Genomic DNA, 43239 nt, shown 5'->3' on the forward strand with positions numbered 1-43239 from the left:
TCCTTTGTACTCACCCTCTCGGGCTTTCCTCCGGGCTTTCCCTTCGGTCTTGCGTTTCCGACTCTATCAGACTCTTTCGTGCCTGATTCCCGGTCGAAGCGGGCCCTCTGCGAAGCAGAAGATTTGTTACTGCGCTTTCCAGTTCTCCGCTTTCGCGTTTCCCTTTCCAGCGAGTCCGACTCTATCAGGCCTTTTCCGTTTCCTTGACCAGCTGCCTGCAGGCATGCAGGTGCCGAATCCGAATTAAGGTCTGGGCTTGATAAGTCGCCGCCGACCCTCGACTCAATGTCGCGTTGGGGCCAGGCAGGAGTACGAGAGTACAGGCCTCGGGTAGTCGAGGCAAATCGTTGCCGGTGCACCGCTAGGTCCGTGAAGCCGGAGGACTCGTGCGGAACCGGGACTTCTTATGACTTACGCTGCTGAACAGGACGTCGTTCCCTACAGGCCGCGGCGGCGCCGAGTGAAGCTTCACCCTGGGAGGCTCCCTATGACCACTGTGACGTCCCCTGTTGCCGGACGCGCCATCGGACTCGCGGCGGTACCCGACCCGGTCTTCTCCGGCGCGATGGTGGGGCCCGGAACTGCCGTTGATCCGGTGCGCGAACCGTCGGAGGCCGTTTCGCCGGTGGGCGGAATCATTGTCTCCCTGCACCCGCACGCGTTCGTCGTCGTGGACGAACATGGGCACGGGGTGCTGACCCATCTGGGCATCGACACCGTGCAGCTCAATGGCGAGGGCTTCGAGCTGCTCGTCAACAAGGGGGACACCATCACGCGCGGTCAGGGCATCGTGCGCTGGAACCCCGTCGCGGTGGAAGAGGCCGGCAAGTCCTCTATCTGCCCGATCGTGGCACTGGAGGCCTCCGTCGAGTCGCTGTCGGACGTCCGTGAGGACGGGGATGTGAAGGTCGGCGACGCGCTGTTCGGTTGGCGGTGACGCACTCGGCGCAGTATCAGGCAGTCGGTACACATGGCGGTGGCACGGGATCGCCGCACAATCGGAGACGGTGAAATGGAGACAACGCTGCGAGGCGTCGGCGTGAGCCACGGTGTGGCGATCGGCGAGGTTCGGCACATGGGCACGGCCGTGCTGGAGCCGCCGGCCAAACAGATCCCGGCAGAAGAGGCCGAGCGCGAGCAGGGACGTGCTCGCCAGGCTGTGGACGCTGTCGCGGCCGACCTGAACGCGCGCGGCAATCTGGCCGGCGGCGAGGCACAGGCAGTGCTCGAGGCACAGGCCCTGATGGCGCAGGACCCCGATCTGATGGCCGATGTGGACCGGCGGATCGCCGTCGGGAGCAGTGCCGAACGTGCTGTGTACGACGCCTTCGCCGCCTATCGGGCTCTGCTCGCCGCTGCCGGGGAGTACCTGGCGGGGCGGGTCGCGGACCTCGACGACGTTCGCAACCGGATCGTGGCGCGGTTGCTCGGGGTGCCGATGCCGGGTGTCCCGGACAGCGACGAGCCGTACGTACTGATCGCACGGGACCTGGCGCCTGCCGATACGGCGCTGCTCGACCCGACGCTGGTGCTCGGCTTCGTCACCGAGGAGGGCGGACCGACCAGTCACAGTGCGATTCTCGCGCGAGCGCTCGGTGTGCCGGCCGTCGTGGCTCTCCCGGGGGCCTGTGAGCTGGCCGAGGGCACCGTGATCGCGGTGGACGGCAGCACCGGCGAGATATTCGTCGAGCCGGGCGACGAAAAGCGTGCCGAGATGGCGAGCGTTGCGGCGGCGCGCAAGGCTGCGCTGTCCGCCTCGACAGGTCCGGGTGCGACGTCCGACGGTCACAAGGTGCCGCTGCTCGCCAATGTGGGCGGGCCCGGCGATGTGCCGGCCGCGGTCGAGGCCGGTGCCGAGGGTGTGGGGCTGTTCCGTACGGAGTTCCTGTTCCTGGACGACAGCAAGCGGGCGCCGTCCGAGGAGAAGCAGGTCGCGGCGTACCGGCCGGTGCTGGAGGCGTTCCCCGAGGGGCGTGTCGTGGTGCGGGTGCTGGATGCCGGCGCGGACAAGCCGCTCGACTTCCTGACGCCGGCTGACGAGCCGAACCCAGCGTTGGGTGTGCGGGGGCTCCGCACTCTGCTGGACCACCCGGAGGTATTGCGGGGCCAGCTGACATCGCTGGCGAAGGCCGCCGAGGGGCTTCCCGTCCATCTGGAGGTCATGGCGCCCATGGTGGCGGACCGCACGGATGCGAAGGCGTTCGCCGATGTGTGCCGGGCGGCCGGGCTGCAGGCGAAGTTCGGCGCGATGGTGGAGATTCCGTCCGCCGCTCTCCGGGCCCGCTCGATCCTGCAGGAGGTGGAGTTCCTGTCGCTGGGCACCAATGACCTGGCGCAGTACACCTTCGCCGCCGACCGTCAGGTGGGTGCGGTGTCCCGGCTGCAGGATCCATGGCAGCCCGCACTGCTGGACCTCGTGGCACTGTCGGCCGATGCGGCCAAGGCCGAGGGCAAGAGCTGCGGTGTCTGTGGCGAGGCCGCCGCCGATCCGCTGCTCGCCTGCGTACTGACCGGTCTGGGTGTCACCTCCCTGTCGATGGGCGCCGCGTCCATTCCTTATGTCCGGGCCACGCTGGCGAAGCACACGCTCGCGCAGTGCGAACGTGCCGCTGCCGCCGCGCGCGCCGCGGATTCCGCCGATGAGGCGCGGCTCGCGGCTCAGACGGTGCTGTCGGGCGAGTAGGTCCGCGCAGCCGGTCATGAAGGGGCTCCCCGCCACAGGTGGCGGGGAGCCCCTTCTTCTGTCAGTGGTGGGTCTCCGGTGCGTCGGCACCGATGTCGAAGCCGGCGCAGTACTCCACGCCCGACTCCGGCGAGACCGGGTCTCCGGTGTCCGCGTCGGTGCAGTAGGCGCTGAAGACCTCTCCGGCCGTGAGCGGCACGAGGCTGCCGCGCGTCAGTCGCCAGCCGTGGACGCGGTCCGGGGTGCCGGGATTGCTCGTACGCAGGACGAGTCCTCCGTGACTTTCGAGGGCGACGCCGACGGCGAGGACGGTGACGAACTCTGCACCTTCTCCGGATTCGAGTCGGGCCGGCCCCGTCGCGCCGCGCTCGGTGTGGAGGACGGCGAGCAGCTGCTCGCTCTCCGTGGGGGTGCTGCAGACGAGGTGGTGGGTGCCAGGGCCCGCCGCTTCCAGGGTGCGCATCAGGAGGTGGGAGGCCCGGTCGAAGGCGGCGCGGCCGATGTCCTGGCCACAGTCGGCGCATTCACCGAGGTCGGCCAGGAGCACCGTGGCGTACTCCCAGGTGGCCTGCCGGACCGCTCGGGAGACGAGGAGCGGGATCAGGGTGTCGATGGGTTGTCCGGTGTAGGCGACGGTGGCTCCGGCAGCCGCGACTTCGGCGGTGAATCGGCTGCGGCTGGCCGGGGCGTCGGGCGCGAGCCCGGATTCCGCGCAGTATTCCGCGTACTCCTCGGGGTCGAACAGGGCGACCGTGGTGTGCATGCCCTGGGCCGCGAGGAGTCTCAGCAGGCCCTCGACCTGCTGCAGATAGACGGCGTGGTCGTCAAAGGCGAAGGTGCGGTAGCGCCGCATGGCCGCGAAGTCCTGCTCGTCGGCCAGGAGGCCGATGGTGCTCGGTGCTTCGCGGCGCAGCGTGCGTCGCATGGACGTGGTGTTCCTGGTCTTCCTGGTGTGCGCCATGAGTCCCCCAGTGCGCTGTCGAACATTGCTCACTCAGAGTAATCACGGGCACTGACAGTGCGGACTGTCAGCGGCGCTTGCGGGCCAGGTCCTCGTAGAAGTGGAGCAGTTCGAGGTTGTCGATCGAGCCGGGGTTGACGGCCTTGGCCAGCTCCGTTCCCTGGAGGAGGCGCTTGACCGGAACCTCGATGCGCTTGCCGGTGAGGGTGTGCGGAATGCCGGGTACCTCGATGACCTCGTCCGGGACGTGGCGCGGCGAGAGGTTGTCGCGGATGGTCTGTTTGATCCGGCCGCGCAGGCCGTCGTCGAGGGCGGAACCATCGGCGAGGTGGACGAAGAGCGGCATCCAGTACCCCCCGTCGGGCTCCTCGATGCCGATGACCAGGGATTCGCGGATCTCGGGGAGGCGTTCGACCGCTTCGTAGATGTCGGCGGACCCCATCCGTACTCCCTGCCGGTTGAGGGTGGAGTCGGAGCGGCCGTGGATGATGACCGAGCCGTGGTCGGTGAGGGTGATCCAGTCCCCGTGGCGCCAGACGCCCGGGTACATCTCGAAGTAGCTGTCGCGGTAGCGGCTGCCGTCCGGGTCGTTCCAGAAGCGGATGGGCATGGAGGGCAGCGGGTTGGTGACGACCAGTTCGCCGACCTCGCCGATGAGCGGTTTGCCTGCGAGGTCCCAGGACTGGAGGTCCGTACCGAGGCAGGGCGCCTGGAGCTCGCCGATGTGTACGGGCAGGGTGGGGACCGCGCCGGCGAAGCAGCTGCAGACGTCCGTGCCGCCGCTGACGGAGGCGATCCAGAGGTTGTCCGCGATCTCGTCGTGGAGCCAGCGGAAGCCATCGGGCGGGAGCGGAGACCCGGTGGTGGCCACGCACTGGATGCGTGAGAGGTCGAAGTCTCGGCCCGGGTGGATGTCGGCCTTGCGGCACGCCATGACGTAGGCGGCGGAGGTACCGAAGAGGGTGGCGCCGGTCTGTTCCGCGACGCGCCACTGGGCGCTGACGTCCGGGTAGCCGGGGCTTCCGTCGTACAGCACGACTGTGGTGCCGGTGAGCAGGCCGGAGACGAGGAAGTTCCACATCATCCAGCCGGTGGAGGTGTACCAGAAGAAGCGGTCGTCGGGCCCGAGGTCGCAGTGCAGTCCGAGCTGCTTGAAGTGCTCGATGAGGATGCCGCCCTGGGACTGGACGATCGCCTTGGGGAGCCCGGTGGTGCCGGAGGAGTACAGCACCCACAGCGGATGGTCGAAGGGGACCTGCTCGAAGACGGGTTCGGTGTCCGCGGAGGTGAGTGCGGACCATTCGAGGGCGCCTTCGGGAGCGGCGGTGCCCAGCACCGGGATATGGACGACGGCGCGCAGGGTGGGGAGTTCGCGGCGCAGTTCGGCGACCGTCTCGGAGCGGTCGTGTTCCTTGCCGCCGTAGCGGTAGCCGTCGACGGTGAAGAGGACGACGGGTTCGACCTGCTGGAACCGGTCGAGGACGCTGCGGGCGCCGAAATCCGGGGCGCACGAGGTCCAGACGCCGCCGACGGCCGCGGTGGCGAGCAGCGCGACGACCGACTGCGGAATGTTGGGGAGATAGCCGCTGACGCGGTCGCCGGGGCGGACCCCCAGGGCACGGAGTTCGGCGGCGAGGGAGCCGACCTGACGGCGGAGTTCGGACCAGCTGACGGGGACCTGGGTGTGGGTCTCGTCGACATGGAGGAGGGCCGGCGCGTCGGCGCGGAGGGGGTCCTCGGCGGTGCGCAGGGCGTGTTCCGCGTAGTTGAGGGTGGCACCGGGGAACCACTGGGCGCCGGGCATGGTGCGGTCGCCGATGACGGTCTCGTACGGGGTGGAGAACCGGATGTCGAACCAGTCGGCGACGGCTTGCCAGAAGGTGTCCAGTTCGTCGACGGACCAGCGGTGCAGCGCCGGATAGCCGCCTTCGGCCGGTGCTCCGTACCGCTCGGCCGCCCAGCTCTGGAAGCGGGTGACCGCCGCGGCGGCGATGCGCTCGGGGTCGGGCTGCCAGAGGGGGGCTTCGTTCGCTGCTGAGGTCATGGGGCGGCTCCCTGGCTGTACGGGTACGCGGGGTGGGCGTGGTTCGCGCGCACACGTGCTGGGGTGTGCGCGTGAGGCGGCTTTTACGGACGATGCCATGTGATCGTCTTCCGCACCAGGGTTCCCCACCCATGGTTGTCTGTCCGGCTATGTGGTCAGGCCACGGGTGAACGGAAGTTGAACGGAGCCCGCTGCCGCCCTGTCGGGTGGCAGGGTGAGCTGCATGAACGGTCGTGACCTGGTGCGCTCGGTGAAGTTGGTGGGTTCGGTACGGGGGCTGCGCACGGTGCGCTCGGCCTGGCGTCGGCAGCGCGCGGATGCGCGGGCGCTGCCGCCCCGTGGTGCGGAGCGGGCGAGGGTGCCGGGTCTGCTGGTGGGGGCGGAGCCCGGGCCCGGTGGTGGTGTGGTCAGGTTCGCCCGTTCGGAACTGAGTATCCGGGTGTCGTCGGGCGGTGCGGTGTTCTGGGCGTGGGACGGGGCGGAGCCGCTGCCGTCGTACGCGCTGTCCGGTCCGGCGCCGGAGCCGGATCCGCGTGCCGTGCTGGAGCCGGACAAGGACGGCGGCTGGCAGGTGGTGTCGGAGCGGCTGACCGTGGTGGTGTCGCGGCACGGGGCGGTGGAACTGCGCACGCCCGGCGGTGTGGTGCTCCGGCGGGAGCTGCCGCCGCGGTGGTGGGAGCCGGTGGCGGGGGGTTGCGCCCGGTGGGTGCAGCGGTCCGAGCTGCCGGCGGACGCCCGGTTCTTCGGACTGGGCGGGCGGGGGGCGGGGCCGCGGCTGCGGGACGGTTCGTACACGCTGTGGAACACCGACCCGGGCGGGCGCTTCGGGCCCGGTGACGATCCGCTGTATCTGACGATGCCGGTGCAGGTGGTGGTCTCGGACGCGGGGACGCATCTGGCCTTCCACGACAACACCTGGGCGGGGCGGGTGACGCTCAGCGAGGGCGAGGAGGGAGCGGGGTCCGGGCATGACCGTCCGGGGGTGTGCGAGGTGCGGATGGACGGGGGGCCGCTGCGCTGCTGGGTGGTGGCGGGGACGCCGGCCCGGGTTCTTCAGGGCTGGACGGCCCTGACCGGTGCGCCGGCGCTGCCGCCGTCCTGGGCGCTGGGTCCGCAGCACGCCCGGTGGGGGTTCGGGAGTGAGCGGGAGGTGCGGCGGGTGGTCGCCGGGTACCGGGAGCGGGGGCTGCCGCTGTCCGTGCTGCATCTGGACATCGACCATTACGACGGCCATCGGGTGTTCACCGTCGACCGGGAGCGGTTCCCCGACCTGGCGGGGCTGGCGAAGGATCTCCGGGAGGAGGACGGGGTGCGGCTGGTGTCGATCGTCGATCCGGCGGTGAAGGCGGAGCCGGGGAACGCGGTGTTCGATGCCGGTTCGGCGGTCGGAAGCGCCGGGGCGTTCGTGCGGGACTCGCGGGGGCGGGCGGTGCGCGGGGAGGTGTGGCCCGGGGAGTGCGTGTACCCGGACTTCACCGATCCGCAGGTGCGGGAGTGGTGGGGCGGTCTGTACGAGGAGCGGCTGGCGCACGGGTTCTCCGGGGTGTGGCACGACATGAACGAGCCGGTGTCGTTCACGGCATTCGGTGAGCCGACGCTGCCGCGGTCGGCGCGGCACAGTCTGGAGGGCCTCGGGGGCGATCACCGGGAGGCCCACAATGTGTACGGGCTGGCGATGGCGCGGGCCGGGTACGAGGGGCTCCGCCGACTGCGTCCGAACGAGCGGCCGTTCCTGTTCTCGCGTTCCGGCTGGGCGGGGATGCAGCGTTACGGGGGCACCTGGTCCGGTGATGTGGAGTCGGGCTGGCCGGGCTTGCGCGCCTCGCTGGCGCTGGTGCTGGGGCTCGGCCTGTGCGGGGTGCCGTATTCGGGTCCTGATGTCGGGGGGTTCGACGGGTCGCCGTCCCCCGAGCTGTATCTGCGGTGGTTCCAGCTGGGTGCCTTTCTGCCATTGTTCCGTACACACTCGGCGATCGACGCCGGGCGACGGGAGCCGTGGGAGTTCGGGCCGGAGGTGCTGCAGCACGCGAGGGCGGCGCTGGAGGAGCGGGAGCGGCTGCGTCCGTACTTTGTGACGCTGGCGCAGCTGGCCCGGCTGACGGGTGCGCCGTATGTGCGGCCACTGTGGTGGGGGGCGCCCGGGGACCGGGCGCTGCGGGACTGCGAGGACGCGTTTCTGCTCGGCGATGCGCTGCTGGTGGCGCCGGTGCTGCAGCGGGGCACGGACCGGCGGGCGGTGCGGCTGCCGCGGGGGCGGTGGTACGACACGGCGACCGGCGAGGTGTACGAGGGGCCGGGGCAGGTCCTGATCGATGCGCCGTTGTCGCGGATACCGGTGCTGGCGCGTGCGGGTGCGGTGATTCCGGTGCGGGGCGCGGACGGGGGGCTGGAACTGGAGGTGTGGGCTCCGGCTCCTGGGCGTACCGGGGGCGGACTGGTGGTCCGGGACACGGGTGACGGATGGGAGCACCCGGAGGTCGAGCGGTATACGTCGCGGCTGTCGGGCGGGCAGGTCGTGGTGGAACGGGACGGTGAGGAGGGTGGGGTGACCTGCCCGGTGCGGGTGCGTGGCGTGTGATGCCGTCAGCGGTAGCGGTAGCGGTAGCGGCCTTCGAACCAGGCGCGGGCAGCCCGGGTGTGGAGGGGGAAGGCCAGTTCGGCGGGGGCCCTGAGCAGGCTGTGGCCGGCTGTCTCGTCGGTGGGGACGGACGGCGGGAGTTCGGCGGCCGGACGTTGCGGGAGGAGGCCGAAGAGGAGCAGGTGGCCGTCCGGGGCGCTGAGGGCGTCGGCGAGACGGACGTCCTGCTGGTCGGCCTCGATGCCGGTCTCCTCGCGGAGTTCACGGACGACCGCGTGTTGCCAGGCCTCGCCGTGGTCGATGAAGCCGCCGGGCAGGGCGAGGCCGCCGAGCCGGGGCTCGATGGTGCGGGTGATGACGACGAGCGCAGTGCCCTGCCGGTCGGTGACGGGTAGCAGGGCGATGGCGACCGGGAGGGGGTTGCGGTACGCGATGTCGCCGCAGGCGGTGCAGGTGCGCGGCCAGGTCGCAAATCCCGATGGGTACGGCGCTCCGCAGCTGCTGCAGTGGGAGTCCTTCGTCGGTTGCGCCACCTGTTTCCTCCGCTCGGTTCCCTTTTCGGGCGTGGACACCCGCGCGGGCTGTAGCCGATCGTACTTCCGGGACACCCATGAGTCGTGGATGATGCGCTCATGACAGGCATCGCTTCCGCTTTCCGTGTCCTGGCAGCCACTGCTGCCGCCCTGCTCGCCTTCTCCGCCGCCACCCCCGCGGCCCAGGCGAAGACCGAGCCGAAGGCACCCGAGGAGTTCGTCGCACTGCGTTCGGTGGACCCCACGATCATCCAGGAGATGCGCTATCCCACCGGCCACAACTTCCTGGGCGAGCCGGTCGACGGGTACCGGCAGTCACTCTGCATCCTGACCCGGCCCGCGGCCCAGGCCCTGCACCGGGCACAGATGCGACTGCTGCGCCAGGGATACTCGCTGAAGGTCTACGACTGCTACCGGCCGCAACGGGCCGTCGATCACTTCGTACGCTGGGCCGAGGATCTCGACGACGAGGCGATGAAGGGCGAGTTCTACCCCCGGGTCGACAAGACACGGCTGTTCACGGACGGTTACATCGCTGAGAAGTCCGGACACAGCCGCGGCAGCACGGTGGACCTGACGCTGGTAAGGCTGCCCGCCGCGCCGACCAGGCCCTATTTGCCGGGCGAGCAACTGGTGCCCTGTGACGCGCCGCAGGCCGAGCGGTTCCCGGACAACTCGGTCGACATGGGCACGGGATTCGACTGCTTCGACACGCTGTCACACACCGACGACCCGCGGATCCAAGGTGTGCAGCGAGCCAACCGGCAGTTCCTCAAGACCGCACTCACGGATGCCGGCTTTGTGAATCTGGCCGAGGAGTGGTGGCACTACACCTTCAAGCCGGAGCCGTTCCCGGACACCTACTTCGACTTCCCGGTGGCCCGGCGGTCCGTCGCAGGGCGCTGAAGCCCGCGGCAACGCGGTGGGACGACGAATGGCCGGGACCACCCCCGCGGGTTCCGGCCATTCACCCTTCCACTCGGACGCGGACCGGCCGTATCCGGTTGCGCTCCCAGCCATTACGGTGCCCGTATGTCACAGCAGACGTTCCATTCGTACGAGGAGTTCTGGCCCTACTACGTAGCGATGCACTCCAGGGCAGCGACCCGGTGGGTTCATCTGACGGGGACCCTGACCGGGCTCGCGGTCACCGGCTACGGCCTGGCCCGTGGCCGGAAGCGGTATGCGGCGGCGCTGCCCCTGATCGGGTATGGCGCGGCCTGGCCCGCGCACTTCCTGATCGAGAAGAACAATCCGGCCACCTTCGGGCACCCCGCGTGGTCGCTGCGCGGCGATGTGCAGATGATCCGGATGATGCTGGCGGGGCGTGACGGAGAGCTGGCGGAGACCGCTGCCAAGTGGCTCGCCGAGAACCGCTGACCGTGGCACACTCCCGACGTTCCATCAAATCCATTGCCGGGAGGGGTTCTGCCGCACACGCGCACACCCGTGGTGGCCGGGTGGTTCACCGAGGACAGCACCGAGGGGGCTTCCGGCTGCCGGGCACCCGGTATTCGGCCTGCTCGTCGGTCTTCTTCCCGCGTCAGGACGCGTTCTGCCGCAAGCCGGGCTGCGCGGGCGGTGAGCCGGTCGAGACGCCGCTCTCCAAGCAGGGCACCGTCTGGTCGTACACCGACGGCCGCTACCGACCCCCTGCTCCGTACGTCTCCGACCCGGACGGGCCCTGGGAGCCGTACACCCTGGTCGCGGTCGAGCTCACAGCCGAGCGCATAGTGGTCCGGCGGTCGCGGTGGAACCCGCCCCGGAGAGCTTCCGTGCCTCGATCGCCCGGGCGGCGTACGAGGAGGCGGGCATCGGTCCCGGCGAACTGTCCCTCGCCGAGGTGTACGACCTCTCCACCGCCCTGGAGCTGGAGCGGTACGAGGACATCGGGCTGTGCGCGGCGGGAGAGGGCGCCAAGCTCGTACGCGAGGGGGCGACAGCGCTCGGCGGCCGCATCCCGGTCAGTCCGAGCGGCGGGCTCGCTTCGTTCGGCGAAGCGGTACCGGCGCAGACCATCGCCCAGGTCTGCGAGCTGACGTGGCAGCTGCGCGGCGGAGCGACAGGTTCCGGGGGCGCGTGCCGGAATCACCGCCAATCAGGGGCTGTTCGGGCACGGATCGGCGGTCGTCGCGGTCCGCTGAGATCTCCCGGATCCGCCCGCAACGCGTGGAAGCATCCGGCCCGTGTGTCGTGAACTGGGTTTGTTGTCAGCGTTCTTGACGAGCGATCAGCACCGGTGAACACTCCTTGCTCAGTCGCTGCCGCCACTTCCGCTCTGCGGCAGTCCGACATGGTCACCACGCTCGTCACGGACGGCCGGGCAGGGCAACGACCCCCCTGCCCTCGGCCTCCGTAGCCATGGAAGCGACCGGCGAGACCCGCCGGACAACCCCTAGGAGCGCCATGAGCAATGGAGACATTTTCGTCGGGGAAGTCGTCGGTACGGCGATCCTCATCCTGTTCGGCGCGGGTGTGTGCGCGGCCGTCACCCTCCACCACTCCAAGGCGAGAGCCGCAGGATGGACGGTGATCGCCTTCGGCTGGGGTTTCGGTGTGCTGGCCGGTGCGTACACCGCGGCCCCGCTGTCCGGCGGGCATCTCAATCCGGCGGTCACGGTCGGCATCGCCGTCGACACCGGGAAGTGGGACAAGGTCCCCCTCTACATCCTGGGGCAGATGGTGGGCGCGATGATCGGTGCCCTGCTGGCCTGGCTCACGTACTACGCGCAGTTCCGCGCCAACGCGGACGAGAAGACGGCCGTGCCGACGCTGGGGATCTTCTCGACCGCTCCGGAGATCCGCAGTCCGGTGGCAAACCTTGGCACCGAGATCATTGCGACAACCGGTCTGGTGCTGCCGATCCTGGCCTTCGGGAAGAACGCCGGAACCGGGATCGGACCGGTGGCGGGGGCAGGGGCTGGTGTCTACGGCTCCGGAATCTCCGTACTCCTGGTGTCCCTGCTGGTGGTGGGCATCGGACTGTCGCTCGGCGGACCCACCGGGTACGCGATCAATCCGGCCCGTGACCTCGGTCCGCGGCTGGTGCACGCACTGCTGCCGATACCGAACAAGGGAACGTCCGACTGGAGTTACTCCTGGGTCCCGGTGGTGGGACCGCTGGTGGGCGGGCTCCTGGCGGGCGTAGTCTTCCATGCCGCCTTCTAGTGCCGGTCATCCAGGTTCTGCCACTTCGGCTTCTCGACCTTGCGACAAGGGGACGTCATGACGGGCAGGTTTGTCGCCGCCATCGATCAGGGCACCACATCAAGCCGCTGCATCATCTTCGATCAGAACGGCGCGGTTGTCGCCGTCGACCAGCGCGAGCACCGCCAGATCTTCCCGAAACCCGGCTGGGTGGAGCACGATGCCACCGAGATCTGGACCACGGTCCAGGCCGTGGTGGCGGGTGCGCTCGCCAATGCCGGGCTCCGGGCACAGCAGCTCAGCGCGCTCGGCATCACCAACCAGCGCGAGACGACCGTGCTCTGGGACCGGGCGACCGGGCAGCCCGTGCACAACGCCGTCGTCTGGCAGGACACCCGTACGGCCGCCCTCTGCCACGAGCTCGGCGGCGCGGACGGTCAGGACCGCTTCCGGGGCATCACCGGGCTGCCACTGGCCAGTTACTTCTCCGGACCCAAGGCCGCCTGGCTGCTGGACCACGTACCGGGCCTGCGGAGCCGAGCCGAGCGGGGCGAGATCGCCTTCGGCACCATGGACTCCTGGCTGATCTGGAATCTCACCGGGGGCACGGACGGCGGCGTCCATGTCACGGACGTGACCAATGCGTCGCGCACGATGCTGATGAATCTGGAGACGCTGGAGTGGGATCCGTCGATCCTCACGGCGATGAACGTCCCGGCGGCGGTGCTTCCGGAGATCCGGTCGTCGGCGGAGGTGTACGGGACGGCGGTCGGCGCACTCGCCGGGGTGCCCGTGGCCTCCGCGCTCGGCGACCAGCAGGCGGCGGTCTTCGGACAGGCCTGTTACGACCCGGGTACCGCCAAGAACACGTACGGCACCGGGAGTTTCCTGCTCCTCAACACCGGGAACAGGCCCGTGCCGTCGAAGAGCGGGCTGATCACCACGCTCGGCTACAAGATCGGCGACCAGGCCCCCGTCTACTGCCTGGAGGGCTCGATCGCGATCACCGGGGCGCTCGTCCAGTGGTTCCGCGACCAGCTCGGGATCATCCGGAGCGCCGAGGAGATCGAGGCGCTGGCGGCGAGCGTCGACGACAACGGCGGGGCGTACGTCGTCCCTGCCTTCTCCGGGCTGTTCGCCCCCTACTGGCGTTCGGACGCCCGCGGGGTCATCACCGGGCTCACCGGTTACGTCACCAAGGCGCATCTGGCCCGCGCCGTTCTGGAGGCGACCAGCTGGCAGACGCGTGAGGTCGTCGACGCGATGTACCAGGACTCGGGAGTGCCGATCACGACGCTCAAGGTGGACGGCGGGATGACGGCGAACCGGCTGCTCATGCAGCACCAGGCGGATGTTCTTGGGGTTCCGGTGATCCGGCCGAAGATCTCCGAGACCACGTGCCTGGGCGCGGCGTACGCGGCGGGGCTTGCGACGGGGGTGTGGTCGGGGCTCGACGAGCTCAAGACGCACTGGCAGCGCGATGTGGAGTGGGAACCGCGCATGGAGCCGGAGATCCGTGAGCGCGAGTACGACAACTGGCGCAAGGCCGTGGAGCGGAGCCTGGGCTGGGAGGAGGAGGGCGCCGGCAGCAGGTAGAGACTCCGTACACCGGCCGTTTCGCGGTTCCGGAGGCGGCTGCGGACATGGGCCCGTGCCCGGTCCCGGAGTACGCGGTTCCCTGCACGGTCCCGCATCCGGTGGACCCACGACGCGCGGCCCGTACCCCGGTCGGCGGGGGTACGGGCCGCGTTCCGCCGCTGTGCTCAGGTGGTGGCCGGCTCGCGGGGCCGGTCCGCGTGGGCGAGTGCGTGCTCGACGACCGCCACCAGCACGTCCCGTACCGAGGACCGGTCGCGCGCATCGCACATGAGTACCGGTACCTCGGGGTCGAGGTCCAGCGCCGCCTGCACCGTCTCCGTCGGGAACCGGTCGGCTCCCTCGAAGCAGTTGACGGCGACGGTGAACGGGATCGCACGCTGCTCGAAGTAGTCGACGGCCGCGAAGCAGTCCTCCAGACGCCGGGTGTCGGCGAGGACGACCGCGCCCAGCGCTCCTTGGGCCAGTTCGTCCCAGAGGAACCAGAACCGGTCCTGCCCCGGTGTGCCGAAGAGATACAGCACCAGGTCCTCGCGGAGCGTGATCCGCCCGAAGTCCATGGCCACCGTGGTGGTGGTCTTGGACTCGACTCCGTCCGTGTCGTCCACCGGGCGGCCGGCCTCGCTCAGCCGCTCCTCCGTCCGCAGTGGTCTGATCTCGCTGACCGCGCCCACCAGCGTCGTCTTGCCCACGCCGAAGCCGCCCGCCACCAGGATTTTCAAGGTAACCGGCTCCACGGGCCGCCTGCTGCGGCTAGAGCGCCCGAAGGCCATTGATCACCTCGCGAAGAATGTTCACGTCCGGCAGCTCGGCCGGCGGAACGGGACGGGTCACATGCACCAGTTCGTCCTCGACGAGATCGCCGACCAGCACCCGGACCACCCCGACGGGGAGATCCAGACCGGACGCCAGCTCGGCGATCGACTGGGGCATGGTGCTGCAGAGTTCGACGATCTCCACGTGTTCCGGGGAGAGCGTCTGGTCCCGGCCGGGGTCGTCGGCCGCCGGTTCGGGGACGACAACCGCGATCAGGTCGAGACGGTGGCGGGACGCGCTGCTGGTACGGCCCCGGGTCATCGCGTAAGGACGGACCACCGGCCCCGCATCGGCGTCGTACCAGCGTGACGACTGCAGGTCGGTGGGAGCGGCCGGGGATCCGGGGGGTACGCCCCGGGACGAGTCAGCGCTCATGCCCGCCCCTCACCCTCCGGCAGGCAGACCGGGCGTCCGTGGGGCGTTGGCCAGGTGTGCCCCCACACGCTTGACCATCAGCGTCATCTCGTACGCCACCTGCCCCACGTCGGAGTCCGAGTCGGCCAGCACGGCGAGACAGCTGCCGTCACCAGCAGCCGTGACGAAGAGGAACGCCTCGTCGAGTTCGACGACGGTCTGACGGACACAGCCCGCGTCGAAGTGGCGCCCGACGCCCTTGGCGAGGCTGTGGAATCCGGAGGCGACGGCCGCCAGATGCTCACTGTCCTCCCGGGTCAGGTCCTGGGACGTGCCAGTGGGGAGGCCGTCGCTGGAGAGCACCAGAGCCTTGCGGATGCTGCCGACACGCTCGACGAGTTCGTCGAGCAGCCAGTCGAGTTCGCCGGAGCCCTGGCGTGTGGCGTTGGATGCTGCGGCGTTCGGTGCGGTCATCGACCGTCCCCTCCCGGAGTGGTTCCTTGAGCTGTCTCACCGGGCCCGGTCGCTTCCTCGGCATTCTGCCGCCGGCCGCGCTGCCAGCCTCGTTGGAGCGAGGCCATTCGGCTGCGTACCTCGTCCGCGTCCCGCTCGATGTCCTCGGCCGGTTCCGCTCGGGCCGGCTCGGAAGCACGTCCGCCGGATGTGCCGCGGAGCTGCGGGGCGAGGTTGGCCTGCCGGATCCGGCGGGGCAGTCCGCCCACGGTTCCCGGGTGCGAGGGGGGTGCGGTCGGTGGCGTCGCTTCGGCGGGTGCCGACGCAAGTGCGGCGGGCTCGGTGGATGTCCGGAAGCCGGTGGGCTGCCGGGGTTCGGTGGGCCGCCGGGTGGCGGCGGAGACCCAGGCGTCGCTGGTGGACTGCCCGGGGGCATAGGTGGAACGGCCGTTGTCGTACGAGGACGCGCCGATGTCCCTTCCGGTGTCCGTCGGCTCCTGGTCGGTGGCCGTCGGGTGCGCGCGGCCGGCCTCGTCGACGCGTCGGCCGCGGTCGGTGACCAGTGTCGGTGGCTTGCGGCGGGGCAGCGGAACCGGGCCGCCGGGGCGCATCGTCCGGACATCGGCCGTGGGTCCGGAGATCCGGCCGGAGGCCTGCTGGTGCTGTTCGCGGTCGGCGTCACGACGGAGGTCGCGGGCGCGGAAGATGCCACCGCGTTCGCTCTCGGTGTCTTCGATGTCGGACACTGCGTCAAGGGCCGGATCGAGTACGGATTCGAGTACCGGGTCCGACACGAAGCCGAGTGCGTCGACCGGACCTTCGAGTTCGACCGGTCCGTCCAGGACGGTCGGGTCCGCGAACCCGCTGGAGACCGGAGTGAGTACGCCGGGCCTGGCCTCGCCCGCGCGATCGGCTGTCCGCCGGTCCGCCACACCGTCCCTGTGGCTCTTGTCGCCGCGCGGCGCCTCCTTGCCGGTCCTGCCGCTGCCGATCGACTTCTCGGCCCGTCGGTCGAGGCGGAATCCCGAGCCGTGCGTATCGACGGCATCGGTGAGCAGGGCCGCCGGAATGAAGACGACGGCGGTGGTGCCTCCGTACGGAGAGGTCTGCAGTGAGACCCGGACGTTCTGTCGCTGGGCCAATCGGCTCACCACGAAGAGGCCGAGCCGGTCGGTGTCGGAGAGCTCGAACTCCGGCGTCTCGGCGAGCCGCAGATTGGCGTCCAGGAGGACCTCGGGCGGCATGCCGAGGCCACGGTCGTGGATCTCGAGGGTGAAGCCGTTCGCGACGCGTTCGCCGTGCACCTGGACCGCGGTGTGCGGGGGTGAGAACACGGTGGCGTTCTCCAGGAGTTCGGCGATCAGGTGCGTGAGGTCGGCAACGGCCGTCCCGCCCACGCCGAGGCGCGGCAGCCGGCGGACCTCGATGCGCTCGTAGTCCTCGACCTCGGCGACGGCTGCGCGCACCACGTCCATCAGCTGGATCGGCTTGCGCCACTGCCGGGACGGCGCGGCGCCGGAGAGGATCACGAGGCCCTCGGCGTGCCGCCTCATGCGGGTGGTGAGGTGGTCCAGGCGGAAGAGATCCGCGAGTTCGTCGGTGTTCTCGGTCCGGCGCTCCATGGCGTCCAGCAGCGTCAACTGGCGGTGCAGCAGCACCTGGTTGCGGCGGGCGAGGTTGACGAAGACCTCGGAGACACCGCGGCGCATGTCGGCCTGCTTGACCGCGGCCTCGACAGCCGCGCGTTGCAGCGTGTTGAGTGCCTGGCCGACCTGGCCGATCTCGTCCTTCTCGTACCTCAGCTGCGGGGCCTCGGTCTCGACGTCGACGTGCTCGCCCGCGGCAAGGCGGCGCATCACGCTCGGCAGCCGTACGCCGGAGACCTCGTGGGCGTCCTTGCGAAGCCGGGAAAGGTCGCGGACGAGCTCACGGCCGATGCGTACGGAGACGAAGACGGAGACGAGCAGGGCGAGGAAGCCGAGGACACCCGCGACACCGGCCTTGATCAGAACGCTGTATCCGGCGGGCTTGCCGCGGTCCTGGAAGCGGTTGTTCATCTCGGTCGAGTCGTTGGCCAGCCGGTCCAGGACCGGCGGAGCCACTTCCTGCCAGCGTTCGACGTCGACCGCGCGGGGGTTGTCGGTGGGGCCCGCGGCGACAATCTTGTTCTCCGCGGTGCGCAGCGGCTCGCTCTCCGGGCTCGTCCAGAACTGCTCCACCCGCCGCCGCTCCGCCACTGGGAGTTCCTCGCTGTTGATCTCGACGAGCAGCTTGCGGTTCGCGACGAGGTCGGAGATCTGTCGGAGTTCGGGGGCGTCGAGCCGGCCGGCGACGAGTGCCGACGCGACCAGTGCGTCCTCCCGGGACAGCAGTTCGCGGGCCCGTGAGATGCCCACCAGGGCGCGCACCTGCTTGTCCAGCAACACGTCTTCCATGGTGTGGAGACCAGTCAGGAAGCGGTAGCAGGGGTCGATGAGACCGTTGTAGAAATCCAGTGCCTGACTGCGGTCGATGGTGCGCTTCTCGACCGAGTCGCGGAGCGCGCCGAGGCCTTCGATGGCGCCGAGGATCGAATTGAGCTGTGCTTCGGCGTCGGTGCTCAGGGCGTCGCGAATACTCTTCTGCTGTGCGCTCTTCTTGACGTCCGCCACGACGCGGTCGGTGGCGGCACGCCGGCGGCGCAGCAGAGGAAGGGCGTCGGAGGCGCGGGGGTCCGCGAGGAAGACAAGGGTCTGCCGGCGCTCGTTCTGGACCACCCGGACGGCGTCCTCCAGCGGGTGGCCGACTTTCTCCACGATCGTGCTCGCACCCATCAGCTGGTTGGCCTCACGGCCGGTCAGGTAGGTGGCGAAGCCCCAGAGGGCGGTGAGGGAGACGAGCGGTACCAGCAGCAACGCCACGATCTTCCTGCGGATGGACTTTCCGCGAAAGCGCATGGCCTCCCCCAGCTCAGCCCCTCGTGCGGGGGCGGTGTTCCGTCAATAAACGGCGTGAGCCTACTACTGCCTCACAGACAACTCGAAGGCATGTCCGGACGATTTTCAGCCGGACTGGCAGGCGCTGGGCGTGAGTTGTCTTGGTATTCCGGGAGATGAAGTTCACGAAAGCGTCAGAAGAGACCCGTCAGAGCGCCGCATTCCCCCACATGGCAGTTGGCTGGAAGTCTTCGTTCCGTGATAGATCAAGGGAATCTTCACGACGATTCACTCGTCCGTCTGTACGGGCGTCGGGGCGCGGGGTAGGGGATTTATGGCGAGGGCGTGCGGCAGGGCGATCCGGTCCGCCTGCGTAGAAACGGCGCATGCCGGGCAACAACCCTGAAGTCGGACAGTGGTGGGGAGTGGAAAATCCTTGGACACGGAAGAGCGTCGGAGCACCAGGGCGCCGGCGGCGGGCGGGACACGGATCCCGCGGCAGCCGCTGTGGGTGGAGGAACCTGCCGTACGGCTACGTATGCCGGATCCGGTGCGTACGTCGGCCGTGCGCGCCGTACTCATCATGTCGCTGACGATCATCCAGGCCATGGTGGCGTTCCTGGCCACACTGACGGGCTCGTGGCTGGCCTTCCCGATGGTGCTGAGCAGCGTGGGCAGCACAGTGGTCGCCACTTGGTCGGTGCTGGACGTGTGGGTGACCCGCCAGGTCTGGAATCAGCGCCATGGCGTGGTGTCCATGCCCAGCAGCTCGGCACGGCAGCTGCGCCGGGAGCGGCGTGCGACCCGTCGGGCGGCGAGGGCCACGGACCGGGAGGCGGCTCGGATACGCCGCCGGGGCGCGCGCAGCCTGTCGCGGGCCTGACCTCGTGTGCCCCGGCGGAACGTCGAGGTCTCGCTCAGTCCTGCCGGTCTTCGTGGGCCCGGGGCGTGTCGAGGGCTCCGACTGCCTCTGATACGTCGGGCGTCGCCGGTGTGCGCTTGAACATGCGGGTCGCGGTGATCTCTCCGTGCACCGTCTCGCCGTTCGGATCCTGCTGTGGCAGGCCGGGACGCAGGTGCTCCTCCACACTGATGTACTTCAGTCCCGCCCTCAGGTCCGCGTCGTTGCGCAACCGGATGACCAGCGGGAATTCGGCGAGCGCCGTGGTGTCGAACAGACCCGTGGTGTAGAGCAGTTGTACGCCGAGGGCGTCCGACACAGCGCGCTGGAGCTCCAGCAGATACGTGGCATTGGCGCGGCCGATGGGATTGTCGAGGAAGAGCGTGCCCGCGTGGCGGTGCTGGTGCCGGTCGCGGCCCCGGTCGTTGCTGCGCAGGGCGGCCATCGTGCAGTACAGGGCGATGGCGGCGGTCAGCAGCTGGCCGCCGGAGAAGACGTCGCCCATCTGTCCGACCGGGACGCGTTCCGCGCGGAGCACCGCGTCCGGCTTGAGGATCTCCACGGCGATGCCCTTGGGCTCCAGGGCCGCCTCTACGCCGCGCAGCAGGAGGGACATACCGTCCCTCCGCAGGTCGGAGTTCTTCTTGAGGGCGGCGCGAGTGGCCTCGTCGATGACGTCGCCGAGCCGCTCGGTGAGCGTCGCCTGGTCGGACTCCTCGAAGCGGATTCGGAGGAACTCCTGGCCGGACCACTCCCCCAGGCCCTCGGGGAGCTGGGAGAGCCGCTGGGCGGAACGGAGGGTGGTGAGTGCGGACTCCACGAGTCCGCGGAGCCGGTCGACGATGGAGTCGCGGTTGCGCTCCAGCTGGGCCAGCTCGTCGGTGAGGACGCGGAGCCGGGGCGCGAAGGCAGCGGCCCACTTCTCGGCGTGCTCCGGCAGTGCCGCGGCCGGGAGTTCGCGGATCTGCTGCCGGGCAGGGGTCCGGACCTGCTCGTACCGGGTGGAGTTGGCGTGCCGTACGAGGACGTCGCTCGCCTCGCGTACGGCGCTTTCGGCGGCGGAGAGGTCGGTGGTGCAGCCGCGCAGCGAGCGACGGGCCTCGGCCGCGGACTGCCGTGCCTCGTCGAGGCTGCCGGGGTACGGCTCGGGGGCCTCCGGGTCGTCGTCGGCGCCGTGGTCCCTGAGAAGGTCGCGCAGCAGGGCGGCGGTCTCGTCGAAGCCTCCGGCGGATGCCTCGGCGGTGTGGTGGGCGTGGAGCAGTTCGGCGTGGGCGGCGCGGGCGGTGTCCAGGGCGCCGGTGGCGGTGCCGAGTTCGGCCGTGGCCGTACGCAGGAGGGTCTGGGCCTGCTCGGCGTCGGCGGGGACCAGCTCGTCGGGGAGCTCGGTGTGGTGGGTCTCGCCGTCGACCGGGGCGAGACGCTCGGCCTCGCCGCGCAGCCGGCCGAGCTGCTCGCTCGCGGCGGAGGCACGGGTCTCCAGGAGCTGGACCAGGGATTCGGCGCGGGCGGCAGCCGCCTGGCGCGACGGGCCGTCGGCTCCGTCGGTGCCTTCGAGGAGCTGGGCGGCGCGGGTGCGGACCTTGTTGGTGAGCCGGTCCAGTTCGGCGAGGGCGGCGCTCTCGTCGCTCTCGGCGCGGGCCTGTTCGGCGCGCAGGTCGGCGCCGACCCCCACCTTCTCGTACAGCTGGGATGCGGCCCGGTAGGCCTCGCGCAGAGCGGGGAGGGCGGGGCGCGGGGAATCGCCCTCGGGCTCAGGGAGGCTCTCCGGGGCGCCTGCGATCTCCGCACGCTCGGCGCGCAGGGCTCGGGCGGTGCGGCGGGCGTCGTCGGCCGCGCGCTGGGCGGCCCTGCGGTCCTCGTCGGCGGCGCGGGCCCGCTCCAGGCAGACGGTGGCGCGGGCCTCGGACTCGGCCGCCTCCTCGACGAGCTCGCGCAGTCGTGCCTGCCAGCGCGGGCGTTCGCGGAGCCGGTGGGCCAGGCCCGCGAGGGCGTCGGCGACGCGGCGGGCACGCTGGGCGGCTTCCTGGCGCTCGTCGCGGACGCGGGCGGTGTCCGCGGCGGCTTCGTCGGCCTCGGCGCGCGCCGAACGGGCCTCGGCCAGCATGGCCTGGGCCGTCTCGGCGGCCGTGCGGGCGGTACGGGCGGCCTCGGCGAGTTCGGCGAGCATGCCGGGCGGGCAGTCGGCGCGCCAGGAGCCGATGCGGGCGGCGAGGGACCGGTCTCCGGCGAGGCGGGCCGCAAGCGTGCGGATGTCCTCGTCGCGCTCGGCGGCCCGGCTCCGCAGCGCCTGGCGTTCCTCGTCGGCGGCATGCTCGTCGTGCATCGCCGGGTTCGGCGGGACGAGGAACACCCCGTCGGTGCTCCGGGCCGAGCCGGGGGCGGGTACGGGGGCGAGCAGCGCGGCGGTCGTGCCGACGGCAACGGCGGAGCGCGGCAGCAGAGCAGCGCCGTCCAGGACTTCGCGGGCGCGGGCGTGCGAGTCGGCGTCGGTGATGATCACGCCGTCGACGAGCTCGGGGCGGGCGGCGAGCACCGCCGCGTGGTCGGCCGGGTCGACGGCCTGGGCGAGGTAGCGCCAGCCCGGCAGGGCCGGGATGCCGTGCTCACCGAGGTATTCGACAGTGGCGAGCACGTCGGGTCCGGGCGGCAGCAGTCCGCCGTCGCCGAGTGCGCCGAGGATACGGGAGTCGTCGGCCGCTGCGGTGCGCAGTTCGAAGAGGCGGCGTTCGGCGGCGGCGATGCCCTCGTCGAGCAGCTCCCTCAGGTCGTCGGCGCTCCGGTCGAACTCCTCTGCGGTGAGCGGCTGTTCGGCGGTCAGGGAGTGCTCGCCCGTGGTGGTGCGGTCGGTGGCGAGTTCCTGGCCGGCTACGGCCTGCCGGTCGGAGCCGGCCGCGGCGGTGCCGGAGCCCGTACCTGCTCCTGGCCCGTCCTCGCGCCCGTCCTGCGGTGCCGCGGTGCCTGACGCGGTGCCCGGTGCGTTACCGGTGGCTCCGCGACGGGGCCGGGGCACACCGGCGCCGTGCGCCGAGGGGAGGCCCAGCAGGTCGGCGAGGCGGTGGTCGGCGGCGATCGACTCGGCGGCCCTGAACTCGGCCTCGTACGACTGTTCTGCCGCCTGTGCACCATCCGCGGCGCGCGCCGCGGCGAGCTCGGCTCGGCTCTCGGCTGCCGCCGCTTCCCTGGCCCGGTCGGCCGCGGCTCCGGCCGCTTCCCGTGCGTCGTTCCAGGTGGCGACGGTGGACTGTTCGGCGTCGCTCGCGGCGAGGGCGGCCCGCGCCGGATCGGCGTCCGGCGCGGTGTTGTCGAGCCAGCCCGCCCGTACCGCCTCGGCGGTCTCCTGCTCGACCTCGGCGAGGCGCTGGCGCAGATGTCCGGCCTCACTGCGGGCGCGCTGGGCCTCGGTGGCGGCGGTGGTGGCATCCCGGTGGGCGGTCTCGCCCGAGGCCTGGAGGGTGTCGGAGCGCTCCTCCTCCTCGTTGGCCAGCTGCTCGCCGGCTTCCGCGGCGGTGTGCAGAGCGCGTACGAGGTCGGCGGCAGCGGTGGCGCGGGCGGCGAGCGCGGGTGCGGCGTCGCGTTCGGCCTCGCGGATGGCCACGGCGACGCGCGCGGACCGGTCGGCGGCGGCGCGGTGGCGCAGCACTGCTTCGGCGGCCTGCCAGGCGGAGTGCAGGGTGCGGGCGTCGACCAGTTCGCGACGCTGGGCGGCCGCGCCCTTCTCGGCTGCGGCCAGGGCCAGGGAGGCGTGCCGGTAGGCCAGTTCGGCGGCGATGAGAGCGTTGCGGCTGCGGGCCTCCTCGGCGGCGGTGACGGTGTGGGCGGCGCCCGTCACCTGCTGGGCGAGGTCGGCGGTGCGGCCGCGCTCCTGGGCGGCCCGGGCGGAGAGCCTGCGGGCGAGGGTGCGGGTGCGGCGTTCGGCGCCAGCGTGGATGTCGCGGGTACGGGAGCGGGTGCCGGTGGCTTCGACGATCCGGCCGAGCAGGTCGACGGAGCCTGCGGTGAAGTCGCGTTCCGCGGTGAGTTCGGCCCGGCGGCCCAGCTTGTTGCCGAAGCCGCTGACCAGGTCGGCGAGACCGTCTGTGTCGCGGGTGTCCGTGACGGCGCGGAGCAGCAGGTCGGTGAAGTCGGAGTCCTTCTTGACCGCGAAGAGCCCGGCCGCCTCACCCTCGTCGGCGTTCATCTCGCGCTGGTAGCGGAAGAGTTCGGGGTCGAGGCCCAGGTCGCCGAGGTGCTCGTTCCACCGGTCGTGGATCTCTTCCCAGTGCACATCGAGGTGCTGGTAGAACTTGCCCGCATCCGTGAGGGCGTCCCGGAAGCCCTTCATGGTGCGGCGCCTGCCCTGGGCGCCGGAGGTGCCTTCGACGGGGCGGCCGACGGCGGTGGCCTCGGCGACCGGCAGCGAGTCGAGGCTGAGACCGGGTCCGGGGCGGAAGGAGTACCAGGCCTCCGCGAACTTCCGCGGGTCGTTGGAGACCTGCCGTCCGCGCCACTCGCTGACCTTGCCGACGACGACGCACTCGCCCGTGAGGGTGTGCTGCCACTCCAGGGCGACATGACCGCAGTCGTCGGCGAGCAGGAACTTGCGCAGCACGCCGGAGCTGGCGCCGCCGAGGGTGTTGCGGTGGCCGGGCAGCATCACGGAGAAGATCAGTTTCAGCAGGACGGACTTGCCGCCGCCGTTCTCCAGGAAGAGCACACCGGCGGGTGCCGGGCGGCGCGGCGGGCCGACCGGCTCCTCCTCGAAGAACTCCGCCTGGGCCGGCGCGGGGTTGGGCACGGGTTCGCCCACTCCGCGCAGGTCAAGCACGGTGTCGGCGTAGCGCGCACCGGCAGGCCCGATGGAGTAGAGGCGGACCCGGGACAGCTCGTACATGGCGGCGGACTCTCGTCGTTCGGAAAGCAGGAGTGGGCGGCGGTGGGGGTGCTCAGGCGTGGAAGGGCAGACCGGCGTCGGCCGCCAGTTCCAGGTCGTCGCCGTCGGGGGGCGGCAGCAGTGTCGCCGTTCCGTCGGTGACGGGTACGACGCCGAGGTCCAGGAGTTCGGCCATGGCGGCGGTACCCGCCATGTCGCGTACCTGCAGCTGGTAGCGGGCGGTGGTGCGGAAGGCTCCTCCGGCGTCGTCCCCGGTGCGCTGGAGGAACCCGGAGTCGGTGAGGAAGGCGACGGCCTTGCCGACGATGCCGGTGGTGGATCCGGCCAGCCGCCGGGCGTCCTTCGTCGCGCCGGTGGCGCTGCGCCGGGCATAGATCCGCCAGGCGGCTTCCAGCCCCGGGGCGTCGGTGGCCGGGTCGGTGTTGTCGCCGTGTTCCTCGGCCCGCTCCTCCAGGCGGTGGCAGGCCTGGCGCACGAACGCGTCGATGCCGTTGACCGTGACCCGGCCGATGTACGCGTCGTCGGCGAGGTCCTCGGGGCGCGGGAAGGCCATGGCGGCGACGGCGAGATGAGCCAGCCCGTGCAGGAAGCGGTCGGCCGAGTCGGAGGAGGCGCGGCGGGCGTAGTCGCCCATGCGGACGGCGAAGACGGAGTCCTCGCCCGCGGTCACGGCCATGCCGGCACGGGTGGAGACCTCCAGGACGACGAGACCGAGTCCGGTGGCCACGGCATCGGCGAGCCGGGCGAAGGATGTCTCCTCCCGGTAGCGCCGGAGGAGCTCGGCGTATTCGGCGTCGCGGGCGGGCAGCAGCTTGGGCTGCAGCCCGAAGGCGACAAGCCGGGCGGCGTCGGCCGCGTCGGCCGGGGTGACGGCGGTGGGCGCCGCAGGCTCGTGGGCGGCGTCGCCCTCGGTCGCGTACCCGGCGGTCGGCTCGCTCCACGCGTCGGTGTGCTCTGCGCGGTAGTCGCTCACGACGGTCGCTCCTCGGTGCGGGATCTCGGTGGTACGGGGTGGGCGGCGCCGGCTCTCACGGCGTCCGTACGGAAGGGTGCGGGCAAAGCCGCGCATCCGGACGTGGCGGCCCGGGGCCGGCGGTGATCAGGGTTCCGCGGGGTCCGGCGCCCCTGCCCGCTCATGAGGCCTCCGAGCGGTCCGCGGCCATGCCCGCCGCGTCCAGCAGGGCCATGCCCACGATCAGGTCCGCCCCGCCGAACTCCGGGTCGTCCAGCCGGGTCCCGTCGTCGACGGCGAACAGCAGGCGCCGCTCGCCCTGCCGGTAGGCGGTGCCGACGGGCGGGGACGCGGCGTGCACCGCGAGCAGGGCGACCAGATAGGGCAGGTCCGGATCGCTCCGCCGGGCCTCGGCGAGGAGTCCGGAGAGCCGGCGCGGTGCGTCGTGCTCCAGATCGAGGAGGTTCATGGCGCTCGCCAGCTGCTCCTCGCTGAACCTGCTGTCGTCCGGGGTGGCGATCAGATCCGGCTCGGGCATCTCGGCACCCAGATGCTCCCGCTCCAGGGGCGGGGTGAGCAGCATGTCGACCAGGTCACCCACCCGTACCGAGGTGGGTGTGCGCAGCCCCGCGCCGTGGGCGAAGAACGCGTCGGTGACGCGGATGGCCTCTTCCACGGGGAGCGGCAGCAGCGGGGCGACCAGCTGGCCGTACAGATCGAGGCCGGTCCTGGCCGTGGGGGTGGCGAACGCCTGCCGGTCCTGTTCGGCACGGAACAGCGGTCCTGCCTCCAACAGGCGGGACTGCAGCTGGGTGTGGCGGCGGATGCAGTCCTTGACTATGTCGACGAGCTCGGCGGCGCGGCGCTTGTGCTCGGGTTCCTCCGCCTCGTCCCGGGCCTTGCGGATGTTGGTGAGGATCGCGTTCTCATGGCGGTAGCGGTCGGCCACGTGGTCCAGTGCCTCGGCGATCATGTCGGGCACGGCGTTGAGCCAGTCGACGGCCCTGACGTTGCGCCGGGTCGCCTCCAGCGTCTTGCGGAGCGTCTCCGCGTACTGCACGGTGCGGTAGCGGGCCTGTTCGGCGGCGAGCTGCGCATCGGCGAGGCGGCCCCGGCTGATCAGGACCTCCAGTTTCACCTCGGCGGCGATCTGGGCGCTGGTGACGTCCGTGTCGAGGGCGCCGACCAGGACGTTGACCGCTTCGTCGGTGGCCCTCAGATAGACGCTGCCGCCGTAACCGGGTACCTCTTCGATCAGCTTGAAGTCGTAGTCCCTGCGGACATAGACCCCGTCCGGGCCGAACGTGCCGTACACCGCGCGGAAGCCGCGGTCCACGCTTCCGACGTTGATCAGGTTGTCGAGCACCCAGCGGGCGACTCGCTCGTGCTCCGCGGTGGGACGACGCGGCGCCTGGGCAGCGACGCGCGGGAGCAGTTTGGCCACTATCTGCTCGTGGTCGGCGCCCGTGTCGAAGTCCATGTGCAGCGTGACCTGGTCGATCGCGGCGAGGGCGACCTCCGCCATCGCGTAGACCGTGTACTCACCGGCCAGATTCGCCTTGCGCACGTCGAGGTCGTGCAGCGGCGCCGTGCAGGCGAGCGCGCGCAGCCGCCGGGAGAGCCCCTCGTCGGCGGCCGGGCCCGGGGCGGGCCGCGGCCCCGCGCTGAGCTGGGGCGCAGCGTTGTCCGTGTAGGCAGGCGAAGTCACGCTGCACAGATTAGGTCCTCACACCGACAACGGTCGAAACGGCGCAGAAGCGACCGGTTGCGGCACTCCGTATCCTCCGCCGCCGGGTGTGCGCAGGACCAGCACATCGCCGGGCGCCAGTTCGGCCGTGTCACATCCCTCCAGCGAGGTGACCGTGTTCTTCCCGTCGGCTCGCTCGATGTGCTGGCTGCCCAGCGCGCCCGGTTCGCCGCCCGCCATGCCGTACGGAGGGACGCGGCGATGTCCGGTGAGCAGCGCCACCGTGACGGGTTCGAGGAACCGGAGTCTGCGCTCGACCCCACAGCCGCCGTGCCACCGGCCCGCTCCCCCGCTGCCGTCCCGTACCCGGAAGCTCTCGACCAGGACCGGGTAACGCCATTCGAGCACTTCGGGATCGGTGAGCCGGGAATTGGTCATATGGGTCTGCACGGCGTCGGTGCCGTCGAAGCCGTCGCCGGCGCCCGAGCCGCTGGCCACCGTCTCGTAGTACTGGACGCGGTCGTTGCCGAAGGTCAGGTTGTTCATGGTGCCGGAGCCCTCGGCCTGGATGCCGAGCGCCCCGTACAGCGCGCCCGTGACGGCCTGGGAGGTCTCCACATTGCCCGCGACGGTGGCCGCGGGATGGACGGGCGCCAGCATCGAACCCGCCGGGACTCTGACCTCCAGGGGTTTGAGGCAGCCGCTGTTGAGCGGGATGTCGTCGGCGACCAGGGTCCGGAAAACGTACAGAACCGCGGCCATGACGACGGACTTCGGGGCGTTGAAGTTCCCGGGCTGCTGCGGCGAGGTGCCGGTGAAGTCGACGATCGCGCTGCGGGCGGTACGGTCCACGGTCAGCGCGACCTCGATCACGGCGCCGTTGTCGGTCTCGTAGCGGTACGAACCGTCGTGCAGCCGGGCGACGATCCGGCGTACGGACTCCTCGGCGTTGTCCTGCACGTGGCCCATGTACGCGTCGACGGCCTCGGCGCCGAACTGGTCCACCGTGCGGCGCAGTTCCGCGATGCCCTTCTCGTTGGCGGCGATCTGGGCCCGCAGATCGGCGAGATTGGTGTCGGGGTCACGGGACGGGTACGCGGCGGTGGTGAGCAGCTCGCGGGTCTCGGTCTCGCGGAACCTGCCGTCCCTCACCAGCAGCCAGTTGTCGAACAGCACCCCTTCCTCGTCGATGGTGCGGCTGAAGGCGGGCATGGAGCCGGGGGTGATGCCGCCGATCTCGGCGTGGTGGCCCCGTGACGCCACCAGGAATCTCAGCCCCGACCCGTTCTCGCCGCGTTCGTCGAACACCGGGGTCACCACCGTCACATCGGGCAGATGTGTGCCCCCGTGGTACGGGTCGTTGATGGCGTACACATCGCCGGGACGCATGGTGGAGCCGTTGCGCCGCAGCACTTCCTTGATGGACTCCCCCATCGAGCCGAGGTGCACCGGGATGTGCGGGGCGTTGGCGATCAGGTTGCCGTCCGCGTCGAAGAGCGCGCAGGAGAAGTCGAGCCGCTCCTTGATGTTGACGGAGTGGGCGGTCTTCTCCAGGCGCACGCCCATCTGCTCGGCGATCGACATGAAGAGATTGTTGAACACCTCCAGCATGACCGGGTCCACCCGCGTGCCGACGGCGGTCCGGTCGAGGCGCGGGCGGACCCGGGTGAGCAGCAGATGGCCGGTGTCGACGACGGTGACCTGCCAGCCGGGATCGACGACGGTGGTGGCGTCGGCCTCGGCGATCACGGCGGGACCGGTGACGGTGTCCGACGGTTGCAGGGCCTCGCGCCGGTGGAGCGGGGTGTCCTGCCATCGGCCGTCGGCGAACATCCGTACCGTGTCGTGGGGTTGTGGCGTGCCCTCGCGGACCGTCCGGTCCACCGGGTGCGGTACGTGCCGGCCCGCCGCACCGGTCGCCTCGACCGACACCGCCTCGACGAGCAGTGGTCTGTCCATGGTGAAGCCGTAGCGGGCGCGGTGCTCGTCCGTGAACGCCCGTGTCATCGCGGGCGGGGTGTCCAGGTCGACGGGCAGGCTCGCGTCCGTGCCGGCATAGCGCAGGAGGACCCGGGCGTGGGTGCTGATGGCACTGTCCTCGAGTCCGTCGGCGCGCAGTTCGGCGCGGGTGCGGGCGGCCAGTTCCGCGCAGAGCGCGTCGACTGCGGCCCGGGTGCCTTGGGCGTCGAGCTCCGCTTCGACCGACTGTTCGCGCATGGCGGTGGCGTCGGCGAGACCGATGCCGTACGCGGACAGCACCCCGGCCAGCGGTGGCACGAGGACGGTGTCGACGCCGAGTGCGTCGGCGACGGCGCAGGCGTGCTGACCGCCGGCGCCGCCGAAGCAGGTGAGGGCGTAGCGGGTGATGTCGTGGCCGCGCTCCACGGAGATCTTCTTGACCGCGTTCGCCATGTTGAGCACGGCGATCTCCAGGAATCCGGCCGCGGCCTCGGCCGCGGTACGCCGCGAGCCGGTGGCCTGTGCCACCTCGTCGGCGAGTGCCCCGAACCGCTCGTGCACGACGTCGGCGTCGAGCGGCAGGTTTCCCTCCGGCCCGAAGACTGCCGGGAAGTGCGCGGGCTGAACCCGGCCGAGCATCACATTGGCGTCGGTGACGGTGAGCGGCCCGCCCCTGCGGTAGCAGGCCGGGCCCGGGTCCGCGCCCGCGGAGTCGGGTCCGACCCGGTAGCGCCGGCCGTCGAAGTGGAGGACGGAGCCGCCGCCGGCCGCAACGGTATGGATGTTCATCATCGGGGCGCGCATCCGCACCCCGGCCACCTGGGTGCCGAGCTCGCGCTCGAACTCGCCCGCGTAGTGCGAGACATCGGTGGAGGTGCCGCCCATGTCGAAGCCGATGACCCGGTCGAATCCGGCCTGTCCGGACGTACGGGCCATGCCGACGACCCCACCGGCGGGGCCGGACAGCACCGCGTCCTTGCCACGGAAGTGCGCGGCTTCCCGCAGTCCGCCGTTGGACTGCATGAACATCAGCCGGACGGACTCCAGTTCGCCCGCGACCTCCTCGACGTACCGGCGCAGGATCGGCGAGAGGTACGCGTCGACGACGGTGGTGTCGCCGCGCGGTACCAGCTTGATCAGCGGGCTGACCTCGTGCGAGCAGCTGACCTGGGTGAAACCTGCCTCACGGGCAGCGGCGGCGACGGCGGTCTCGTGGGCGGGGTGTCGGTAGCCGTGCATCAGGACGACCGCCGCGCTGCGGAAGCCGTCCGCCCTCGCGGCTCTCAACTGCGCTGCCGTCGCAGACAGATCGAGGGGGGTGAGGGTCCGGCCGTGCGCATCGATCCGCTCCGGGACCTCGATCACCCGGTCGTACACGGCCTCCGGCAGCAGGATGCGGCGGTCGAAGAGGCGCGGGCGGTTCTGGTACGCGATGCGCAGGGCGTCCCGGAACCCTTCGGTGGTGACCAGGACGGTCGGCTCCCCACGCCGTTGGAGCAGGGCGTTGGTGGCGACGGTCGTCCCCATCTTCACGCTGCCGACCCGGTCGGCGGGAACCGGGTCGGCGGGGCCGAGGCCGAGCATGAGGCGGATCCCGGCGACGGCTGCGTCGCGGTAGCGGTCCGGGTCGTCCGAGAGGAGCTTGCGGGTGACCAGGTGCCCGTCGGGATCACGGCCCACCACGTCGGTGAACGTGCCGCCACGGTCGATCCAGAACTCCCAGCGTCCCGTCATCCCTCCATACTGACGCGCGGCGCGGACAACAAGGACACGCCGTGCCGCCCCTCGGGCGTGACGGCGGCAAGCGCGCCCTGCAACGCCTGGTCGGCCCGCCGGTCCAGCTGCCCGCTCGTGCCGCACGCCCAGTGCCGTACCTCCGCTCCCGCCAGGCACAGCAGCTGAGGCAGCAGATCGGTGCTCCGCCGCACCAGCCACCCGGTGCCCGCCGTGGCCAGCCAGAACAACGAGTCGGCACTGCTGGGCGGCGGCTGCTCCGGCTCGCGTCCGGGCGGGGCGCCGAGGGCGAGACCGCGGGCGGCGAGCAGGGCGTGGAATCCGGCCGCGACCGACCGATGGCCGCGCTCGGCCGGATGGAGCCGGTCGACGCTCCACAGTGAACGGTCGGAGACCCATGTCCCGTCCGAGGCGTGCAGATGGACGGCGTCGTAGCGGGTGGACAGGGCATGCACCACGGCATTCACCGCACTCTGCCGCCGGGCCAGTGGGCGCCCCAGGGGCGCAGGCAGCCCGAGGACGGAACCGGGATCGGGCAGACACGCCGTCAGGAGTACGGCTCCGCCGCCGGTCAGGAGCGCACAGACCTCGTCGAGCCGCTGGGCGACGAGCCGGATGTCGAAGGAGCGGCGGAGGGTGTCGTTGACGCCGACGACCACGGAGGCGAGGTCGGGGCGGAAGGCAGCGGCGGCCGGAGCCTGCCGGTCACGGACATCGCCGGAGAGCGAACCGCTGACGGCGAAGTTACGGAACTCGACGCCCCGGTGCCCGTCGCCGATGCCGTCGGCGAGCAACGCGGCCCAGCCGCGCCGGCCACCGGGGACAGGATCACCGACTCCTTCGGTGAACGAGTCCCCGAGCGCGGCGAACCGGATCGGGGGGTGGGGGCTCCCGGGCGGCGCGGTCGGTTCCGGCAGAGCCTCCGTGACGGGCACGGGAGCCGGCCCGCGGACCGGCGCGGGCACGGGCACCGCTGGCACGACCGGCACCGCCACGGCCCCCTTCGCGCCGCCCGCCCGCGCCCGCACCCCCGTCATGTGAGCGCTCCCCGGATCCCGCCCCGCTGCGGCACTTGGTGCGCCGCCAGGAACGCGGCGACCGAGCAGTCCCAGCCGAAGAGTTCGGCACGTTGTCTCGCCGTCGTACGCCGCTCGTTCTCCGGGCACGCCAGCAGTTGCCGTACCGCCGCGGCGAATGCGTCGCCGGTGTCCGCCGCAGCCGCTCCCGCACCGCCGATCACCTCCGGCAGCGCTGAGCTCGCGCTCGCCACCACCGGGGTGCCGCAGGCCAGCGCCTCCAGGGCGGAGAGACCGAACGTCTCGGCGGGGCCGGGCGCCAGGCAGATGTCGGCTGCGGCCTGCAGATCCGCCATCCGCTCCCGGTCGCGCACATGGCCCAGGAACTCGACCGGCAGCCGCTCCGCCCGTACCCGGCTCTCCAGCCCCGCGCGCAGCGGCCCGTCGCCCGCGACGAGCAGCGTCGCAGGCACGCCCAGACCGTTCAGGACGGCGAGGGCGTCCAGGGCGCGGCCGGGACGTTTCTCCACCGAGAGGCGGGAGCACAGCAGAAGCAGTACGGACCGGCCGTGCGCATGGCGGGCGCGCAGGACCGTGCTGCGGCGGCCGGGGCGGCAGCGCCGCAGGTCCACGCCGAGTGGGGCGCGGACCACGTTGCGGGCGCCGATCCGTAGGAATTCGCGCTCCGCCCACTCCGTGGTGCAGACGATCCTCGTGTAGGCGTGAGCGCTCAGGGTGTTGAGGCGGTCGGCCGCGCGCCCGGCCGCGGCCGCCGGTACGCCCCAGGTGCGCAGCACCCCGTCCGCCGTCTCGTGGGAGACCATCACGGCAGGCACCCTGGCGCGGCGCGCCCACTCGCCCGTCCAGCGCAGGGTGGTGCGGTCGGAGACCTCCAGACGGTCGGGCCGCAGCGTTCCGAGGAGGCGGCGGAGCCTGTGGCGGCCGGCCAGCACGCGGTAGCCGCCGCTGCCCGGCAGCACCGGACCGGGCAGGGTGATCACCCTGCCCTGCTCGGTGTACACGTCGCCGGCGGTGTCGCCGGGGACGACGAGCACCGGCTTGTGCCCGGCCGCGAGGTAGCCGCGGCCGAGTTCGTCCAGGGCGGTGCGCAGTCCGCCGGAGGACGGGGTGACGAAGTTCGCCAGACGGACGATGGTCATTCCCCGCTCGCGCCCGGTCATGCGGCCACCGCCTGCCGGTCGCGCAGCACCTCGTCGTAGTGGCCGAGCAGCTGATCGCCGACGGCTTCCCAGGTGCGGCCCTCGACCATGGCCCGCCCGGTCCGCCCGTACGCCGCCGCGAGGGCCGGGTCCGCAACGAGCGCGCCGACGGCCGCCCGTACCGCATCGGCGTCGCGCGGCGGGAGCAGCAGCCCGGTCCGCCCGTGGCCGACGAGGTCGAGCGGTCCGCCCGCCGCCGGAGCGATCACGGGCACACCGGAGGCCATCGCCTCCTGCACCGTCTGGCAGAACGTCTCGTACGGGCCGGTGTGCACGAACATGTCCAGCGACGCGACGATCCGGGCGAGGTCGTCCCCGGTCCTGCGGCCGAGGAAGACGGCGCCGGGCAGAGCCGCGCGCAGCGAGGCAGCGCTCGGGCCGTCGCCGACGACCACGACCCGCACCCCCGGCAATCCGCAGGCCCCGGCGAGAAGTTCCACATGCTTCTCCGGGGCGAGCCGGCCGACGTATCCGACGAGCTTCTCCCCGCCCGGGGCGAGGCGCCGGCGCAGCGCCTCGTCGCGCAGCGCGGGCCGGAACCGTACGGTGTCGACCCCGCGCGGCCACAGCCGCACCCGCTCCACCCCGTGGTCGGTGAGGTCGCGGACGGCGGCGGTCGACGGAGCGAGCGTGCGGTCGGCGGCGCTGTGCACGGCGCGCATCCGCCGCCAGGCGGTGTTCTCGCCGGCGCCCAGGTAGGTACGGGCGTAGCCGGCCAGGTCGGTCTGGTAGACGGCCACGGTCGGCAGCCCCAGCCGGGCGGCGGCCGCCATGCCGCGGACGCCGAGCACGAACGGTCCGGCGAGATGGACGAGTTCGGCCCGGTGGGCGATGAGGGCCGCGGTCAGCCGACGGCTGGGAAGCGCCACCCGGACCTGGGAGTAGCCGGGCAGCGGCAGGGACGGGACCCGCACCACGGGGCAGGGCGCGGCCGACGCGAAGAGGTCGGTGCCGTCCGAGGTGCCGGGGCACGGGGGTGAGGAGGAGCGGGACGTGGTCGTCGCACCGGCGGTGGCCGGGGCGATGACGAGCGGTTCATGGCCGCGCGCGGCGAGATGCCGGGCGGTCTGCAGGGTGCAGTGGGCCACACCGTTGACATCGGGCGGGAAGGATTCGGTGACGATGACGACACGCATACCCGTGTTGTCGTCGCGCCGGACGTGACTGGGCCGACTTGGATCTTTCCCCCCGGGGAACGTCCCATGAGCGTTGGACGTTCGTGGGCGGGTACGCCGCGCTCCCCCGAAGCGCTGCGTCCTGCTGTGCGTGGAGCGCGTCAGACAGCGGGGGCGTCGGGCCCGATCCTGCTGCGTACCGCGGTCTGCACCTCGGCCTCCTCGGCCGGGTCGGCGGCCAGTCGGCGCAGCCGTTCGGCGACCCTGATGTCGCCGGTCTCCGCATGGAGTGCGGCGACCTCGCGGGTGGACTCCTCGCAGTCCCACAGGCATTCGACGGCGAAGCCGGTGGCGAAGGAGGGGTCCGTGACGGCGAGCGCGCGGGCCGCCCGGCCGCGCAGATGGGAGGAGGACGTCTCCCGGTAGACATGGCGCAGGACGGGTGCGGCGCAGGCGATGCCCAGTCGGCCCGTGCCGTCGACCAGGGTCCACAGGCGCGGTGCGTCCGGTCCTTCACCGCGTACGGCGTCGCGCAGGGCGGCGAGGACGAAGGAGGCGTCCTGTGCTCCGCCCCGGCAGGCGAGCACACCGGCGGCGGAGGCGCCGAGCGCGTCGGGCCGTCGGGCCCAGCGCCGGGCCCGGTCCACCGCCGCGTCGCCGCACATCCGCTCGAAGGCGGCGACGGCCGCGTCGGCGACGGTGCTCGACGGGCTGACCGCCGCGGCCTCGATCAGATCGAGGACAGCGAGGTCCCTGACCTCGGAGAGGTAGTGCAGGGCCGCGCAGCGGGCGCCGTCCGGGCCGCTGCGGGCGGTCTCGACGATCAACGACCGGTCCTCGGGACCGGCGACGGCGGTGAGGCAGCGGGCGGCCGGTACGTGCAGGACACTGCCGCGGTCCAGTCCCTGCTGGGCCCAGTCGAACACAGCCTGGACGCTCCAGCCGGGGCGTGGGCCGCCGGGCCGCATCTGCCGCTGCCAGCGGTCGAACGAGCCCTGTTCGGAGGCGGCCCTCACCCGGGCGCCGACCGCTTCACGCGGGTCTTCGGCCCACAGCCGCCAGGGCCGGGGCTCGAAGGCGTCCCGTACGGCGGCCGCGAGTTCGGCGGCGCCCTCCTCGGTGGCGGGGAACCTGCCGAGGACGGGCACGGCGAGGGAACGGAGCCCGGCGTCGTCGTCACGCAGGGCCAGCTCGTCGAGGGCCCACGCCCAGTTGGCGCCCGTCGCCGCGTACCGCCGCAGCAGGGCCAGGGCGTCGCCGCGTCCGTACGAGGCGAGGTGACCGAGTACCGCGAGGGCCAGGCCGGTCCGCGAGTCGTCGGTGTCGATGTGGTCGTCGGGATCGCAGAGGTGCCGCTCGATCTCCTCGATGCCGCCATCGAGGTCGAGATACAGGCGTGCGTAGTAGAGGGAGCGGTTCTCGACCTGCCAGTCGTGACGCGGGTCGCTCAGGACACAGTGGTTGAGCGCCGCGAGAGCCTCGGGGCGCGGTGCGGCAAGCGCGTGCAGCGTGCCGTCGCCGCGGCCCCTCTGCAGCAGGCCGAGCAGGGTGCCGCTCGGCGCTATGAACGGATCGAACATGGGAGAAGCCTCACATCAAGCTGTCGACGCAACCGGGACTGTGCAGTTCCAAGTGCCGGGTGGGCACTACGCCGCGCAGCAACATGATCGGCCGACCGCCGTCTTCTGCTTGCTGTAGACCATCTTCCTCTGCCTCTCGTCGGTGGCCCGAATCGGGCCCGCGACGTCATGATGACCCAGCCATTTCGCCACCGCGACCACATTTACGGCGAACCCGTTCAGCGGGAGCCGAAGAGTTCCAGCAGGTCGGCCTTGCCGAACATGCGTGCGGTGTCCGTTGCGGACGGTGTACCGGCGTCCGGGTCGGCGCCCGCCGCGAGGAGCGCCTCGATCACCGCGGTCTCACCCTTGAAGACGGCCCCGGCGAGCGGCGTCTGCCCGCGGTCGTTGGCCCGGTCCGGGTCGGCTCCCCGGCTCACGAGGGCGGCGACCGCGGGGGCGTGCCCGTGGTACGCGGCGAGCATGAGCAGCGTGTCACCCCGGTCGTTGCTGAGGTTTGCGGGCACACCGGCGTCCACGTACGCGGCGAGCGCCTCGGTCTCCCCGCGGCGCGCCAGGTCGAAGACCTTGGTCGCCAGCTCGACGACCTCGGGGTCGGGGGCTTCGCTCATCGGACGGACCGCCTTCCATTAACGGGTTTCGCTGCTGCCGGCCAGGGGGGCGGTACGCCGTGGGGCCGTACGAGTGAATCGACAGGGTACTTCTCCGCAGCGCACATGCCGCATCCCGGCCGCGGCAGAGGATCACGTCGCATGAGGCCCCCACGGTGCGCGGCACCGGAAGTTCCGTCCGCACCACGTTCCCCTGTCGGCCAGTCCAGTGAAAAAGATGAGTTTTCACCCAATTGCAGCTTTTATCTTATAGATACTCTTTGTGAGCCTGGAAGGACTCATGGTGACTGTCCCCCAAACAGGAGAACCACTCATGAACCTTTCCATGTCTGGCGTCGTCATCCTCGGCATCATCGTCTTCCTGTTCTTCAGGAAGGACGGTCTGAAGGGCTCGCACGCCTTCGTCACCGCCCTGTTCGGCTTCTATCTGGCAGGCACCGCCATCGCACCGAGCATCACGGCGGGCGGCGCGAGCCTGGCCAGCCTCCTGGGCGGGATCAAGTTCTGACCCGCCGCGACCGCTCCAACCCCTTCAGGAGAACCGACGTGCCCCGGCGACCCCTTCCCCGCATTCTGAGCAGCGGCAGCGCTTCGATCACTCGCAGTCGCGAGTTCGCGCGCACGGCCGCCGGCAACGCCACCGACGTCCTCCATCCGCTGATCAGGGTCGTTCGTGGTCTGCGGCTGCTGGCGGGTGCGGGACGGCAGAAGTGGGCCGCGACGCCCAAGGAGCGGCGTAATCCCATCCTGTTCCTCATCGCGGCCTGCGTACTCGTGGTGGTGCTCATCCCGTACGGGCCGCTGCTCGCCCTGGTCACGGTGATGGGCGTCGCCGCATGGAAAGGGCGGGAACGCACACCCGCGAAGACCGGTCCCGGCAAGGCCGAGACGGCGCGTCTGCAGGCGCTGTACGAGGCGCTCGTGCCCCACTTCTCCGTCGCCGAGGACCCGAGTCCGCTGTTCGCCCACGGTAGCGACTGGACCAAGGCGTTCAGCGGCTACGAGTTCGACGGCGACGGTCGCGTCACCCGCCTCCACGTCTCGTACCCCGCATACTTCACCGACGGCGAGACCGCCTCCCGGGCCCGGATCGAACAGCTGCTGCACGCCAAGTCGGGCCGTGGCCGCGAGTACCACTTCGCCTGGGACGAGGAGGGCAACCAGCTCGTCATGAGCGTGCTCGACGCTCTGCCCACCTCGATCGCCGCACAGCGGTTCGTCACCGCGCCGGGCGAGACAGTGCTGGGGTTCACCGACAACGACGCGGTGCAGCGCACCGTGCCGGTGACCGACGGGGACACGACCCGGGACGCTCCCCCGGTCTTCTGGCGGACCGGCGCCCGCTCCACCGAGCCGCACCTGCTGATCGTCGGACAGCCCGGCAGCGGCATCACCACTCTGATGCGCTCCGTCGCCGTCCAAGCGCTCCAGAACGGCGACATCCTCATCGTCGAAGGCAGCGGAACCGGCGAGTACGCCTGCCTGACCGGGCGCACCGGAGTGCTGTCCGTCGAGTGCGGACTGGCCGGTGCCCTGGCGAGCCTGGAGTGGGCGGCCCACGAGACGGAGCGGCGGCTGATCGCCGCCAACCGGGCCCGGCAGGCGGGTCACTCCGCGCCCGAGGACACCAGGCGCCCGCTCTGGATCCTGCTGGACCGGCCCAGCGTCCTCGGCCATCTGTCGGCCGCCGACGGCAGACCCGATCCGCAGGAGCTGCTGCAGGTGCCGCTGCGGCACGGCCGCGCGGCCAATGTCACCGTGGTGCTGGCCGACCAGTTCGACAGCTTGGACACGCTCAGCGAGACGGTACGGAGCCACACCAGGGCCCGCGTCGTACTCGGCCACAGCTCCCGCGAGCAGATCGAGACGGTGCTCGGCCTGGAGCCGCACACCACACCGACCCCGGACGTCCCGCCCGGCCGGGGGTACGTGCGGCTCGGTACCGGTCCGGTGCTGCGGCTCCAGGTTCCGGCCACACCTGACCCGTACGACGACGCGACGAGCGAGGCGCACCGCCAGGCGGTGCTCGATCTCCTGCCCACGGGGGAGAGACCGATCGAGGCGACCGTTCCGGATCCGGCGACTGCGGCGACTGCGACCCCCTTGACCCCGCAGAACGCACTGACCGCGGAGATCGCCCTGACCCCCGAGCAGATGTCGCTCAGCGAGTAGGAGCGCGGAAGGGGCGGGGAGGGCCGCGTGATCCTCCCCGCCCCTCCCGCTGCGCCTCGGCCGTCAGGCGACGAACGTGCGAGGCGCCTCCGCTCCCGCGCTCGCCCCCGACCCCACCAGCTCCGCCGCCGCGGCGAGCCGTACCGCCGCCTCGTCCGCCACCGGACCGCCGACCGTGAACGGCAGCCGTACGTATCCCTCGAAGGCGCCGTCGACGCCGAATCGCGGACCGGACGGCACCCGCACCCCCACCCGCTCGCCCGCCACGGCCAGCCGTGACCCGGAGAGTCCGCCGGTGCGCACCCAGAGCGTCAGCCCGCCCCGCGGCACCTCGAACTCCCACTCCGGCAGCTCCCGGCGCACCGCCGCGACCAGCGCGTCCCGGTTCTCCCGCGCCTGACCGCGCCGGAGTTCCACGGCCTCCTCCCAGCCCCCCGTGCGCATCAGCCAGTTGATGGCGAGCTGTTCCAGCACGGGTGTGCCCATGTCGGCGTAGGCGCGGGCGGACACCAGACTGCGGATCACGTCCGGCGCGGCCCGCACCCAGCCGATCCGCATGCCTGCCCAGAACGCCTTGCTGGCCGAGCCGACGGTGAGCACGGTGCTGCCCGCCGGGTCGAAGGCACAGACCCGGCGCGGCATCTCGACATCGGCGTCGAGGTACAGCTCGTTCATGGTCTCGTCGACGACCAGGACCGTCCCGGCGGAGCGGGCCGCGTCCACCAGGGCCCGCCGCTGGCTCTCGTCGGCGAGCGCACCGGTGGGATTGTGGAAGTCCGCCACGACGTACGCGAGCCGGGGCGCCGCGTCGCGCAGCACCTGCCGCCAGCGGTTCATGTCCCAGCCGCCGATCCCCTCCTCCATCGCCACCGGTACCAGCCGGGCGCCCGCCTCCCGCATCAGCTGAAGGATGTTGGCGTACGAGGGGGACTCCACCGCGATCCGCTCGCCGCGCCCGGCGAAGAGGTGGCAGATGGCGTCGATCGCGCCCATCGCGCCGGTGGTGACCATGATCTGTTCGGGCATCGTCGGGATGCCGCGCCCGGTGTAGCGGTCAGCGACCATCTGCCGCAGCGCGGGCAGCCCGGCCGGATAGTCGCCGTGGGTGTGCGCGTACGGCGGCAGCTCCTCCAGGGCGCCCTGGACGGCGCGGGTCAGCCAGGGTTCGGGAGCGGGCAGCGACGCACAGCCCAGGTCGATCATCGAACCGAGCGACTCCGGGGGCAGCGGTTCCAGGCCGCGCGCGGGCAGGGGGTTGCCTGCCGGGACCGCGGTCCAGCTGCCCGCGCCGCGCCGGGACTCCAGGAATCCCTCGGCCCGCAGCGCCTCGTAGGCAGCGGCGACGGTGGTGCGGCTGACGGACAGGGCGAGCGCCAGCTCGCGTTCGGCCGGGAGCCGGGCGGCGACCGGCACCCGGCCTTCGAGGACGAGCAGCCGGACACCGTCGGCGAGCGCGCGATAGGCGGGGGGCCTGCGGGCGCCGGGGCCCATCGGCTTCTGCTGCTGGGCCTGGAGCTGCCGGGCGAGCTGCGCGGCACCGACGGCCGAAGTCCACTGCGCCATGTAAATCAGTCCACCTTCCTCGGATTGGCCATAGTTGGCAGCCAATCCCCTGCCACAGAGTGTCACGCGGCAGTCCACCAGCACCACACGAGGGAGCACATCTTGTCCGTCACCGCCGCCCCCCGCCGGGCGCACCTCACACGACGGCTGATGCAGCTCTACGTCGGCCTGGCCCTGTACGGGGCAAGCTCGGCGCTGATGGTCCACGCCGGGCTCGGGCTCGAACCCTGGGGGGTGCTGCACCAGGGCCTCGCGGAACGCACCGGGCTGTCCATCGGGGTCGTCGCGATCATCGTCGGCGCGGCTGTCCTCTTCCTGTGGATACCGATGAGGCAGCGCCCCGGGCTCGGCACGGTCTCCAATGTCTTCGCCATCGGCCTCGCCATGGACGGCACGCTCGCCCTCGTCCCGGAGCCGCACGGCCTGGCGGCCCGGATCGTTATCATGGTCGCGGGGATCGCGCTCAACGGTGTCGCGACGGGGCTGTACATCGCGGCACGGTTCGGCCCCGGGCCGCGCGACGGCCTGATGACCGGACTGCACCGGCGCACCGGCCGCTCGGTCCGCCTCGTCCGTACGGCGATCGAGGTGGCCGTGGTGGCGACCGGCTTCCTGCTCGGCGGCTCCCTGGGCGTGGGCACGGTCCTGTACACGCTGTCCATCGGCCCGCTCGCCCAGCTGTTCCTGCGCTTCTTCGCGGTCCCCGAGGCGAAGCCCGCCGACCAGACCGTCGCTCCCGCGCCGGGGTCCGGCACCACCGCCGTCACCGGCCGGCCATCGAAGGAGGCCATACTGCCGCAGTGACCTCTGTACGCCACCCTTATCTGGACCATCCCGCGACGATCCCCTTCGCCCACCGAGGCGGAGCGGCGGACGGGATCGAGAACACCACGGCCGCGTTCCGCCGGGCCGCCGATGCCGGCTACCGCTACTTCGAGACCGATGTGCACACGACGTCGGACGGACGTCTGGTCGCCTTCCACGACGCCACCCTGGACCGGGTGACGGACGCCCGTGGCCGGATAGCCGACCTGCCGTGGAGCGAGGTGCGGCGGGCCCGGGTGGCGGGCCGTGAACCGCTGCCGCTGTTCGAGGAGTTGCTGGAGGCGTTTCCCGACGCCCGCTGGAACGTGGACATCAAGGCCGAGCCGGCGCTCGTCCCGCTGATCGACCTGATCCGCCGGACCGATGCCTGGGACCGGGTGTGTGTCGGCTCGTTCTCGGAGACCCGGGTGGCCAGGGCGCACCGCCTCGCCGGGCCCCGGCTGGCCACCTCGTACGGCGTCCGCGGCGTCCTGGGCCTGCGGCTGCGCTCGTACGGCATACCGGCCGCCCTGCGCGCCGGAGCGGTGTGCGCGCAGGTCCCGGAGAGCCAGAACGGGGTCCGGGTGGTGGACCGGCGCTTCGTCCGGGAGGCCCATGCCCGCGGGCTCCAGGTCCATGTCTGGACGGTGAACGAACCGGATCGGATGGCAGCTCTCCTCGATCTCGGCGTGGATGGCATCATGACCGATCACATCGAGACGCTGCGCACGGTGCTGAGCGAGCGGGGAGCATGGGCCTGACGCCGGCCCGGCGGCGTCCCCACGGGGAGATACGAGGGGGGTGCGGGTTGAGCGCCGAGACCACCGACACCGCTGAGCCGACGCCGGAACACACCACCGGCGGCGCCGACGCCGCGGACCGCAGACGCGAACAACACGGCTGGTATTTCTACGACTTCGCGTGTTCGGTCTACTCGACCAGCGTTCTCACCGTGTTTCTCGGCCCCTATCTGACGTCGATCGCCAAGGCCGCCGCCGACGCCGACGGTTTCGTGCACCCGCTCGGCATCCCGGTGCGCGCGGGTTCGCTCTTCGCCTACGCGGTCTCGATGTCCGTCGTGGTGGCGGTGGTGATGATGCCGATCGTGGGCGCCGCCGCCGACCGCACGGGCCGCAAGAAGCCCCTGCTGGCGGCCGCCGCGTACGTGGGGGCGGCCGCGACGACCGGGATGTTCTTCCTGGACGGCCACCGCTATCTGCTGGGCGCGTTCCTGCTGATCGTGGCGAACGCGTCGATCTCGGTGTCGATGGTGCTCTACAACGCGTATCTCCCGCAGATCGCCGAGCCCGACGAACGCGACGCCGTCTCGTCCCGGGGCTGGGCCTTCGGTTACACGTCGGGGGCGCTCGTCCTGGTCCTCAATCTGGTCCTCTACACGGGCCACGATTCGTTCGGGCTCTCCGAGTCCGACGCGGTACGGATCTGCCTCGCGTCGGCGGGGGTCTGGTGGGGAGCCTTCACGGTCGTACCGCTGCGCCGGCTGCGTGACCGGCGGGTGGCACCGGGTGGTGAGGGCGCGGTCGGCTCCGGCTGGCGCCAGCTGCTCGCGACCCTGCGCGACATGCGCCGCCACCCGCTCACGCTCTCGTTCCTGCTCGCCTATCTCGTCTACAACGACGGCATCCAGACGGTGATCTCGCAGGCGTCGGTGTACGGCTCCGAGGAGCTGGGCCTCAACCAGACATCCCTGATCACGGCCGTGCTGCTGGTGCAGGTGCTGGCGGTGGCCGGAGCCCTGGGCATGGGCCGGCTGGCACAGGCGTACGGCGCGAAGCGTACGGTCCTGGCCTCGCTCGTCGTCTGGACCCTGATCCTCGTCGCCGGATACTTCCTGCCCTCGGACGCCCCGGTCTTCTTCTATCTGCTGGCCTCGGCGATCGGCCTGGTCCTCGGCGGCAGCCAGGCACTGTCCCGCTCTCTGTTCTCACATCTGGTGCCTCACGGCAAGGAGGCGGAGTACTTCTCCGCGTACGAGATGAGCGACCGCGGACTGAGCTGGCTGGGGCCGCTGGTGTTCGGTCTCGCGTATCAGCTGACCGGCAGCTACCGGGATGCGATCATCTCTTTGGTGATCTTCTTTGCGGTCGGTTCCCTGCTGCTCGCGAGGGTGCCTGTACGGCAGGCCGTCGCGGCCGCGGGAAATCCCGTTCCTGAACGGATTTAGACGTTGAAGTGAAAGGCCGGTAGTGTACGCCTTTGGCCTGCCCGGAGGACCGTTACTGCGAGTGGAAGAAGCTAAACCGTTGGGTGACAACTTCTGCCAAATGTGACAAACCGGGCAATGTTGGGTACCCAACTCTGAAAAAGCAGCGGCACGACGGGCGACGCATGACCGGCAACGGGAATCTTTGCCGCCGACCGGACGTTGACCGGATGACGACGACAGCGACACCTGTCCTGTGGGCGACAAGCCCGGGAGGCACGATTCATGAGTGAGCGAGCTCTCCGCGGCACGCGACTCGTGGTTACCAGCTACGAGACGGACCGCGGCATCGATCTGGCCCCGCGCCAGGCGGTGGAGTACGCATGCCAGAACGGACATCGATTTGAGATGCCGTTCTCGGTAGAGGCGGAAATTCCGCCGGAGTGGGAGTGCAAGGCGTGCGGCGCCATGGCACTCCTGGTGGACGGGGATGGCCCCGAGGAGAAGAAGGGCAAGCCTGCGCGTACGCACTGGGACATGCTCATGGAGCGGCGCACGCGCGAGGAGCTTGAGGAGGTGCTGGCCGAGAGGCTGGCGGTTCTGCGCTCCGGAGCCATGAACATCGCCGTGCACCCGCGGGACAGCAGGAAGTCTGCCTGACCGCGCGACACCGCAGAGTGACAGAGCCGCGGGGGGGGGGGGGGGGGGGGGGGGGGGGGGGGGGGGCGGCGGGGGCGCGGGGGGGGGGGGCGGGGGGGGCGGGGGGGGGGGGGGGGGGGTGGGGGGGGGGGGTGGGGGGGGTGGGGGTGGG

Annotated in this window: 31 protein-coding genes and 2 pseudogenes; 16 read left to right on the forward strand and 17 right to left on the reverse strand. The window is 71.4% G+C overall.

Annotated elements, in window-relative coordinates; all coding sequences use genetic code 11:
- Positions 1 to 487 precede the first annotated feature (487 nt).
- Positions 488 to 937, forward strand: coding sequence for a PTS glucose transporter subunit IIA (locus ACIBB8_RS31310; RefSeq protein WP_398957861.1), 450 nt, complete (start codon positions 488 to 490; stop codon positions 935 to 937).
- Between the two features lie 75 nt (positions 938 to 1012).
- On the forward strand, positions 1013 to 2683 hold the full coding sequence (ptsP, locus tag ACIBB8_RS31315; RefSeq protein WP_398957863.1) for a phosphoenolpyruvate--protein phosphotransferase: 1671 nt from the start codon (positions 1013 to 1015) through the stop codon (positions 2681 to 2683).
- Between the two features lie 61 nt (positions 2684 to 2744).
- Here the strand turns inward: ptsP and ACIBB8_RS31320 are convergent, their stop codons facing one another.
- The gene (locus tag ACIBB8_RS31320; protein ID WP_398957865.1) at positions 2745 to 3644 is read right to left on the reverse strand and encodes a hypothetical protein; all 900 of its coding nucleotides are present in this window, start codon (positions 3642 to 3644) and stop codon (positions 2745 to 2747) included.
- A 67-nt stretch (positions 3645 to 3711) separates the two neighbouring features.
- Positions 3712 to 5688, reverse strand: coding sequence for an acetoacetate--CoA ligase (locus ACIBB8_RS31325; RefSeq protein ID WP_398957867.1), 1977 nt, complete (start codon positions 5686 to 5688; stop codon positions 3712 to 3714).
- 223 nt (positions 5689 to 5911) lie between these two features.
- On the opposite strand from ACIBB8_RS31325, the gene ACIBB8_RS31330 reads away from it, so the two are divergent.
- Positions 5912 to 8266 carry a glycoside hydrolase family 31 protein gene (locus ACIBB8_RS31330; RefSeq protein WP_398957869.1) on the forward strand — a complete coding sequence of 785 codons (2355 nt, stop codon included), beginning with the start codon at positions 5912 to 5914 and terminating at the stop codon, positions 8264 to 8266.
- A 5-nt stretch (positions 8267 to 8271) separates the two neighbouring features.
- On the opposite strand, the gene ACIBB8_RS31335 is transcribed toward ACIBB8_RS31330, so the two are convergent.
- A complete protein-coding gene (locus ACIBB8_RS31335; protein ID WP_398957871.1) occupies positions 8272 to 8799 on the reverse strand; it encodes an NUDIX domain-containing protein in 528 nt (175 codons plus the stop codon).
- A 99-nt stretch (positions 8800 to 8898) separates the two neighbouring features.
- On the opposite strand from ACIBB8_RS31335, the gene ACIBB8_RS31340 reads away from it, so the two are divergent.
- From ACIBB8_RS31340 to glpK, 6 genes and pseudogenes are all read left to right on the forward strand, one after another.
- Positions 8899 to 9705 carry a M15 family metallopeptidase gene (locus tag ACIBB8_RS31340; protein ID WP_398957873.1) on the forward strand — a complete coding sequence of 269 codons (807 nt, stop codon included), beginning with the start codon at positions 8899 to 8901 and terminating at the stop codon, positions 9703 to 9705.
- A 126-nt stretch (positions 9706 to 9831) separates the two neighbouring features.
- Entirely contained in the window at positions 9832 to 10179 is a 348-nt protein-coding gene (locus ACIBB8_RS31345) for an Mpo1-like protein (protein WP_398957875.1), read from the forward strand.
- Positions 10180 to 10248: 69 nt separating this feature from the next.
- A pseudogene (locus ACIBB8_RS31350) lies at positions 10249 to 10538 on the forward strand (benzoylsuccinyl-CoA thiolase); the annotation flags it as partial.
- 2 nt (positions 10539 to 10540) lie between these two features.
- Positions 10541 to 10943, forward strand: a pseudogene (locus ACIBB8_RS31355) (thiolase C-terminal domain-containing protein); the annotation flags it as partial.
- A 262-nt stretch (positions 10944 to 11205) separates the two neighbouring features.
- Entirely contained in the window at positions 11206 to 11967 is a 762-nt protein-coding gene (locus ACIBB8_RS31360; protein ID WP_398957877.1) for an MIP/aquaporin family protein, read from the forward strand.
- A 57-nt stretch (positions 11968 to 12024) separates the two neighbouring features.
- Positions 12025 to 13542 carry a glycerol kinase GlpK gene (gene glpK, locus ACIBB8_RS31365; RefSeq protein ID WP_398957879.1) on the forward strand — a complete coding sequence of 506 codons (1518 nt, stop codon included), beginning with the start codon at positions 12025 to 12027 and terminating at the stop codon, positions 13540 to 13542.
- 167 nt (positions 13543 to 13709) lie between these two features.
- Here glpK and ACIBB8_RS31370 read toward each other — a convergent pair whose 3' ends face one another.
- The 4 genes from ACIBB8_RS31370 to ACIBB8_RS31385 are packed head-to-tail and all read right to left on the reverse strand — an operon-like array spanning position 13710 to position 18101.
- Complete coding sequence (locus tag ACIBB8_RS31370) at positions 13710 to 14315, reverse strand: GTP-binding protein (RefSeq protein WP_398957881.1); 606 nt, start codon at positions 14313 to 14315, stop codon at positions 13710 to 13712.
- Positions 14296 to 14733 (reverse strand): DUF742 domain-containing protein, encoded by a 438-nt coding sequence (locus tag ACIBB8_RS31375; protein ID WP_398957883.1) that lies wholly within the window; start codon positions 14731 to 14733, stop codon positions 14296 to 14298. The genes ACIBB8_RS31370 and ACIBB8_RS31375 overlap by 20 nt, the downstream gene beginning before the upstream one ends.
- A gap of 9 nt (positions 14734 to 14742) precedes the next feature.
- Entirely contained in the window at positions 14743 to 15186 is a 444-nt protein-coding gene (locus ACIBB8_RS31380) for a roadblock/LC7 domain-containing protein (protein WP_398957885.1), read from the reverse strand.
- The gene (locus ACIBB8_RS31385; RefSeq protein ID WP_398957887.1) at positions 15183 to 18101 is read right to left on the reverse strand and encodes a nitrate- and nitrite sensing domain-containing protein; all 2919 of its coding nucleotides are present in this window, start codon (positions 18099 to 18101) and stop codon (positions 15183 to 15185) included. Before ACIBB8_RS31385 ends, ACIBB8_RS31380 begins: the two co-directional genes overlap by 4 nt.
- A 415-nt stretch (positions 18102 to 18516) precedes the next feature.
- Here ACIBB8_RS31385 and ACIBB8_RS31390 point away from each other — a divergent pair, with 415 nt between their 5' ends.
- A complete protein-coding gene (locus ACIBB8_RS31390) occupies positions 18517 to 18963 on the forward strand; it encodes a hypothetical protein (RefSeq protein ID WP_398957889.1) in 447 nt (148 codons plus the stop codon).
- A gap of 34 nt (positions 18964 to 18997) precedes the next feature.
- Here the strand turns inward: ACIBB8_RS31390 and ACIBB8_RS31395 are convergent, their stop codons facing one another.
- From ACIBB8_RS31395 to ACIBB8_RS31435, 9 genes are all read right to left on the reverse strand, one after another.
- Positions 18998 to 23851 carry a hypothetical protein gene (locus ACIBB8_RS31395; protein ID WP_398957891.1) on the reverse strand — a complete coding sequence of 1618 codons (4854 nt, stop codon included), beginning with the start codon at positions 23849 to 23851 and terminating at the stop codon, positions 18998 to 19000.
- Between the two features lie 52 nt (positions 23852 to 23903).
- Positions 23904 to 24824: a hypothetical protein gene (locus ACIBB8_RS31400; RefSeq protein ID WP_398957893.1), complete on the reverse strand. Its 921-nt coding sequence runs from the start codon at positions 24822 to 24824 to the stop codon at positions 23904 to 23906.
- 160 nt (positions 24825 to 24984) lie between these two features.
- Positions 24985 to 26511, reverse strand: coding sequence for a hypothetical protein (locus ACIBB8_RS31405; protein ID WP_398957895.1), 1527 nt, complete (start codon positions 26509 to 26511; stop codon positions 24985 to 24987).
- An 18-nt stretch (positions 26512 to 26529) separates the two neighbouring features.
- A complete protein-coding gene (locus tag ACIBB8_RS31410; protein WP_398957897.1) occupies positions 26530 to 30183 on the reverse strand; it encodes a hydantoinase B/oxoprolinase family protein in 3654 nt (1217 codons plus the stop codon).
- Positions 30180 to 31220 (reverse strand): SGNH/GDSL hydrolase family protein, encoded by a 1041-nt coding sequence (locus ACIBB8_RS31415; protein ID WP_398957899.1) that lies wholly within the window; start codon positions 31218 to 31220, stop codon positions 30180 to 30182. Before ACIBB8_RS31415 ends, ACIBB8_RS31410 begins: the two co-directional genes overlap by 4 nt.
- Positions 31217 to 32380 carry a glycosyltransferase gene (locus tag ACIBB8_RS31420; RefSeq protein ID WP_398957901.1) on the reverse strand — a complete coding sequence of 388 codons (1164 nt, stop codon included), beginning with the start codon at positions 32378 to 32380 and terminating at the stop codon, positions 31217 to 31219. Before ACIBB8_RS31420 ends, ACIBB8_RS31415 begins: the two co-directional genes overlap by 4 nt.
- Positions 32377 to 33555 (reverse strand): glycosyltransferase family 4 protein, encoded by a 1179-nt coding sequence (locus ACIBB8_RS31425; RefSeq protein WP_398957903.1) that lies wholly within the window; start codon positions 33553 to 33555, stop codon positions 32377 to 32379. The genes ACIBB8_RS31420 and ACIBB8_RS31425 overlap by 4 nt, the downstream gene beginning before the upstream one ends.
- Before the next feature lie 140 nt (positions 33556 to 33695).
- Positions 33696 to 35114 (reverse strand): HEAT repeat domain-containing protein, encoded by a 1419-nt coding sequence (locus tag ACIBB8_RS31430; RefSeq protein WP_398957905.1) that lies wholly within the window; start codon positions 35112 to 35114, stop codon positions 33696 to 33698.
- A gap of 218 nt (positions 35115 to 35332) precedes the next feature.
- On the reverse strand, positions 35333 to 35725 hold the full coding sequence (locus ACIBB8_RS31435; RefSeq protein ID WP_398957907.1) for an ankyrin repeat domain-containing protein: 393 nt from the start codon (positions 35723 to 35725) through the stop codon (positions 35333 to 35335).
- A gap of 313 nt (positions 35726 to 36038) precedes the next feature.
- Here ACIBB8_RS31435 and ACIBB8_RS31440 point away from each other — a divergent pair, with 313 nt between their 5' ends.
- Together ACIBB8_RS31440 and ACIBB8_RS31445 are read left to right on the forward strand one after the other, a co-directional pair.
- Positions 36039 to 36233: a hypothetical protein gene (locus ACIBB8_RS31440; protein ID WP_266988092.1), complete on the forward strand. Its 195-nt coding sequence runs from the start codon at positions 36039 to 36041 to the stop codon at positions 36231 to 36233.
- Positions 36234 to 36271: 38 nt separating this feature from the next.
- Positions 36272 to 37897 carry a hypothetical protein gene (locus ACIBB8_RS31445; RefSeq protein WP_398957909.1) on the forward strand — a complete coding sequence of 542 codons (1626 nt, stop codon included), beginning with the start codon at positions 36272 to 36274 and terminating at the stop codon, positions 37895 to 37897.
- 63 nt (positions 37898 to 37960) lie between these two features.
- Here ACIBB8_RS31445 and ACIBB8_RS31450 read toward each other — a convergent pair whose 3' ends face one another.
- Positions 37961 to 39460, reverse strand: coding sequence for a PLP-dependent aminotransferase family protein (locus ACIBB8_RS31450; protein WP_398957911.1), 1500 nt, complete (start codon positions 39458 to 39460; stop codon positions 37961 to 37963).
- A gap of 102 nt (positions 39461 to 39562) precedes the next feature.
- On the opposite strand from ACIBB8_RS31450, the gene ACIBB8_RS31455 reads away from it, so the two are divergent.
- From ACIBB8_RS31455 to ACIBB8_RS31470, 4 genes are all read left to right on the forward strand, one after another.
- Positions 39563 to 40264: a YitT family protein gene (locus ACIBB8_RS31455; protein ID WP_398957913.1), complete on the forward strand. Its 702-nt coding sequence runs from the start codon at positions 39563 to 39565 to the stop codon at positions 40262 to 40264.
- Positions 40261 to 41025 carry a glycerophosphodiester phosphodiesterase gene (locus ACIBB8_RS31460; protein WP_398957915.1) on the forward strand — a complete coding sequence of 255 codons (765 nt, stop codon included), beginning with the start codon at positions 40261 to 40263 and terminating at the stop codon, positions 41023 to 41025. Before ACIBB8_RS31455 ends, ACIBB8_RS31460 begins: the two co-directional genes overlap by 4 nt.
- Positions 41026 to 41072: 47 nt before the next feature.
- Complete coding sequence (locus tag ACIBB8_RS31465; protein WP_398957918.1) at positions 41073 to 42449, forward strand: MFS transporter; 1377 nt, start codon at positions 41073 to 41075, stop codon at positions 42447 to 42449.
- Between the two features lie 264 nt (positions 42450 to 42713).
- Positions 42714 to 43088: an RNA polymerase-binding protein RbpA gene (locus ACIBB8_RS31470; protein ID WP_007262928.1), complete on the forward strand. Its 375-nt coding sequence runs from the start codon at positions 42714 to 42716 to the stop codon at positions 43086 to 43088.
- Positions 43089 to 43239: the final 151 nt, after the last annotated feature.

Source organism: Streptomyces sp. NPDC051286 (assembly GCF_044455345.1).
Classification (GTDB): Bacteria; Actinomycetota; Actinomycetes; order Streptomycetales; family Streptomycetaceae; genus Streptomyces.

What these genes read in the sequence shown, in the direction of transcription:
- ACIBB8_RS31320 (WP_398957865.1), bottom strand. Translation starts at nt 3,644, where the DNA reads ATGGCGCACACCAGGAAGACCAGGAACACCACGTCCATGCGACGCACG.
- glpK (WP_398957879.1), top strand. Translation starts at nt 12,025, where the DNA reads ATGACGGGCAGGTTTGTCGCCGCCATCGATCAGGGCACCACATCAAGC.
- ACIBB8_RS31375 (WP_398957883.1), bottom strand. Translation starts at nt 14,733, where the DNA reads ATGAGCGCTGACTCGTCCCGGGGCGTACCCCCCGGATCCCCGGCCGCT.
- ACIBB8_RS31340 (WP_398957873.1), top strand. Translation starts at nt 8,899, where the DNA reads ATGACAGGCATCGCTTCCGCTTTCCGTGTCCTGGCAGCCACTGCTGCC.
- ACIBB8_RS31415 (WP_398957899.1), bottom strand. Translation starts at nt 31,220, where the DNA reads ATGACGGGGGTGCGGGCGCGGGCGGGCGGCGCGAAGGGGGCCGTGGCG.
- ACIBB8_RS31435 (WP_398957907.1), bottom strand. Translation starts at nt 35,725, where the DNA reads ATGAGCGAAGCCCCCGACCCCGAGGTCGTCGAGCTGGCGACCAAGGTC.
- ACIBB8_RS31370 (WP_398957881.1), bottom strand. Translation starts at nt 14,315, where the DNA reads ATGGCCTTCGGGCGCTCTAGCCGCAGCAGGCGGCCCGTGGAGCCGGTT.
- ptsP (WP_398957863.1), top strand. Translation starts at nt 1,013, where the DNA reads ATGGAGACAACGCTGCGAGGCGTCGGCGTGAGCCACGGTGTGGCGATC.
- ACIBB8_RS31385 (WP_398957887.1), bottom strand. Translation starts at nt 18,101, where the DNA reads ATGCGCTTTCGCGGAAAGTCCATCCGCAGGAAGATCGTGGCGTTGCTG.
- ACIBB8_RS31470 (WP_007262928.1), top strand. Translation starts at nt 42,714, where the DNA reads ATGAGTGAGCGAGCTCTCCGCGGCACGCGACTCGTGGTTACCAGCTAC.
- ACIBB8_RS31360 (WP_398957877.1), top strand. Translation starts at nt 11,206, where the DNA reads ATGAGCAATGGAGACATTTTCGTCGGGGAAGTCGTCGGTACGGCGATC.
- ACIBB8_RS31410 (WP_398957897.1), bottom strand. Translation starts at nt 30,183, where the DNA reads ATGACGGGACGCTGGGAGTTCTGGATCGACCGTGGCGGCACGTTCACC.
- ACIBB8_RS31380 (WP_398957885.1), bottom strand. Translation starts at nt 15,186, where the DNA reads ATGACCGCACCGAACGCCGCAGCATCCAACGCCACACGCCAGGGCTCC.
- ACIBB8_RS31420 (WP_398957901.1), bottom strand. Translation starts at nt 32,380, where the DNA reads ATGACCGGGCGCGAGCGGGGAATGACCATCGTCCGTCTGGCGAACTTC.
- ACIBB8_RS31325 (WP_398957867.1), bottom strand. Translation starts at nt 5,688, where the DNA reads ATGACCTCAGCAGCGAACGAAGCCCCCCTCTGGCAGCCCGACCCCGAG.
- ACIBB8_RS31425 (WP_398957903.1), bottom strand. Translation starts at nt 33,555, where the DNA reads ATGCGTGTCGTCATCGTCACCGAATCCTTCCCGCCCGATGTCAACGGT.
- ACIBB8_RS31440 (WP_266988092.1), top strand. Translation starts at nt 36,039, where the DNA reads ATGAACCTTTCCATGTCTGGCGTCGTCATCCTCGGCATCATCGTCTTC.
- ACIBB8_RS31330 (WP_398957869.1), top strand. Translation starts at nt 5,912, where the DNA reads ATGAACGGTCGTGACCTGGTGCGCTCGGTGAAGTTGGTGGGTTCGGTA.
- ACIBB8_RS31345 (WP_398957875.1), top strand. Translation starts at nt 9,832, where the DNA reads ATGTCACAGCAGACGTTCCATTCGTACGAGGAGTTCTGGCCCTACTAC.
- ACIBB8_RS31310 (WP_398957861.1), top strand. Translation starts at nt 488, where the DNA reads ATGACCACTGTGACGTCCCCTGTTGCCGGACGCGCCATCGGACTCGCG.
- ACIBB8_RS31450 (WP_398957911.1), bottom strand. Translation starts at nt 39,460, where the DNA reads ATGGCGCAGTGGACTTCGGCCGTCGGTGCCGCGCAGCTCGCCCGGCAG.
- ACIBB8_RS31395 (WP_398957891.1), bottom strand. Translation starts at nt 23,851, where the DNA reads ATGTACGAGCTGTCCCGGGTCCGCCTCTACTCCATCGGGCCTGCCGGT.
- ACIBB8_RS31430 (WP_398957905.1), bottom strand. Translation starts at nt 35,114, where the DNA reads ATGTTCGATCCGTTCATAGCGCCGAGCGGCACCCTGCTCGGCCTGCTG.